This is a genomic window from Pseudomonas sp. W2Oct36, from assembly GCF_041060465.1.
Lineage (GTDB): Bacteria > Pseudomonadota > Gammaproteobacteria > Pseudomonadales > Pseudomonadaceae > Aquipseudomonas > Aquipseudomonas graminis_B.
Genome location: NZ_JAUERW010000008.1, coordinates 1 through 57,671, shown reverse-complemented (window position 1 = coordinate 57,671; position 57,671 = coordinate 1). Strand labels below are relative to the sequence as shown.

46 protein-coding genes and 2 pseudogenes are annotated in these 57,671 nt (G+C 63.1%); 38 read left to right on the top strand and 10 right to left on the bottom strand.

Going from position 1 to position 57,671, the window contains the following annotated elements; genetic code table 11:
* Positions 1-455 precede the first annotated feature (455 nt).
* From mexE to QWI18_RS13045, 6 genes are all read left to right on the top strand, one after another.
* Positions 456-1,697, top strand: coding sequence for a multidrug efflux RND transporter periplasmic adaptor subunit MexE (gene mexE, locus QWI18_RS13070; RefSeq protein ID WP_065990310.1), 1,242 nt, complete (start codon positions 456-458; stop codon positions 1,695-1,697).
* A gap of 12 nt (positions 1,698-1,709) precedes the next feature.
* Positions 1,710-4,901, top strand: a complete 3,192-nt coding sequence (locus QWI18_RS13065; RefSeq protein WP_065990308.1) for an efflux RND transporter permease subunit — start codon at positions 1,710-1,712, stop codon at positions 4,899-4,901.
* On the top strand, positions 4,901-6,298 hold the full coding sequence (locus QWI18_RS13060; protein WP_192130456.1) for an efflux transporter outer membrane subunit: 1,398 nt from the start codon (positions 4,901-4,903) through the stop codon (positions 6,296-6,298). The genes QWI18_RS13065 and QWI18_RS13060 overlap by 1 nt, the downstream gene beginning before the upstream one ends.
* Before the next feature lie 215 nt (positions 6,299-6,513).
* Entirely contained in the window at positions 6,514-7,611 is a 1,098-nt protein-coding gene (locus tag QWI18_RS13055) for a lipopolysaccharide assembly protein LapB (RefSeq protein WP_192130455.1), read from the top strand.
* Between the two features lie 186 nt (positions 7,612-7,797).
* Positions 7,798-8,499: a haloacid dehalogenase type II gene (locus tag QWI18_RS13050; RefSeq protein WP_296309277.1), complete on the top strand. Its 702-nt coding sequence runs from the start codon at positions 7,798-7,800 to the stop codon at positions 8,497-8,499.
* A gap of 423 nt (positions 8,500-8,922) precedes the next feature.
* Positions 8,923-9,288: a histone-like nucleoid-structuring protein, MvaT/MvaU family gene (locus QWI18_RS13045; protein ID WP_065990300.1), complete on the top strand. Its 366-nt coding sequence runs from the start codon at positions 8,923-8,925 to the stop codon at positions 9,286-9,288.
* Positions 9,289-9,794: 506 nt separating this feature from the next.
* Here QWI18_RS13045 and QWI18_RS13040 read toward each other — a convergent pair.
* Positions 9,795-10,298: a DUF4946 domain-containing protein gene (locus QWI18_RS13040; RefSeq protein WP_244656890.1), complete on the bottom strand. Its 504-nt coding sequence runs from the start codon at positions 10,296-10,298 to the stop codon at positions 9,795-9,797.
* Between the two features lie 200 nt (positions 10,299-10,498).
* Here QWI18_RS13040 and gloA point away from each other — a divergent pair, with 200 nt between their 5' ends.
* Positions 10,499-11,029: a lactoylglutathione lyase gene (gloA, locus tag QWI18_RS13035; RefSeq protein ID WP_065990298.1), complete on the top strand. Its 531-nt coding sequence runs from the start codon at positions 10,499-10,501 to the stop codon at positions 11,027-11,029.
* A gap of 970 nt (positions 11,030-11,999) precedes the next feature.
* Here gloA and QWI18_RS13030 read toward each other — a convergent pair.
* Complete coding sequence (locus tag QWI18_RS13030) at positions 12,000-13,808, bottom strand: EAL domain-containing protein (RefSeq protein WP_296313113.1); 1,809 nt, start codon at positions 13,806-13,808, stop codon at positions 12,000-12,002.
* 370 nt (positions 13,809-14,178) lie between these two features.
* Between QWI18_RS13030 and QWI18_RS13025 the strand changes: the two genes are divergently transcribed.
* A complete protein-coding gene (locus QWI18_RS13025) occupies positions 14,179-16,203 on the top strand; it encodes a methyl-accepting chemotaxis protein (RefSeq protein ID WP_369319003.1) in 2,025 nt (674 codons plus the stop codon).
* A 47-nt stretch (positions 16,204-16,250) separates the two neighbouring features.
* Here QWI18_RS13025 and QWI18_RS13020 read toward each other — a convergent pair whose 3' ends face one another.
* The 5 genes from QWI18_RS13020 to QWI18_RS13000 all read right to left on the bottom strand — a co-directional run bounded on the left by QWI18_RS13020 (position 16,251) and on the right by QWI18_RS13000 (position 21,623).
* A complete protein-coding gene (locus QWI18_RS13020; protein ID WP_369319002.1) occupies positions 16,251-17,162 on the bottom strand; it encodes an SMP-30/gluconolactonase/LRE family protein in 912 nt (303 codons plus the stop codon).
* Between the two features lie 16 nt (positions 17,163-17,178).
* Entirely contained in the window at positions 17,179-18,135 is a 957-nt protein-coding gene (locus tag QWI18_RS13015; RefSeq protein ID WP_369319001.1) for an ABC transporter permease, read from the bottom strand.
* Complete coding sequence (locus QWI18_RS13010) at positions 18,132-19,121, bottom strand: ABC transporter permease (RefSeq protein ID WP_369319000.1); 990 nt, start codon at positions 19,119-19,121, stop codon at positions 18,132-18,134. Before QWI18_RS13010 ends, QWI18_RS13015 begins: the two co-directional genes overlap by 4 nt.
* Positions 19,118-20,575 (bottom strand): sugar ABC transporter ATP-binding protein, encoded by a 1,458-nt coding sequence (locus QWI18_RS13005; RefSeq protein WP_369318999.1) that lies wholly within the window; start codon positions 20,573-20,575, stop codon positions 19,118-19,120. Before QWI18_RS13005 ends, QWI18_RS13010 begins: the two co-directional genes overlap by 4 nt.
* Positions 20,576-20,648: 73 nt before the next feature.
* Entirely contained in the window at positions 20,649-21,623 is a 975-nt protein-coding gene (locus QWI18_RS13000; protein ID WP_296314975.1) for an ABC transporter substrate-binding protein, read from the bottom strand.
* 327 nt (positions 21,624-21,950) lie between these two features.
* Here QWI18_RS13000 and QWI18_RS12995 point away from each other — a divergent pair, with 327 nt between their 5' ends.
* The 6 genes from QWI18_RS12995 (at position 21,951) to QWI18_RS12970 (ending at position 28,178) form a co-directional block, all read left to right on the top strand.
* Positions 21,951-23,249, top strand: coding sequence for a GAF domain-containing sensor histidine kinase (locus QWI18_RS12995; RefSeq protein ID WP_369318998.1), 1,299 nt, complete (start codon positions 21,951-21,953; stop codon positions 23,247-23,249).
* A complete protein-coding gene (locus tag QWI18_RS12990; protein WP_065990278.1) occupies positions 23,234-23,980 on the top strand; it encodes a response regulator transcription factor in 747 nt (248 codons plus the stop codon). Before QWI18_RS12995 ends, QWI18_RS12990 begins: the two co-directional genes overlap by 16 nt.
* 940 nt (positions 23,981-24,920) lie before the next feature.
* Positions 24,921-25,985, top strand: a complete 1,065-nt coding sequence (locus QWI18_RS12985; protein ID WP_369318997.1) for a M4 family metallopeptidase — start codon at positions 24,921-24,923, stop codon at positions 25,983-25,985.
* A gap of 25 nt (positions 25,986-26,010) precedes the next feature.
* The gene (locus QWI18_RS12980; protein WP_065989052.1) at positions 26,011-26,316 is read left to right on the top strand and encodes a protealysin inhibitor emfourin; all 306 of its coding nucleotides are present in this window, start codon (positions 26,011-26,013) and stop codon (positions 26,314-26,316) included.
* A 186-nt stretch (positions 26,317-26,502) separates the two neighbouring features.
* A complete protein-coding gene (locus QWI18_RS12975) occupies positions 26,503-28,041 on the top strand; it encodes a cryptochrome/photolyase family protein (protein WP_369318996.1) in 1,539 nt (512 codons plus the stop codon).
* Positions 28,038-28,178, top strand: a complete 141-nt coding sequence (locus QWI18_RS12970) for a DUF2256 domain-containing protein (RefSeq protein WP_065989039.1) — start codon at positions 28,038-28,040, stop codon at positions 28,176-28,178. The genes QWI18_RS12975 and QWI18_RS12970 overlap by 4 nt, the downstream gene beginning before the upstream one ends.
* A 47-nt stretch (positions 28,179-28,225) precedes the next feature.
* Here the strand turns inward: QWI18_RS12970 and QWI18_RS12965 are convergent, their stop codons facing one another.
* Complete coding sequence (locus tag QWI18_RS12965) at positions 28,226-28,447, bottom strand: hypothetical protein (protein WP_192130441.1); 222 nt, start codon at positions 28,445-28,447, stop codon at positions 28,226-28,228.
* Positions 28,448-28,736: 289 nt separating this feature from the next.
* Here QWI18_RS12965 and QWI18_RS12960 point away from each other — a divergent pair, with 289 nt between their 5' ends.
* Positions 28,737-29,363 carry a TetR/AcrR family transcriptional regulator gene (locus QWI18_RS12960; RefSeq protein WP_192130440.1) on the top strand — a complete coding sequence of 209 codons (627 nt, stop codon included), beginning with the start codon at positions 28,737-28,739 and terminating at the stop codon, positions 29,361-29,363.
* A 144-nt stretch (positions 29,364-29,507) separates the two neighbouring features.
* Here QWI18_RS12960 and QWI18_RS12955 read toward each other — a convergent pair whose 3' ends face one another.
* On the bottom strand, positions 29,508-32,249 hold the full coding sequence (locus QWI18_RS12955) for a glycoside hydrolase family 3 protein (protein WP_065989028.1): 2,742 nt from the start codon (positions 32,247-32,249) through the stop codon (positions 29,508-29,510).
* 470 nt (positions 32,250-32,719) lie between these two features.
* On the opposite strand from QWI18_RS12955, the gene QWI18_RS12950 reads away from it, so the two are divergent.
* The 15 genes and pseudogenes from QWI18_RS12950 to QWI18_RS12880 all read left to right on the top strand — a co-directional run bounded on the left by QWI18_RS12950 (position 32,720) and on the right by QWI18_RS12880 (position 46,745).
* Positions 32,720-32,947: a hypothetical protein gene (locus QWI18_RS12950; RefSeq protein WP_192130438.1), complete on the top strand. Its 228-nt coding sequence runs from the start codon at positions 32,720-32,722 to the stop codon at positions 32,945-32,947.
* 109 nt (positions 32,948-33,056) lie between these two features.
* On the top strand, positions 33,057-34,775 hold the full coding sequence (gene gspE / locus QWI18_RS12945; protein WP_065989098.1) for a type II secretion system ATPase GspE: 1,719 nt from the start codon (positions 33,057-33,059) through the stop codon (positions 34,773-34,775).
* Between the two features lie 2 nt (positions 34,776-34,777).
* Positions 34,778-35,980: a type II secretion system inner membrane protein GspF gene (gene gspF, locus QWI18_RS12940; RefSeq protein ID WP_369318995.1), complete on the top strand. Its 1,203-nt coding sequence runs from the start codon at positions 34,778-34,780 to the stop codon at positions 35,978-35,980.
* Between the two features lie 10 nt (positions 35,981-35,990).
* A complete protein-coding gene (gene gspG / locus QWI18_RS12935; protein WP_065989019.1) occupies positions 35,991-36,416 on the top strand; it encodes a type II secretion system major pseudopilin GspG in 426 nt (141 codons plus the stop codon).
* A 1-nt stretch (position 36,417) separates the two neighbouring features.
* Positions 36,418-36,855 (top strand): GspH/FimT family pseudopilin, encoded by a 438-nt coding sequence (locus QWI18_RS12930; RefSeq protein WP_192130436.1) that lies wholly within the window; start codon positions 36,418-36,420, stop codon positions 36,853-36,855.
* Positions 36,852-37,220, top strand: a complete 369-nt coding sequence (locus tag QWI18_RS12925; RefSeq protein WP_369318994.1) for a type II secretion system protein — start codon at positions 36,852-36,854, stop codon at positions 37,218-37,220. Before QWI18_RS12930 ends, QWI18_RS12925 begins: the two co-directional genes overlap by 4 nt.
* Positions 37,221-37,231: 11 nt before the next feature.
* Positions 37,232-37,843, top strand: a complete 612-nt coding sequence (locus QWI18_RS12920) for a prepilin-type N-terminal cleavage/methylation domain-containing protein (protein ID WP_369318993.1) — start codon at positions 37,232-37,234, stop codon at positions 37,841-37,843.
* The gene (locus QWI18_RS12915; RefSeq protein ID WP_065989014.1) at positions 37,840-38,568 is read left to right on the top strand and encodes a type II secretion system protein GspK; all 729 of its coding nucleotides are present in this window, start codon (positions 37,840-37,842) and stop codon (positions 38,566-38,568) included. Before QWI18_RS12920 ends, QWI18_RS12915 begins: the two co-directional genes overlap by 4 nt.
* Complete coding sequence (locus QWI18_RS12910; protein ID WP_369318992.1) at positions 38,565-39,596, top strand: type II secretion system protein GspL; 1,032 nt, start codon at positions 38,565-38,567, stop codon at positions 39,594-39,596. Before QWI18_RS12915 ends, QWI18_RS12910 begins: the two co-directional genes overlap by 4 nt.
* Positions 39,586-40,176 (top strand): annotated as a pseudogene (gene gspM, locus QWI18_RS12905) (type II secretion system protein GspM); the annotation flags it as partial. The gene QWI18_RS12910 and the pseudogene gspM, both read left to right, overlap by 11 nt.
* Before the next feature lie 134 nt (positions 40,177-40,310).
* Complete coding sequence (locus QWI18_RS12900; RefSeq protein WP_296308242.1) at positions 40,311-40,826, top strand: general secretion pathway protein GspN; 516 nt, start codon at positions 40,311-40,313, stop codon at positions 40,824-40,826.
* A complete protein-coding gene (gspD, locus tag QWI18_RS12895; protein WP_065989011.1) occupies positions 40,823-43,159 on the top strand; it encodes a type II secretion system secretin GspD in 2,337 nt (778 codons plus the stop codon). Before QWI18_RS12900 ends, gspD begins: the two co-directional genes overlap by 4 nt.
* Before the next feature lie 186 nt (positions 43,160-43,345).
* Positions 43,346-44,320, top strand: a complete 975-nt coding sequence (locus tag QWI18_RS12890) for an alpha/beta hydrolase (protein ID WP_369319066.1) — start codon at positions 43,346-43,348, stop codon at positions 44,318-44,320.
* A gap of 243 nt (positions 44,321-44,563) precedes the next feature.
* Complete coding sequence (locus tag QWI18_RS12885; RefSeq protein ID WP_369318991.1) at positions 44,564-45,379, top strand: DUF1206 domain-containing protein; 816 nt, start codon at positions 44,564-44,566, stop codon at positions 45,377-45,379.
* A gap of 145 nt (positions 45,380-45,524) precedes the next feature.
* Positions 45,525-46,745, top strand: coding sequence for an MFS transporter (locus tag QWI18_RS12880; protein ID WP_369318990.1), 1,221 nt, complete (start codon positions 45,525-45,527; stop codon positions 46,743-46,745).
* Between the two features lies 1 nt (position 46,746).
* Here QWI18_RS12880 and QWI18_RS12875 read toward each other — a convergent pair whose 3' ends face one another.
* Positions 46,747-47,634 carry a LysR substrate-binding domain-containing protein gene (locus tag QWI18_RS12875; RefSeq protein WP_369319065.1) on the bottom strand — a complete coding sequence of 296 codons (888 nt, stop codon included), beginning with the start codon at positions 47,632-47,634 and terminating at the stop codon, positions 46,747-46,749.
* Positions 47,635-48,582: 948 nt separating this feature from the next.
* Here QWI18_RS12875 and arnB point away from each other — a divergent pair.
* The 8 genes and pseudogenes from arnB (at position 48,583) to QWI18_RS12835 (ending at position 57,452) form a co-directional block, all read left to right on the top strand.
* The gene (gene arnB, locus QWI18_RS12870; RefSeq protein WP_369318989.1) at positions 48,583-49,731 is read left to right on the top strand and encodes a UDP-4-amino-4-deoxy-L-arabinose aminotransferase; all 1,149 of its coding nucleotides are present in this window, start codon (positions 48,583-48,585) and stop codon (positions 49,729-49,731) included.
* Complete coding sequence (gene arnC, locus QWI18_RS12865; protein ID WP_192130425.1) at positions 49,728-50,741, top strand: undecaprenyl-phosphate 4-deoxy-4-formamido-L-arabinose transferase; 1,014 nt, start codon at positions 49,728-49,730, stop codon at positions 50,739-50,741. The genes arnB and arnC overlap by 4 nt, the downstream gene beginning before the upstream one ends.
* Entirely contained in the window at positions 50,738-52,750 is a 2,013-nt protein-coding gene (arnA, locus tag QWI18_RS12860; protein ID WP_369318988.1) for a bifunctional UDP-4-amino-4-deoxy-L-arabinose formyltransferase/UDP-glucuronic acid oxidase ArnA, read from the top strand. The genes arnC and arnA overlap by 4 nt, the downstream gene beginning before the upstream one ends.
* Entirely contained in the window at positions 52,750-53,631 is an 882-nt protein-coding gene (arnD, locus tag QWI18_RS12855) for a 4-deoxy-4-formamido-L-arabinose-phosphoundecaprenol deformylase (RefSeq protein ID WP_369318987.1), read from the top strand. Before arnA ends, arnD begins: the two co-directional genes overlap by 1 nt.
* A complete protein-coding gene (gene arnT, locus QWI18_RS12850) occupies positions 53,628-55,280 on the top strand; it encodes a lipid IV(A) 4-amino-4-deoxy-L-arabinosyltransferase (protein ID WP_369318986.1) in 1,653 nt (550 codons plus the stop codon). The genes arnD and arnT overlap by 4 nt, the downstream gene beginning before the upstream one ends.
* Entirely contained in the window at positions 55,277-55,621 is a 345-nt protein-coding gene (locus tag QWI18_RS12845; protein ID WP_369318985.1) for an EamA family transporter, read from the top strand. The genes arnT and QWI18_RS12845 overlap by 4 nt, the downstream gene beginning before the upstream one ends.
* A 53-nt stretch (positions 55,622-55,674) precedes the next feature.
* Positions 55,675-56,080: pseudogene (gene arnF / locus QWI18_RS12840) on the top strand (4-amino-4-deoxy-L-arabinose-phosphoundecaprenol flippase subunit ArnF).
* Positions 56,058-57,452 carry a UDP-glucose/GDP-mannose dehydrogenase family protein gene (locus QWI18_RS12835; protein WP_369318984.1) on the top strand — a complete coding sequence of 465 codons (1,395 nt, stop codon included), beginning with the start codon at positions 56,058-56,060 and terminating at the stop codon, positions 57,450-57,452. The pseudogene arnF and the gene QWI18_RS12835 overlap by 23 nt, the downstream one beginning before the upstream one ends.
* Positions 57,453-57,671 lie beyond the last annotated feature (219 nt).

Here is a 57,671-nt window from a genome sequence, read left to right as displayed (position 1 = left end):
ACCGTCGTGAATCACCAGAAAACTCAACTCACCATTGCGGTTTTTGCAACGTTGCCAGGCCTCATGTGAGCAGCGGTAGCAAACGCAGTCCCGCTCAGAGCCCGCGTGCATTCAGTAGGGCCGGCTTTAGCCGGGAATGCATCAGTGGTCACGCTGCAAATGTGTGGTGTTAATGCCGGCCTCTTCCCGGCTGAAGCGGGTCCCGCTAAAAGCACGGTGCATCTCGGTAAGACCGGCTTGGAATTTCATTGGGGCTTAGGGTGGATCAACGCCAAGAGCCCTCAAATAATGGAGGTATAGAAAGACGCTTCGGGGCGGTGCAGCCTATCAATTGCAGACCTTGTATGACGCCGAACATCATTACCACTGATAGTTACCTTCGTGTCATTCGATTCGTGCAATAACACCCCCGAGAACATTATCCGCCCATCTCAATAACATCGGCGGATTCTCCCATGCTTCAGTCTTTAACTCCTTTGCGCTATCCCCTCGCCGCGTTGACCCTTGTGGTCATCAGCGCGTGCGGCCGGACGCCTGAAGCGACGGTTGCGCCGGCGGCGGCGAAAGTCAACGTGGCCAAGGTGATCGAGCAACCGGTCAACGAGTGGGACGAAGTCACCGCCCGCCTGGAATCGCCGGAGACCGTTCAGGTTCGTCCGCGTGTTTCCGGCCAGATCGATTCGGTTGCCTTTACTGATGGCGCGTTGGTGAAGAAAGGCGACCTGCTGTTCCAGATCGACCCCCGCCCGTTCGAAGCGGAAGTGCATCGTCTGGAAGCGCAACTGCAGCAGTCCAAGGCCGCTGCCCAGCGCAGTACCAATGAAGCCCAGCGTGGCGAACGTCTGCGCACCAACAATGCGATCTCCGCCGAACTCGCCGACTCACGCACCACCACCGCCCAGGAATCCAAAGCCGCCGTTGCCGCCATCCAGGCACAGCTTGATCTGGCGCGCCTGAACCTGAGTTTCACCCGCGTTACGGCACCCATCACCGGCCGCGTCAGCCGTGCGGAAATCACCGCCGGCAACATCGTGACCGCCGATCAGACCATCCTCACCAGCCTGGTCTCGACCGACAAGGTCTACGCCTACTTCGACGCCGACGAGCGCGTGTTCCTCAAATACAACCAGCTGGCCCGCGACGGCAAGCGCGGCGCAACGACGCCGGTGTACATGGGCCTGTCCAACGAAGCGGAAAACCCGCACCTGGGTCAGATGAACTTCGTCGACAACCAAGTCAATCCGCGCACCGGCACCATCCGTGGCCGGGCCGTGTTCGACAACAGCAAGGGCGAATACACCCCGGGCCTGTACGCACGCCTGAAGCTGGTTGGCAGCGGCACCTACTCGGCCATGCTGATCAAGGACGAAGCGGTCGGCACCGACCTGGGCAAGAAATTCGTGCTGGTGGTCGACAAGGACAACAAGGCGATCTACCGCAGCGTTGATCTGGGGCCGAAGCTTGAAGGCTTGCGCATCGTGCGCAGCGGTCTGAGCAAAGACGACCGCATCGTCGTCACCGGCCTGCAGCGCGTGCGTCCGGGTTCACCGGTTGACCCCCAGGACACGCCGATGGCCAGCGACGAAACACTCACCGCACTGCAACAACAACGCCAGGCGCTCGAAGCCAGCAACGCACCCAAGGCCCAGCCCAAGCTGGACGCCAAGGTGGCTGCTTCCGCCACGCCACGCGGTTAAGGGACACACACGATGAATTTCTCCAAGTTCTTTATCACGCGGCCGATCTTCGCGGCGGTGCTCTCGCTGCTGATCCTGATCGCCGGCGCGATCTCGCTGTTCCAGCTGCCGATCAGTGAATACCCGGAAGTCGTGCCGCCGACCGTTGTCGTGCGCGCCAACTTCCCCGGCGCCAACCCGAAAGTGATCGGCGAAACCGTCGCTGCGCCACTGGAACAGGCGATCACCGGCGTCGAGAACATGCTTTACATGTCCTCCCAGGCCACGGCTGACGGCAAGCTGACCCTGACCATCACCTTTGCGCTGGGGACCAACCTCGACACCGCGCAAGTGCAGGTGCAGAACCGGGTCACCCGGACCGAGCCGAAGCTGCCGGAAGAAGTAACGCGCATCGGTATCACCGTGGACAAGGCCTCGCCTGACCTGACGATGGTGGTCCACCTGACCTCGCCGGATCAGCGTTACGACATGCTGTACCTGTCCAACTACGCGGTCCTCAACATCAAGGACGAGCTGGCGCGCCTGAACGGTGTCGGCGACGTACAGCTATTCGGCATGGGCGACTACTCGCTGCGTGTCTGGCTCGACCCGAATAAAACCGCTTCGCGCAATATCACCGCGACCGATGTGGTTAACGCCATCCGCGAGCAGAACCGCCAGGTGGCCGCCGGTCAACTGGGCGCACCGCCCTCCCCGAGCGCCACCAGCTTCCAGATGTCGATCAACACCCAGGGCCGTCTGGTCTCTGAAGAAGAGTTCGAGAACATCATCGTGCGCGCCGGCGACAACGGCGAAATCACCCGGGTCAAAGATATCGCTCGCGTCGAACTGGGTTCCAGCCAGTACGCCTTGCGCTCGTTGCTGAACAACCAGCCGGCGGTGGCGATCCCGATCTTCCAGCGCCCGGGCTCCAACGCCATCGACATTTCCAACGAAGTGCGCGGCGAGATGGAACAGCTGAAGAAAAACTTCCCGGAAGGCATGGACTACAGCATCGTCTATGACCCGACGATCTTCGTGCGCGGCTCCATCGAGGCGGTGGTTCACACGCTCTTCGAAGCGCTGATCCTCGTCGTACTCGTGGTGATTCTGTTCCTGCAGACCTGGCGCGCTTCGATCATCCCGCTGGCCGCCGTACCGGTGTCGCTGATCGGTACCTTCGCGGTCATGCACCTGTTCGGCTTCTCCCTCAACGCGCTGTCGCTGTTCGGGCTGGTACTGGCGATCGGTATCGTCGTGGACGACGCCATCGTGGTCGTGGAGAACGTCGAGCGGAACATCGAGCTGGGTCATGAACCGATGGAGGCCACACAGATCGCCATGCGTGAAGTGACCGGCCCGATCATCGCCACGGCCCTGGTGCTGTGTGCGGTGTTCATTCCGGCGGCGTTCATCTCCGGGCTGACCGGGCAATTCTATAAACAGTTTGCGCTGACGATTGCCATCTCGACGGTGATCTCGGCCTTCAACTCCCTGACCCTGTCACCTGCCCTGGCGGCCGTGCTGCTGCGCGCTCACGATGCACCGAAGGATGGCTTCTCGCGCTTCCTCGACAAGCTGTTCGGCGCCTGGCTGTTCCGGCCGTTCAACCGTTTCTTCGTCAAGGCCAGTAACGGCTACGTGAGCACGGTGGGTCGGGTGATCCGCGTCAGCGGTGTGGCACTGGTGGTGTATGCCGGCCTGATCGTCATGACCTGGCTGGGTTTCTCCACCACGCCGACCGGTTTCGTGCCGGCGCAGGATAAACAGTACCTGGTGGCGTTCGCGCAATTGCCGGACGCCGCGAGCCTGGACCGAACCGAAGACGTGATCAAGCGCATGTCCGACATCGCGCTGAAGCAACCGGGCGTTGAAAGCGCCGTGGCCTTCCCGGGCTTGTCCATCAACGGTTTCACCAACAGCCCGAACTCGGGCATCGTGTTCGTCACGCTCAAACCGTTCGAAGATCGCACGGCAGCCGACCAGTCGGCCGGTGCCATCGCCGGCGCCCTCAACGGCAAATATGCGGGGATTCAGGAAGCCTACATGGCGATCTTCCCGCCACCACCGGTACAAGGCCTGGGCACGATCGGCGGTTTCCGTCTGCAGATCGAAGACCGCGGCAACCTGGGTTACGACGAGCTGTACAAAGAGACGATGAACATCATCGGCAAGAGCCGCAGCGTGCCGGAACTGGCGGCGCTGTTCACCAGCTACACGGTGAACGTGCCCCAGGTCGATGCCGCCATCGACCGGGAGAAGGCCAAGACCCTCGGCGTGCCGATCAGCGACATCTTCGACACCCTGCAGGTCTACCTCGGCTCGCTGTACGCCAACGACTTCAACCGTTTCGGCCGGACCTATCAGGTCAACGTGCAGGCTGAGCAGCAGTTCCGTCAGGACGCTGAACAGATCGGTCAACTGAAAGTGCGCAACAACCGTGGCGAGATGATCCCGTTGGCGACGCTGCTGAAAGTCACCAACACTTCGGGCCCGGACCGCGTCATGCACTACAACGGCTTCATCACCGCCGAGATCAACGGCGCGGCGGGTCCGGGTTTCAGCTCGGGTCAGGCGCAGGTGGCGATGGAAAAACTGCTCAAGGAAGAACTGCCCAACGGCATGACCTACGAGTGGACCGACCTGACCTACCAACAGATCCTGTCGGGCAACACCGCGTTGCTGGTCTTCCCGCTCTGCGTGCTGCTGGCGTTCCTGGTACTGGCCGCGCTGTATGAAAGCTGGAGCCTGCCGCTGGCGGTGATCCTGATCGTACCGATGACCCTGCTGTCGGCCATTGCCGGTGTGATCATTGCCGGGAGCGACAACAACATCTTCACCCAGATCGGCCTGATCGTACTGGTGGGCCTGGCGTGCAAGAACGCGATTCTGATCGTCGAGTTCGCCAAGGATGAGCAGGACAAGGGCAAGACCCCGCTGGAGGCTGTGCTTGAAGCCTGCCGCCTGCGTCTGCGGCCGATCCTGATGACCTCCTTCGCGTTCATCATGGGTGTGGTGCCGCTGGTGCTGTCCAGCGGCGCCGGTGCCGAGATGCGTCATGCCATGGGCGTGGCGGTGTTCTCCGGGATGCTCGGTGTGACCTTCTTCGGTCTGCTGTTGACGCCGGTCTTCTATGTACTGATCCGTAACTACGTTGGACGCAAAGAGGCGCGCAAGGCGGCCAAGGCACAACGCATTCAGACCACCGCCCCGGAGGCTCATTGATGAAGGCTGCAAAACTCTTCCTGCCGAGCCTGTTGGTGCTGGCGCTGGCGGCCTGCGCCGTCGGCCCGGACTACAAGAAGCCGGACACCGCGGCGGCCAACATCCAGGCCGCCACCCAGCGGGCCTATGACCGCAGCCACATCGAGACCATCTGGTGGCAGCAGTTCGACGACCCGACGCTGAACAAGCTGGTCGCCGAATCGCTGCAGGGCAACCGCGAGTTGCGCGTCGCCTTCGCCCGTCTGAAGGCGTCCCGTGCGATTCGTGACGACATCAGCAACGACGCCATGCCGGTGGTGACCAGCCGCGCGAGCAGCCAGGTCGGCCGCGGTCAGGTGCCCGGGCAGACTGAACAGCGCATCAATCAGGAACGTTACGACCTGGGCCTGGACATGGCCTGGGAACTGGACCTGTTCGGCCGTATCCAGCGCGAGCTGGAAGCCAGCGATGCCGACCAGCAGGCTGCCGAAGCAAACCTCTACCAGCTGCAGGTGACGATGATTGCCGAGCTGGTCGACGCCTACGGCCAACTGCGTGGCGCCCAACTGCGCGAGAACATCGCCCGGGACAACCTGAAAAACCAGCAGGAATCCCGCCGCGTGACTGCCCAACTGCGAGATGAAGGCGTGGGCAACGAGCTCGACGTGGTGCGTTCCGACGCGCGCCTGGCGGCAGTGGAAGCGACCATTCCGCAGCTTCAGGCGGAACAGGTGCGCGAACGCAACCGCATCGCCACCCTCCTCGGCGAACGGCCGGACGCCATGACCGTCACGCTGGCCCCTGCCAAACTGCCGGCGATCTCCAAGGCCCTGCCGATCGGTGACCCGACCAAGCTGCTGGAAAACCGTCCGGACGTGCGCAGTGCCGAACGGCAACTGGCGGCGCAAACCGCGCGGATCGGCGTGCAGACCGCCGACCTGTTCCCACGGGTCAGCCTCAGCGGTTTCCTCGGCTTCACGGCCAGCCGCGGTTCGCAGATTGGTTCCGGCGCAGCACAAGCGTGGGGCCTTGGCCCAAGCATCACCTGGGCGGCGTTTGACTTAGGCAGCGTGAGGGCGCGGATTCGCGGCGCCAATGCCGATGCCGAAGGCGCGCTGGCCAATTACGAGCAGCAAGTGCTGCTGGCCCTGGAAGAAACCGAAAACGCGTTCAGCGACTACGACAAGCGTCAGCAGCGTCTGGTGTCGCTGGTGCGGCAGAGTGAAGCCAGCCGATCGGCGGCCAATCTGGCGAACATCCAGTACCGGGAAGGCACCGCTGATTTCCTCGTGCTGCTGGACGCCGAACGTGAGCGTCTGGCCGCCGAAGACAGCCAGGCCCTGGCCGAAATCGATCTGTATCGCGGCATCGTGGCCATCTACAAGGCTCTCGGCGGTGGCTGGCAGCCGAACGCCTGAGGTCACGGGATGAACGGCGGGATCGCTCAACCGGCAGCAGATCTGCAGCGCTGATCTGCCGCTCTCGAAGGCCCCGGACCCACCAGGTTCGGGGCTTTTTTCTGGACCGTGGATAAACACCGCACGAGCGCGCGAGGAAGGCACCCTTCCCCACAGGGTTTGACACTCGGCGGTCTCTCCCCGAAGCTGCTGCACACGCACACACGGAAACCGATATGTCTGAGTCGTCTTCCCGGCGCACACCTGCCCAGCTCAAGGCTCGACGTCGCTGGCAGGTGGCAATTGCGCTGGCGCTGTTGCTGCTGATCATCGCCATGGCGATGCTGGTGCGAAACTGGCACGCGCCGCCGGCCGCCCCCCAGGTCAATCACAGCTATGCCGAAGCACTGGAGCAGGCCCACGGCGGCAAGCCCGGCGCCGCGCGGGTGCTGTATCAGCAATTCACCCGCACCGACCTGTCGGACATTCGCCGCGCCGGCCTGCTCGCCGAACTGGTGAATTACCCCAGCACCCAGGCGATGAAAATTCTGCGCGGCGATCTCAAGCGCCCCGCTGCGCTGGTTCAACAGGCGGCCATTCAGACGGTGACCGCCATGCTGCCGGAAGATCAACGCACCACGCTGATCGGCCCCCTGCTGGACGATGCCGATGATCAGGTGCGCTTCAGCGCGGTGCGCGCCTTGCTACCGCTGAGCCCGGATGAGCTGGGCCTGTATTACGGCGCGCTGCAGGAAGCCGCTCAACAGTATGAGCAGGCACTGAGCGCCGAACCGCCAAGCGGGCAACGTCAGCTCGCGCTCGCCCAGCTGTACCTCAACAACGGCACCCCGCAAAAGGCGATCGAGGCGCTGGAACTGGCCGCAAAGCTGGAACCGGACAACCTGGAGGCGGGGCTGGCACTGGTGCAGGTGCTCGACCGTCAGGGTCAGGCCGATCGTTCACGCCAGTTGCTCGCCCAGTGGCTGGAAAAACAGCCCCAGTCGGCCCTGGCGCAACACGCACTCGGCCAATGGCTGCTGCGGCATAAACAGAATGAGTACGCGCTGCTTCCGCTGACCCGGGCCATTGAGCTGGAACCGGATAACACCGGTTACCGTTATGACCTCGCCGTGGCGCTTCACGATCTTGATCAGCTCGAAGCGGCGCAGCGGCAGCTGGAAGACATTCTGCAGCGCGCACCCGCCGATCGCCGCGCGAGGATTCTGCTGATTCGTTACTGGACGGAGGCCGGGCAGCTACAGAAAGTGCAGGTGCTGCTGGCTGAACTGGAGCAGCTCAACGCCGATGATCCTGCCCTGCAGCAGGGGCTTTAGCACCTCATTACGCGCCCCCGACAGGCGGAAGTACGCTGTCCATCCCATCCAGGAAACGATTCATATTGATGAGTGCGTCGCGCCGGCTTGATCGGGTTAACCTTGTCCGTGATCCGGCACGTCAGGGCTTCAAGCGACGAACGCGTGCTTGCAGCAGCGTGCACTACTCAGAAGAGAGTCCCCATCATGGCAGTGCAGAAACCAACGCCGATCATCGTTTTCGACGTGAACGAAACCTTACTCGACATCACCACCCTTGAGCCTCTGTTTGAGCGGGTGTTCGGTGATCGAGCCCTGTTGCGCGAGTGGTTCGCCAACCTGATCCTCTATTCGCAAACGATGACCTTGTGCGGCCTTTACACCCCGTTTGGCAAACTGGCCGCAGGCACGCTGCGCATGCTCGCGTCTGTCCATCAGGTCGACCTGGCCGCCAGTGATATCGATGACTTCCAGGCACGGATGGGTAACATGCCAGCACACCCTGATGTGCTGCCGGCACTCAACGGCTTGCGTGACGCCGGCTTTCGGCTGGTGACGCTGAGTAACTCGGCCAGCGGAGCATCCCCTTCGGCCCTTGAGCGCGCCGGGTTAGCGACATTCTTCGAGCGCAGTTTCAGCGTAGAGACCGTTAAAAAATTCAAGCCTGCTGCGCAAACCTACCAGATGGTTTCCCGGGAGCTGAATGTCGAACTGGCGGACCTGCTTGTGGTGGCGTGTCATTTTTGGGACACGGCGGGCGCCCAGGCGGCAGGGTGCCTCGGCGCCCTGCTGACCCGGCCGTACAACGCACCGCTCCTGATAGATGAAATGCCGCTTCCCGACCTGATGGCCCCCGAGTTGGGCGACCTGGCCGAGCAGATCATTCAACGCTGGGGCGGGCCGGCGTAGTCTGACGCCTCACTGGCTGACGTGGTTTGCTCTGTGCAGGTACGCGGCTGTTTGCCGCCGCGTTTGAGATGGCACAGTTTCCATTGGCGCTAAAGTATAAGAAATTACTTACAACGTTTAGCGCCCATTATTGTTTTTTTGTCAGACCCGCTTATGGTCGCCCGGATGTTTCACTTAACAATCAGTCATCCGCTATTTTACAACGCGTAAAAAACGTGCATTATTTACTCGCGCCACAACTGAACTACCCCGTCGCGAGACCAACGTTCATTCCCATGAAGTTAATGTCGACGGCTGATCCTGATGCCAGGGACACGGTAGAAAGTGGTGAAAACTAAAGCAGCAGACCCAGATGCGCGTCGTGCTGCTTGCATTGTTGCTTGCATTGAGCTGACAACAGCCATTAATTGCCGGAGTATCATTTTGTCCAGACTTGCCGAATTTCGCGCAGCAGAAAAAGCCCTTCAGGAGCAGCTGGCCCAGCTGGAGTATCTGAAGAACGACGTCGGATTGAAGAAGGAAATCGAGTTCGAGCAGCAGCTCCAGGCCCTGATGAGCACGTACGACAAGACCTTGCGGGACATCATCGCCATCCTCGACCCTCACACGGGCGCGTCCAATGCCACGCCAGCGGCCCCGAAACGCCGTCGTCCGCGGGTGGTCAAGGTCTATCAGAATCCCCACACCGGCGAAGTCATCGAGACCAAGGGCGGCAACCATCGCGGTTTGAAAAACTGGAAATTACAATACGGCGCTGAATCCGTTGACTCCTGGTTGCGCGGCCGCTAATCCCCTGCTCCCTAGAACACAGGCCTGCAAGATTGATCTGCAACATCGAGAGGAAGCTCTGCCCGCGGGGCTTCTCTGCAAGTGCAGGGAAAAGGACATGAAACAAGTGCTTTAAACGCAAATGATCGCGACCCGCGCCCTGCGTATTTTAAATAATGCGTGCGAGTGTGGGACGGGTGTTGAATATTGAACCTGACAATTAGCTGAACAGATTCGTATTAATGGCATATATCGCTTTCAATACTCGGCAGGCTTATAGCATGCTCAACCGTTGAGTCTCTTAAGCGTTATTAATCCCGTCAAACAGCACTGAGTGAGTGTTAAAGCTGGCCATGAGCCTTCATACAGCCACAGATGAATTTTCCCTCTGCAGCTGAATGGCTCGTGAGCTTCACATTTTTTTCACACCGGTTTGTAGAGGATAGAGGCTGCTAAAGGATTAGCGCCCCAATGCCCGCTTCGGCGGGCTTCTTTATGCCCGCGATTTGTCCAGACCCCGCCTCGATCTACGGCGCCGCTCCCAGCCGCAGACCATTCCTGATCTGCAACACCTCCTCTTTATGGGCCGCGTAGCCTTCCGCCGAGCCGGCATACGACAACGACCACGCCAACTCGGGATTGGCCGCCGCCACCAGCGTCTGGGTCATGACGTGATTGCCGTTCTGGGTGATGGTGCACGTGGTTTCCATGGCTGGAATGTCGCTCAGCGTGCTGTCCTTCATCCGCGTGCAGACACTCTGAAAACCGCCGCGGGCAAAATTGACCTGAACCGCCTTGCGCATGGCCAGCAGCACGCCCTGTACGTTGACCGAATGGCCGGGCTGCAGCTGCGTCTGGGTCAGCTCCACGACCATGGCCGGATCACCGTTCTGATCGTTTTTGACCGCACGCTGTCGTAGTTGCACGGCGGGCTGGCCTTCGCTCGCCGGCGGCTGGGGCAAGGCTTCAACGTCCCAGCCTTCGGGCCAGATGATCATGGCGCCAGCTGAAGACGCGACGCCGGGAATCATCAGCACGAAACAGAAAGCAACGCGGGCGCATGAGCGCAATAAGAGATGCATGGGCGGTACCTGAAGGTCGAGCCGCAAAGTGTGGGCCGGTCATGCAGTGTCTACAAGCCGGAAGCCGCGCTTTATGCGCCTTCGGTTTGGCGCGTCAGCCATGAGCCCGTATCATTACGCAACATTTTAGCGTTAACCCGGAGACAACCATGAGTCTGCACGACCTGAACACTTTCCCCGGCGTCACGGCCACCCCGGACGCCTCGACCGCACAATTCGTGTTCAACCACACCATGTTGCGGGTCAAGGACGCCACCGCTTCCCTGGACTTCTATACCCGCGTGCTGGGCTTCAGCCTGGTGGAAAAGCGCCACTTCGCGGAAGCCGAATTCAGCCTGTACTTCCTGGCGCTGGTCGACAAAGCACAGATCCCGCAGGACGACGCCGAGCGTAACGTCTGGATGAAAGGCATTCCCGGTGTCCTCGAGCTGACCCACAACCACGGCACCGAGAAAGACCCTGAGTTTTCCTATCACAACGGCAACACCGACCCGCGCGGCTTCGGTCATATCTGCATCTCGGTGCCGGACATACACGCCGCCTGTGCGCGCTTCGAAGAACTGGGCGTGGACTTCCAGAAACGCCTGACCGACGGCCGCATGAAAAGCCTGGCCTTCATCAAGGACCCGGATGGCTACTGGGTCGAAATCATCCAGCCAACGCCGGTAACGGGCGAGTAATCACGCTCGATCAGTGGGACCGGCCCTGATAGGGACAGGACTGGCGTTGACGCCGACCGTAGGACTGGCTTTAGCCGGGAAGGCGTCGGAGGTCACACCGCAAAATTGTGGGTGTTCACGCTGGCCTCTTCCCGGCTGAAGCCGGTCCCACTAAAAGCATCGCGTGCATGCAGTGAGGGTGGCTGCGACCGCGACCGTACAGGCTGTGTGAAAACCCCGGGCCTGAATGCACTGCTCAAAAAACGTACTGAAAAATGCGTTCCTACGCGAAATCTGGGTCTGCATACCACGCGAACATTTGCAAAATTCGCGTGAGAGCGCGCAGTTCATTTTTGGCGGAGGGTTTTCACACAGCCTGCGTAGGACCGGCTTTAGCCGGGAAGGCGTAAGGCGTTACGCTGCAAAAATGAGGGTGTTCACGCTGGCCTCTTCCCGGCTGAAGCCGGTCCTACTAAAAGCATCGCGTGCATCCAGCAAGACTGGCTGCGACCTCGACCGTAGGACCGGCTTTAGCCGGGAAGGCGTCAGGCGTCACGCCGCAAAATTGTGGGTGTTCACGCTGGCCTCTTCCCGGCTGAAGCCGGTCCCACTAAAAGCAGCGCGTGCATCCGGCAAGATTGGCTGAAGCAGCACCCACTAAAACCCATGCATGCTGTGAGGTGGCTGCGACCTCGACCGTAGGACCGGCTTTAGCCGGGAAGGCGTAAGGCGTCACACCGCAAAAGTGTGGGTGTTCACGCTGGCCTCTTCCCGGCTGAAGCCGGTCCCACTAAAAGCAGCGCGTGCATCCGGCAAGATTGGCTGAAGCGGCACCCACTAAAACCCATGCTTGCAGTGAGGGTGGCTGCGACCTCGACCGTAGGACCGGCTTTAGCCGGGAAGGCGTCAGGCGTCACACCGCGAAATTGTGGGTGTTCACGCTGGCCTCTTCCCGGCTAAAACCGGTCCTGCAATGGAAACCCGGCCAGCGTCACGCCGCTTCTATCACCTGATCCGTATCACCCAGATCCGCATAAATCTGCGCGTTCGACGGTTCAGGGGTAAACGTCAGCGCAATGTTCTGGCACTGCTGCTTAAGCTGTTGCAGCTTCAGCGGCCGGCTCAGGAAATAGCCCTGGGCTTCTTCGCAGCCGAAATCACGGACCAGGCTCATGCAGCGAAAGGTTTCGACGCCTTCCGCGACGGTGCGATAACCCAGTTCACTGGCCAAGTGCAGCACGGACCGGGCGATGATGCGGTTGCGCGGGTTGCTCTCCAGGTCCGTCACCAGGGATTTGTCCAGCTTGAGGATATTGGCCGGGATCTCGTGCAGATAGGCAAAGTTGCTGTAGCCCGCGCCGAAATCGTCGATGGCCACGTCAACGCCCAGCTCGCGAATGCGGGTGAGCTGCGCGATGACGCGCTTGTCGGCACGAATCCACTCGCCTTCGGTGATCTCGACTTCCAGCCGTGCGGGTGCAACGCCGTGTTTTTCGCAGGCGCTCTGCAGCGTCAGGGCGATGTCCAGGTCGGAGAAGTCCAGCGGCGACAGGTTGAGCGACAGCCGCACTTCGTCGTCGATCCAGCCGCTGAGGTCGGTCAGCGCCCGGTCGATGACCCAGCGGGTCACGGTGCTGATCCTGCCGGCGCCCTCGATCAACGGAATGAACTCATCCGGCCCGATCTTGCCCAGCATCGGATGGGTCCAGCGAATCAGCGCCTCGACGCTGAGCAGGCGGCCATCCTGCAAGCTGAAACGTGGCTGGTACTCCAGAAAGATGTCGCCACTGACCAGCGCGTCGGCGAGTTCATTGAGCAGGGTCAAGGCGCGACGCTGGGCGCAATCCTCCGCCTCGTCATACGCCGCCCACGGCACCTGCCGATAGACGGCCCTGCCCGCCGCGTGGGTCGCTTTGCCCATGAGCGCAGCGGCGGAGTTCTGACCATCGTCACAGCACGCCAGCCCCACGGCCACCTGCTGATGGGTGAAAGGCTCGGTGATCACCGCCAACAGCATGCGAACCAGGTCATCCCGGCGAGAGCGTTCGCAGCTCATCTGCAGGCAGAAATCCAGGTCGCTGACGTGATACAGCTCGGCAATCCCATCCAGACGGCGACGCAGGCAGTTGGCCATATCGCGGCGCGTCTGTTGCGCATCCAGGTTGCTGTTCACGCTGACATCCGCAGCGCTCGCCATCGGCTGGGTGCGGATCACCACCATCAGCCGCACCTGACTCCCGGTCACCGCAACGTCCTGAGTGTCCAGCAAGAATTGCTGCAAATTCGGCAGGCGGCTGACCGGGTGGCGGTAGCGCATCGCCTGGCATTGTTCGACCTGGCCCATGACCAGTTGCGCAAAATCTTCGAGGACAGCCACTTCGTCGGGCTGCAGCGTGCGCGGGACAGTGTCGATCAGGCAAAAGCTGCCGAGCACATCACCGTGGTGATTACACAACGGGGCCCCGGCGTAGAAACGGATGCCATCAGGCTGGGTGACCAGCGCGTTGTCGACAAAGCGCGGATCCAGGCCAGCGTCATTGACCACCATGACTTCGGCGTTCTGGATGGTGTAGCGGCAGAATGACTGCTCTATGGGCGTCTGACTCGCGTCAAACCCCACACGGCCCGGAAACCACTGCCGATCTTTTTCCACCAGGGACACCAGCACCGTCGGCACGCGAAAGTGCGCGGCAGCCAGGCGGCACAGGCGGTCGAAATCCTCGCTGTGAGCGGTTTCGAGCCATTGCAAAGCGTGAACCGCGGACAGGCGCTTCTGCTCAATTTCCAGCGAACAGTTCATGGCGTGCGCCCTCCGTTCTAAAAATACGGGTTAGATGATATCTCATGGCCATCATTGCCCGCTCAGGATCATGACGGGTGGTCAATTACCGACGATCAGGGGCAAAACAGACTTCGGCTGAGCTGAGAAAGACTGATATCACAAAGACATCACTTAATCCGTCCAGTTCCAAAGCTGTACAAATATATATTGTTGTATAAGTTTTTATAAAGTTAATACGATACCGGCCGACAGATGGACTGGAGCGAGGCGCAATCAACCATAGCGCCTTCTCCTCCCAGAGACGTCGTCACCGCACTCCGACCCGAGAAAAAGGACCGTTCTCACCGACAACAACCCAATCGCCCCGCTTCGGGGCTTTGAGAACAGTATGAATATTCTTTCCCCTGCCGTGTACCTGACCAACCGACTGCGCTTTCCTGCCAAATTCGCACTGCTCGCCATCATCGTTTTGCTCCCCCTGGGGCTGTTGGGCGCGCGCCTGCTGCACCAGCTCAACGCCAGCATTGATAACATCCACTCCGAAGAAGTCGGCCAGCGTTACCTGATGGACGTCACCCCCGTACTGCGCCTGTCGATGCTGCAGCGGGCATTGACCAACCGCCTGCTCAGCGGGGATGAGACAGCCCAGGCTGACCTCGCCGCCAATCAGACCAAACTCCTGGATGCCTACACCAAGCTGGAAGCCACGGACCGCCAGTTCACCGTCGAGCTGGAAACAGCCGACCGCGTGCAGCGCCTGCGCTCCGGCGCAGAAGGGCTGATCAGCCAGACTAAAGCCGGTGCCGATCAAGCGACCCTGTTCGATGCATGGAGCGATCAGATGACCCAGACGCTGAACTTCATCTACTTCATCTCCGCCACCTCCGGGATGGTGCTGGACGAAGACTACGCCTCGCTGTTCCTGATCGATCAGAGCACCCTGCGACTGCCACGCCAGATCAACGTCGTCGGCCAGTTGCGCGGTCTGGCCAGTGGTCTGCATGAAGGGCAACCGCTGACCGACGCCACCCGTGGCACGATCAAATCGCTGCTCAAGCAAGAAACCCAGATTCGCCAGGAGCTGCTGCAGAGCCTCAACCTGCTGCGCCGTAAGGAAACAGCCCTCGCCGATCGCATCCAGTCCCCCGTCAGCAGCGGGCTGTCCAGCCTGGACAGCTTTCGCAGTGACCTGCAAACCTTGATCACCTCACCACAGAACACCATCACCGGGATGCAGGGCCTGCCGACCAAAGGCAACGCCGTGGTGGCCGAGCTGTATAAGGCGCAGGACGCCTTGCAGGCAGCGCTGTCGGCGGTGCTGGAACAACGGGTTCACGACAAGTCGGCCGAACGCACCGCCATGCTGGCGATGTTCGCCATCGCCGGTCTGCTGCTGATTTATGCGTTCAGCGGTATCTATAGCGCGATGCGCCAAGCCATGGAAGCCATGTTGAGCGCCACCCGTCGTATCGCCCAAGGCGACCTCACCGCCCGTGTCAACGTGGCGGGCAAAGACGAAATGGCCGACATCGGCACCGGCTTGAATCAAATGGTCCAGGCGTTTGGTGAATCCCTTGCCCAGGTCGAGCGCAGTTCGCGCTCGGTATCCGACGCCGCGACCCGCCTGAGTGCGTCCATCGACCGCGCCAAAGTGTCGATGAACGCCCAGCAAGGCGAAACCGAACAGGTTGCCACCGCCATCAACGAAATGACCGCCAGTGTCGCCGACGTCGCCCAGAACACCGAAGGCGCGGCGCGTGCAGCGGAACAGGCCAGCCAGGCATCCGGCAAAGGCCTGGGCGTCATGCAGCAGACCCGCCAGACCATCGAAGCACTGGCCGGCGAAGTCGACCTCAGTGCGCAAAAGGTCGCGGCCCTCGCGCTGCACAGCCAGGAGATCGGCGGGGTCATTGAAGTGATCCGCAACATCGCCGACCAGACCAACCTGCTTGCCCTCAATGCCGCCATCGAAGCCGCCCGCGCCGGTGAGCAGGGCCGTGGCTTTGCCGTGGTCGCGGATGAAGTGAGAACCCTGGCTTCACGCACTCAGAACTCCACCGCGGAAATCCAGCGGATCATCCAGCAGCTGCAACTGGCGACCAACGCGGCCGTGGACCAGATGAAAGCGGGCAAGGACCGGGCGCAGGATTGCCTGAGCTCGGCCGATCAGACGTCCTCGAGCCTGAACGCGATCAACGAAGGCGTCGAGTCGATCGTCGGCATGAACACCCAGATTGCCAGCGCTGCCGTGCAGCAGCACGCCGTGTCCGAAGACATCAACCGCAACGTCACCGAGATCCGCAACGGCACCTTCGTGTTGATGGAAGGCATCGAGGACAACGCGGTAACGGCGGACGAACTGTCGCTGCTGGCCGGCGAACTGCGCACCGTGGTCGGCCGTTTCAAGCTCTGAGAACAGGGCGCGCGGCGTAAATCCCGCGCGCCCTGCCCTGTCATCGCTCAAGGCATCTGGGCTCCCGCCACCGCTACGTACACCGAATACAACGACGTATTGGCGGTGATGAACAGGCGGTTGCGCCGCGGGCCGCCGAAGGTCAGGTTGGCGACCTTCTCCGGCAGGCGGATCTTGCCCAGTAACGTCCCGTCGGCGGCGAAGCACTGAACGCCGTCGCCGGCACTGGTCCAGACATTGCCCTGCACATCCACGCGCATGCCGTCCGGCACGCCCGGCTCAATCACCGCAAAAACCCTCGACTGCCCCAGCTCCCGCCCATTGATCACCTCGAACGCGCGGATGTGGTGGGGGCCATCGGGGTCGTGGGAGCGACCGGAATCGGCGATGTACAGGGTCTGCCCGTCCGGGGAGAAGGCCAGGCCGTTGGGCTGCACGAAATCATTGGCCATGCAGGCGATCTCGCCGCTGTCCGGGTCGATGCGATACACATGGCGGCCCGGTTGCTCTTCGTCGGCCTGATAGCCCTCGTAATCGGTGAGGATGCCGTAGCTGGGATCGGTGAACCACACCGCGCCATCGCGATGCACCACCACGTCATTCGGCGAGTTCAGACGCTTACCTTCGAATCGCTCGGCCAGCACCGTGATCGACCCGTCCGGTTCGGTGCGGGTGACGCTACGGGTGCCGTGCTCGCAGGTAATCAGCCGCCCCAGCAGGTCGCGGGTGTTGCCGTTGGCAAAGTTCGACGGGGTGCGGAAGGTCGACACCCCCTGCTCCGGGGTCCAGCGCAGCATGCGCTGGTTGGGGATGTCGCTCCACAGCAAGTACCCGCCGTCGTTGAACCACACCGGCCCTTCGGCCCAGCGGCATTGGTCGTACAGGCGTTCGAGCTGGGTGTTGGGCAGAATCAGGCGATGGAAACGCTTGTCATGGCATTCGTAGAGGTCGTCGGACACGGGGTCGATCCTTAATTCAGGCGCGGGCATTTTTGCGTCCGCTGACAGCGGTAATCACCGCAATGATGATCAGGCCGGTGAGGATCAGCCGCACCCCGGCACTGGCGCCGAAGGTGTTGAGCATGCTCACCAGCAGGTAGAGAAACAGCGACGCGCCCCAGATGCCCGGCACGTTGGAAAACCCGCCGGCCACCGAGGTCCCGCCGATCACCACCACGGCGATGGACGCCAGCAGGTATTCCTCGCCCATGCCCAGGGACGCGCCTCCGGAAAACCCGGCCAGGGTCAGGCCGCACAAGCTGCCGAACACCGCGCAGAGCACGTAAGTGGCGAAGCGCATGCGGCCGACCCGAATCCCGGCGAGTTCAGCGGCGCGGGGGTTCTGCCCGATGGCCAGCACCGAACGGCCGTAGCGGGTGCGGGTCAGCACGTACCCCATGAGCACCGCCACGGCGATCACCACAATGGCGAGATACGGCACGCCGAACACGCGGCCCGTGGCGAAGGTGTAGAACCCTTCCGGCGGCGGCACCCGCACGCTGCGGCCATAGGCAATGGCCAGGGACTGCAGGATGAAACTCGCCGACAGGGTCGCGATGATCGGCGGAATGCGCAGCAGGCGGATCAGCGCGAAATTGCCGCAGCCCACCAGCACGCCGATGCCCAGCACGCCGATCACGCCCAGCCAGATGTTGGCGTCCTGGCCGTCCATCAGTTTCATGCCCAGCGCGCCGCTGAGGGCGATGTTGGCCGGGATCGACAGGTCGATGTTGCCCGGCCCGGTGCTGATGACGAACATCTGGCCGATGCCGACAATTGCGAAGAACGTCGAGAACGCCAGCGCGCCAGACAGCAAAGCGCCTGCGCCCTGCCCGCCGGTGAACACCAGGGTCGCCACCCAGATCAATAACGCCGCGAGAAATGACCATAGCCACGGCTTGCCGCGCAGCGCTGCAACGGTTGAAGTGCTCATAGCGGACGTACCTCCAGACGATTGACCGCCGCACGCAGCGCCAGCACGAAAATCAGAATCGCGCCCTGGGCGCCGATCTGCCAGTCAGGCGAGATGCGGATGAACGACAGCAGCGAACCGGCCAGCACCAGGGTCAGCGCGCCGAGCACCGCGCCCATGGGCGACACGCGCCCGCCGACGAATTCGCCGCCGCCGAGAATCACCCCGGCGATGGACAGCAGGGTATAACGCAGGGCGACGTTGGCGTCGGCCGAGGTGGTCAGCCCCACCAGAAACAGCCCCGACAGCACACCGAAGCTGCCGGCCATGGCGTACATCGCCACTTTGATGCGAAGCAGCGACCAGCCGGCCTTGGCGATCGCCAGCGGATTGCCGCCGGCGCCGCGCAGCACCACGCCGACGGTGGAGCGCATCAGGAAAAAGTGCATCGCCAGCCCGAGCACAATGCAGACGATGATCGCCAGCGGAATCAGCGGCGGCTTGATCCGCACCAGCGCCTGCAGCCATTGCGGCGCCGTGCCGCCGGGCGACGGCAGCAGCAGAATCGCGCCGCCGACCCAGATGAACGACATGCCCAGGGTGACGACAATCGACGGCAGGTTGCGGCTGTGGATCAACGCGCCGAGCAAGGCGTACACGCCCACGCACCCGGCCAGCGCCAGCCAGCCGAGGAACGGGTGCTGATCGAGCAGCGTCACCGCCACGCAGGCGACGAAGCTGATGAAACTGCCCATGGACAGGTCGAGGTCGTTGACGCTGATGATCAGCATCTGCGCGATGGTTGCCAAGGCGATCGGCACCGCCAGGTTGAGCATCAGGTTCAGGCCCATGTAGCTCATGGCCCGGGGCTGCATGATGAAGATGGTCGCCAGCAACACCACCAGCGACACCGCCGGCAAGGCGGCGCGGAGCATGCGGGCACGGCGCGCGGCGTTGTTGCGCGTCGCGACGGGGGCGCGGGCAACGGAATTCAACGGGGCATTCATGGGGTTTCCTCGGCGAAGGAGCTGCGCAGGATGCGCTCCTCGCTCAATTCACTGCGCGGCATGTCGAGCACGGCCTGGCCGTCACGGAAGACATACACGTGGTCGCAATAGGTCAGCTCTTCCAGCTCGGTGGTGTACCAAATGAACGTGCGGCCGCGGGCCGCCTCCTCCATCAGAATCGAATACACCTCGCGCTTGGTGCCGACGTCGACGCCGCGCATGGGGTCGTCCATCAGGATGATCTGGCTGTCGGACGCCAGGGCCCGGGCAAACAACGCCTTTTGCTGGTTACCGCCGGACAGCGACAGGATCGGATTGCGCATGTCAGGGGTGCGGATGCCCATGCGCTTCATCCAGTCATCGGCCATCGCTTGCTCGGCGTCAGGGTTCAGCAGCACGCCGCGCTTGAGCTGGTTGAGTGAGCCGATGGTGATGTTTTCGCCGATGGACCACAGCGCAAACACGCCGTCGGTCTGGCGGTCGCCGGCGACGAAACTGGCGCCGGTACCGTGCTTGACGCAGTCGCGCAGCACCTGGGTCAGTAACTGGCTCTGGCCGTGCCCGGCCAGCCCGGACAGCCCGACGATCTCGCCGGCAAACGCCTGCACCGAGCGGCCATCGGCCTGACGCGCCGGGCGCTGTTGCACGCGGGGAATGCCCTGCTCACGTCGGGAGGCGAAAGCTTGTACTGCCTGCTGCTGTTCGCGGGCCGTGCCGCCCATGACTTCCACCAGCGAATCATGGGTAAAGTCGCGCGCGGCGCGGGTTTCAACGATTCTGCCGTCACGCATCACCGCGATGCGGTCACAGGTGCCGAGCATTTCGCCGAGGATGTGGCTGATCAGCACGATGCTGCCGCCGCCCTCAACGAACCGCCGCACATGGCGCAACAGCTGTTCGGCGACACGGGCGTCGAGGGATGAGGTGGGTTCGTCGAGGATGATCAGATCCAGGCGCTCATCGACGTTGATGAACGCCCGGGCGATTTCCACCATCTGCCGCTTGCCGATGGACAGGTCAGCGACGATGTCATCGGCGTCGATGCCGTGGCCGGGGAAAATCTGCTCCAGCATCGCTTCGATCAGCGCAGCGGCCCGACGCCGCCAGCCGAAGCCGCGCAGAGCCGGCGACATCAGCCGGGTGTTCTCAGCCACGTTGAGGTTCGGGCACAGCGACAGCTCCTGAAACACGCAGCGAATGCCGTGCTGCCGCGCCACTTGCACCGAATAGCCTTCGCGCAGGTCGCGACCTTCGATCAATAACTGGCCGCAATCGGCGGCCAGGGTACCGGCGAGCACTTGCATCAGGGTCGACTTGCCCGCGCCGTTATGGCCGATCAGGCCCAGGCATTCGCCGGCGCGCACGCTCAGGTCGACGTCACTCAGGGCGCGCACGGCGCCGAACGATTTGCCGGCGCCCGCGAAGGCCACCCGCACAGGTCCATTTGCGTTCATGGTCGGAATTCCTTGGCGGGCCGCAGGCAGCGCGGCCTGCTTTGCTTACATGGACAGGCTCACAGGGGAAAGCTCACTGGGACGCGGCGGGCTTGAGCCTGGCGACGTCGTCGACGCTGTAGGTCTCGCTGACGATCCCGCCCTTGGGCAGGTCCTTCAGGCTGGCGTCGAGGGTCTGCTGGGTGACGGTGACCGCAGGCGACAACAGGTCATGTGGCATCTGCTTGCCGTCGAGCAACTGCTGCGCGACATAGAACGCCAGGCTGGAAATACTCGGTCCGCTGCTGATGGAGAAGCTCTGATAGCCCTGGGCGTCGCTTTGCTTTTTCCACCAGCTCAGCTCTTCTTCGCGGTTGCCAAAGATGATCGCCGGCAACGGACGGCCTGCCGCGACAAAGGCCTGCGCAATGCCGACGCCTTCGCCGCCCTGGGTCACCACGGCGTCGACTTTCGGCAGGCTGGGCAGCACGCCGGAAACGGCTTTCTGCGCCACGGTCGGTGACCAGTTGCCGTTCACCTCGCCGACCACTTTCAGGTTCGGGTGTTTCTGCGCGCCGGCGGTGATGCCGGAGTGAATGCGCTCGTCCACCGACACGCCGGCCAGCCCGCGCACTTCCAGCACATTGGCGCCCTGGGGGAAGCGCCCGGCGAGGTAGTCCATCTGCTCGATGCCGGTCTGCTTGAAGTCCATGGAGATGCGGTACGCGCAGGGTTCGGAAACGGTGCCGTCGAAGGACACGACAATGATCCCGGCGTCACAGGCCTGCTTCACCGCGCCGTTGAGGGCCGTTGGCGACGAGGCATTGATGACGATGGCGTCGTAACCCTGAAGGATCAGGTTCTGGATTTGCGCGGCCTGCTCGGTGGCCTGGTTTTCCGCGGTGGTGAAACTGTCAGCCGACGCGATCAGGCCATCCTTGACGGCTTTGTCGGTGGTCTGCTGCCAGCTGGCGAGCATCAGTTGGCGCCAGGAGTTGCCGGCGTAGTTGTTGGAGAGCGCGATCTTCTTGTCGGCCGTATCGGCGTGGGAGGCGACGGGCAGAGCCATCAGGGGCGCCACAGCCAGTGCGGCACACAGCAATGAACGGCGTAGCGGATGACGACGACTTTTCATAGTTGAACCCTTGTTATTTTTATGGGGGCTGCAGGGTGGCCGACGGCGTCGGTTGCACCTTGTTACGAACAGTACGCGGCGAGTCTGCACTGGCCGGTGAAGAGCGTCAGTGGTCAATCGTGCAGACCTGATGCGGGATCCCGCAAGCGACCTGCAGGATCCAGCGTTCTTTTTGCTGCACAGGGGCCATAATGCCCGGACTGCATCCCTGTTCGTTTACAAAAAGTGTTCTATCCAGACAATAAAAACAGGTTGGAGCCCATGGCACAGCGACCGCACACCCTGGCCGAAGACGTGCTGCATCATTTTCTCGGTATTTCCCGCGCCCTCGCCGGTCAGCTGGATTTCCAGTCGATGATTGACGCCGTCTCTCGGGAAATCAGCCCGATTCTGCCCCACGACCACCTCGACGTGTGCCTGTTCGTGCTCGACGGCCGCGAGCACATCACCTATGAAAGCGGCGTGCACACCCTGTGGGGCGATGTCGCCCAGCCGATGCCGGTGCACACCAGCCCGATCCGCGCCGTGCTGTTGGGCGAGCAGGCGTTTCTGTTGACCCACGACGCCATGAACGACGCACGCTTCGCCTTCCCCGGCGCCGTCAACCACCCGATTTTCGACGCCCGCCTGCGCAGCCGCTTGCACGTGCCTCTGCGCGCGCGGGGCGAAATCATCGGCGCGCTGAGCTGCTCGAAACACACCGAGCATTTCTACACCCTGGACGACGTGCGCCACACCCAGCACGTCGCCGATCTCTTGGCCTCCTACGTGTACGCCCTGCGCCAGACCGAGCAGGCCAAGCACCTGGCAATCGCCGAAGCCCAAGTGCGTGCGCGGGAGGAAGGTCTGCGCCAGGGCGCGCTGCGTCTGACCGAGGAGCTGGAGCGCGAACGGCAGCGGGTGGGCATGGACTTGCATGACCAGACCCTCGCCGACATGACCCGCCTGCACCGGCGCATCGCCCGCCTGCAAACCCTGCCCAGCGTGCCGGGCGAGGACTTGCGCGGGATTGCCCGGGCCCTCAAGGACAGCATGCAGGAGCTGCGACAGCTCATTGATGCGGTCAAGCCGACGGTGCTGCAGCTGTTCGGCTTTGAAGAAGGCGTTGAAGACCTGTTGCGGCGCAGCGTGCGCGACAGCGGCCTGAGCATCGAAACGCGCCTGCAGGACAGCACCGACGGCATGGGCGACCGCTTGCCCGAGTCGGTGAAAGTCGCAGTGTTCCGCATCATTCAGGAAGCGGTGAACAACGCGATCAGGCACGCGATGCCGGACAGTATCGTCATCCACATCAGCCACACAGGCGGTCTGTTGCAACTGACGATTGACGATGACGGCCTTGGGTTGGACATGGGCAATGGTTTCAACAGCGGCGGCATTCAGAACATGCAGGTGCGCGCGCAACTGATGGCGGCGCAGTTGTTTATCGAACGCGGGCCCGACGGGCGAGGCACCCGGGTAAGGGTGTGCCTGCCGCTGGCTGATCTCGCCCTCGTTGATGAGGCGGCAGCTGTTTGCGCGCCTGCGTTTTTAACGGAGACGCCATGCAAGTCCTGCTGATTGAAGACGACCCGGTGCACCGGGCGTTCCTGCGCGAAGTGATCGAAGTGGCCCTGCCGGAATGCACGCGCTTGCTGGAGGCCGAAGACGGCCGGATCGGCGAGCAAATGTTCAGTCAGAGCCCGGTGGATGCGGTGGTGATGGACCTGCAGATGCCCTGCCGCACCGGTGTCGAAGCGGCCAAGACCATTTGGCGGCAGCAGCCGGACACGTCGATTCTGTTCTGGTCGAATTACTCGGACGAGGCCTACGTGCGGGGTATCGCGCGCATCGTGCCCCAGGGCGCGGCCTACGGTTACATCCTCAAGACCGCTTCGGAAGAACGCTTGCGTCTGGCGTTGCGGGGATTGTTCATCGAGCAGCAGTGCGTGATCGACCGCGAGATTCGCGGCGTGCAGCTCAAGGCCCACGATCAGTTGTCCGGGCTGAGTGATGGCGAATACGAGGTGCTGCAAGACATCGCCCTCGGCCTGACCGACCGCACCATCGCCACCCGCCGCAACCTGTCGCTGCGCAGCGTGCAGAACCGGCTGCAGCAGCTGTACGAAAAGCTCGGCGTCTATCAGCCCGATGCGGCGGGTGAGCGCAGCACCGCCTTCAACCTCCGCGCCCGCGCCGTGAACGTCGCCCTGCTGCGCCGCCTGCTCAACCGCACCGCGCTGGAACAGGCCGAGGCCGAACTGCAACTGTGGCTGAAGAACCCGGCGCGGCATCGGTTTGGAGGGGACTGATTTATTTACAGCGCTTCACCGTAAATTAATCTGTCCCCGGAGTGCGCGGTGCGGCTGAGAGAAGATCAAGGGCGTCTGCCTGGGGGCAGACTGTTTCGCCTTCGGCGAGTTACTTGGAAAAGCACCCCAAGTAACCAAGGGTGCTTGCTCTCGGTTGGGCCCTTCCTTCGTCAGGGTTCCTTCACTCCGGTCAGCCTGCACCAAAGTCGCGTTTTGCGGTGCTTGAACTACCGCGGAGAAGATCAAAAGCAGATCAAAGGCTTCCCGGCTGAAGCCGGTCCTACGATTGGACCGCGTGCTCTCGCGTGATCGTTCCCATGCTCCGCGTGGGAATGCATCCTGTGACGCTCCGCGTCACCTCCCCCGGCCTGAATGAGCGTCGTCTTCGGGACGCGGAGCGTCCTGGGCTGCGTTACCACGCGGAGCGTGGGAACGATCATGTCGGCGCCTGAGCTGGCCTCTTCCCGGCTAAAGCCGGTCCTACTAAGCAATCGCATACACCCAGAGGGATGGGCGCCGACTGTAGGACCGGCTTTAGCCGGGAAGCTTTTGATCTGCTTTAGAGGCGCCTTTGATCTTCATACGCAAAAAGTCCAGTCACCGCCAATCGCGACTTGGGTGCAGGCTGAACGCAGGTCTCGCGGAGTGGGCCGAGCGGCATGGATGCCGCGAGAGCCGCCCCCCGCCATGGATGGCGGATGGCGGCGGGCCCACGGAGCGAGACCGGAGTGAAGGAACCCTGACGAAGGAAGGGCCAAACCAGGAGCAGGCACCCTTGGTTACTTGGGGTGCTTTTCCAAGTAACTCGCCGAAGGCGAAACAGTCTGCCCCCAGGCAGACGCTCTTGACCTCGGGGAACGCAAGATCAACCGCGCTTGTCGATTAAAGCGAGACCGCGACGCCTCGCTCAACTGAACGATGTCACTCAGGAGCATTGCCCATGTGCAGGAACCACACCCGTAACCCCATCCTCTGCCTCATCCCGCCCTACCTGCTCGACCAGATAGCCCGCAACGGCAACAAAGCCCAGCGCGAAGCGGCCCTGCGCACGCGGGCCAAAGACAACACCTTTCGCTCCCTGCGCCTCAGCGCACAACCCGACCGACGCCTCGTGCACCTGGCCGCAGCCCCCCTCACCGGCAAACGCCGTTCGATCTACACCGCCGACGGCGGCGAAACCCTGCCCGGCACCCTCGTACGCGGCGAAGGCCAACCCGCCAGCGGCGACATTGCCGTCGACGAAGCCTACGACGGCCTCGGCGCCACCTTCGACTTCTTCTTCGACGTGTTCGACCGCAACTCCATCGACGATGCCGGCATGGCCCTCGACGCCACCGTGCACTTCGGCAAAGGCTACAACAACGCCTTCTGGAACTCCGCGCAGATGGTCTTCGGCGACGGCGATCAGTCACTGTTCAACCGCTTCACCATCGCCCTCGACGTGATCGGCCACGAACTGGCCCACGGCGTCACCGAAGACGAAGCCGGGCTCGTCTACTTCAACCAGGCCGGCGCGCTGAACGAGTCCATGTCTGACGTATTCGGCTCGCTGATCAAGCAGTACGCCCTGAAACAAACCGCCAAACAAGCCAGCTGGCTGATCGGTGAAGGGCTGTTCACCGACCAGATCACCGGCAGCGCCCTGCGCTCGATGAAAGCCCCCGGCACCGCCTTCGATGACGCCGTGCTGGGCAAGGACCCGCAACCCGGCCACATGGACGACTTCGTCCACACCTACGACGACAACGGTGGCGTGCACATCAACTCGGGCATTCCCAACCACGCGTTCTATCAAGTGGCGACGCGCATCGGCGGTCATGCCTGGGAAAAGGCCGGGCGCATCTGGTATGACGCGCTGCGCGATTCACGTCTGCGCCCCAATGCCGGCTTCGTGCGGTTTGCGCGGATCACCCATGACGTTGCCGGCCGGCTGTACGGTGTAGGCGAAGCGGCCCAAATCGCGGTACAAGAAGGCTGGGCGGCCGTGGGCATTAACGCGCAATGATCCGCCATGACGAGGAACCACCCACATGCGTATCTCATTCAGCGAAAGCGGCGGGGTCGCCTTTTTTCCCGGGCTGAACAAGCCCAACACCATCGAAGTGGACGCCCTGCCCGAACCCGACCAGCGAGAGCTGCGGCAGTTGGTCGACGCGTCCGAGTTCTTCGCGTTGCCGGAAGGTCGGCGCCCGGCCCGTGCGTTGCGCGGCATGCAGCATTACACGCTGACCATCAGCGAAGGCGACCGGGAGCGCACCGTCTGCGTCCCCGCGCCGGTGGAGTCCGGTCCGTTGCAAGGCCTGATGCAGTGCGTCAGGCGCCACGTGTCCGGATAGCCCCCTGACCGCCTGGACCCCTGACTGCGCGCCGGGCAGAACGCTCTGCTCGGCGCTTCACTCCCTTCCCTGCCATCATTTGCCGCCATTCAGGAATCCCTTGCCCTACCTTCACTCGCCCCCTGCCCCTCACGCCCAGGCAAAGCCGATGCCCGGCAAACCGTCCTTGTCACCCGAGACCTGCCCATGATGCCTGTCCGCCGTCTGTGCCTGGTCCTCGGCGACCAGTTGTCGTTCGACCTGGCTTCCCTCGCCGAACTGGACCCCGCACGCGATGCCGTGCTGATGGTCGAGGTCATGGAAGAAGCCACCCATGTCCCCCATCACCCGCAAAAAATCGCCCTGATCTTCAGCGCCATGCGCCATTTCGCCCAGGCGCTGCAGGAGCGCGGCATCATCGTCCAGTACGTGACGCTGGACGATGCGCTGAACACAGGCTCCGTGCCGACCGAATTGCAGCGCTGGTACGCGTCATTGCAAGCCGAGGAAGTCCACGCCACCGAGTGCGGCGACTGGCGTCTGGAGCACTCGGTCAGAGCATGCGGCCTGCCGCTGGTCTGGCACAGCGACACGCGCTTTCTGTGCTCACGCGAAGCGTTCGCCCAATGGGCCAGCGGCAAGGTTCAGCTGCGCATGGAGTTCTTCTACCGCGAAATGCGCCGCAAGCAGCGGCTGCTGCTCAACAGCGACGGCACGCCGGTGGGCGGTGCCTGGAACTTCGACGCCGAAAACCGCAAGGCGCTGCCGAAGAAGGTCGCCGCGCCCTATCCCGCGCGTTACGCCCCGGACGCCATCACCCGCGACGTGCTGGAACTGGTGGGTGAACGGTTCTCCGGTCACTACGGCTCGCTGGACAATTTCGACTACCCGGTGACCCACGCCGACGCCCAGGCCCTGTGGCAGTACTTCCTCGATTACGGATTGGCGGCGTTTGGCGACTATCAGGACGCCATGGCCATCGACGAGCCTTTCCTGTTCCACGCGCGCATCAGCGCGGCGCTGAACATCGGCTTGCTCGACCTGCGCCAGCTGTGCAGCGACGTGGAGTCGGCGTACTGGTCGGGCGGCGTCGCGCTGAACGCCGCCGAGGGTTTCATCCGCCAACTGATCGGCTGGCGGGAATACGTGCGCGGCGTCTACTGGCTGAAGATGCCGGACTACGCCGACGGCAACGCATTCGGCAACACCCGCGCGCTGCCAGAGTTCTACTGGACCGGCCAGACCAAAATGAACTGCATGAGCCAGGCCATCGGCCAGAGTCTTGAACACGCCTACGCCCATCACATTCAGCGGTTGATGGTCACGGGCAACTTCGCCCTGCTGGCCGGCATCGCGCCCACGCAAATCTGCGAGTGGTACCTGGCGATCTACATGGACGCCTTTGAATGGGTGGAGCTGCCCAACACCCTCGGCATGGTCATGCACGCCGATGGCGGCTACCTCGGTTCAAAGCCCTATTGCGCCAGCGGCCAGTACATCAAGCGCATGTCCGACTACTGCGGCACCTGCGCCTACAAGGTCAAGGAAAGCACCACGGAAGACGCTTGCCCGTTCAATTCGCTGTACTGGCATTTCGTGATGCGCCACAGCAACCTGCTGCGGGCCAATCAACGCATGGGCATGGTCTACATGAATCTTGATCGGATGACCGAGGCTAAGCAGGACGCGCTGTGGCAAAGGGGTGAGTCGCTGCTGGGCAAACTCGACGCCGGAGAGGCGATTTGAAGAAGAGCGAGCTGCCCGTGAAAACCTGCGTGGTCTGCGGACTGCCGTTCACCTGGCGGAAAAAATGGGCGCGCTGCTGGGATGAGGTGCGTTACTGCTCGGAGCGCTGCCGGCGGGGCAAGCGCTCCGAGTCGTGAAAGGGTTCAATCGGCGTCAGTGGGCCCACACGGGGTGCCCCGCCTGATCAGTGGACCTGTGCGCGACTGGCTCGGCCGATCAGCCTGATCAACAATTGCTGCTTGGGGCCGGCCGTGGTCTCGCGCGCCACCTTGATCAAGTATTCCTGGGGAACGAGCCCGCCCGCTTCGGCCAGGGCTTCGTAAATGGCAAACAGCCGCGAATCGATCGTCGTCTCCTGGGCACATTCGATCAGATAGGCGATTCCGGGATTGGCTTGTTCGTTCACAGTGGATCCTCCTTGTGGGTCAGTTACTTCAAAGGAGAGGCACGCGCGACGGGAGTTCCCACTTTCTGGAAGGGCCTCACCCGAACGGTGGTGCCCGCTCGGCGACAGTCCTGAATATCAGTTTTCGCTTGCCAAAATCCGGTCGCGCCCTTAAACAGAGCGTGCCGTTTCAGCCGCCGCGACGACGTGCCGCGCCCGTTTTGCCTTTTGCGCCTCGCAATCCGGCGACGGGAAAGGCCTGCTGAATCGCCCAGACACCTGCAAATCATGGAGACGCCAGGTAAACCCGATGACAGGAAATACGTCAGACACACTCCCCCGCACCCGTCGCGCACCCAAGGGTGAAAAGCGCCGCGAAGAACTTCTCGACGCCGCGCTGCAACTGTTTTCGCTGGAGGGCTACACCGGTTCCTCCATTGCCCGCATCGCCGACATCGCCGGCATCTCGGTGGCGGGCGTGCTGCACCACTTTCCGAACAAGGTCGCCTTGCTGATGGGCGTGCTCGCGCGCCGCGACGAGGTCAACCACAAGGTGATCAGCAGCCTGCACAGCGAGCCGACGCTGCAGGGCTTCGTCAGCGGCCTTCGGCAGATCAACCGTTCCAGCGCGACGGCGCCCGGCGTGATTCGCGCGTTCAGCATGCTCAATGCCGAAAGCCTGGTGGAGAGTCATCCGGGGTGGGAGTGGTTTCAGTCTCGCTACGTGAAGATTCACGGGCGTATGCGGGCACGGCTCGACCATCTGGTGGCCACCGGCGAGGTGCGTGGGGATGTGGACCTGGATGCGCTCATCCACCAGATACTGGCGATGATGGACGGGTTGCAGCTGCAGTGGCTGCGCTTCCCGGACAAAGTGGATCTGGTGCAGCGTTTCGACAGTTACATGGCCCAGGTCGAGCGCGCTATCCGCGCCTAAAAAAAATGAGGCGATCCGGGCTGGCCGGATCGCCTCACTCTCTGTCACTCGAGCTCAAGTTGCCACGCGGGTTCAGGCCTCAGCCAGCACCGGGATCAGATCCCGACACCGGCCAGTGTTTCAGCCCTTTCCCGTTGTGATCACTCAGTACTCGGTGTTGCCGTCGTAGTCGCTGTTGCCATCGGCTGCGTCGGTGCCTTCGGCCTGATCAAGCACACCGCCGGTCTTCACCGCTGGCAGGGTCACTTTGACCGAGTTCAGCGCCGAACGTGGCAGCGGGTTGCTGGTGGTGGTCGACAGTTCCTGGCGGAACGAGTTGACCAGCTTGGCGTTCAGACGGATGTCGTCCGAGGCCGCGCCCAGGCTGATGTTGAAGGTGTCGGCATCGATCACCCACTGCTTGCTTGCCTCGTCGAAGTACGCCAGCGAACGATCGTTGAGTTCGATGGTGACGTGACGGGTTTCGCCCGGCTGCAGGAAGACCTTCTTGTAGCCTTTCAGCTCTTTGACGGCGCGCTCGACGGTCGGGTTCTGCTGGCCGACGTACAGCTCGGCGACTTCGGAACCGGCACGCTTGCCGCTGTTGGTCAGGTCGAACGAGACCTTGATTGGCGTGTTGCCCACTGCAACGCCCGGGGTGACCGAGATGTTGTTGTAGGTGAACTGGGTGTACGACAGGCCGTGACCGAACGCGAACAGCGGTTTGGTGTTGGTCTTGTCGTAGCCACGGTAGCCGAGCATGGTCAGGTCGTGGGCGTAGGTGATTTCCTTGACCTTGGTGCGTGTGTTATCGAAGGCCGGGAAATCCTTATACAGCGGATTGTCTTCGATGTTGCGCTCGATACTGATCGGCAGCTTGCCCGACGGGTTGACCTTGCCGAACAGGATCTCGGCCAGGGCCTGACCACCGTTCTGACCTGGGTAGAACGCGTGCAACGCAGCCGGAACCTGGTCGATCCAGTCGCTCATTTTCAGGGCGGTGCCGCCGTGCATGGTCACCACGGTGTTCGGGTTGGCCTTGGCGATGTTCTGGATCAGTTCGTTCTGGTATTCAGGCAGATCGAAGCTGTGGTCGAAACCTTCACCTTCGTATTCAGCGCTGTTACCGACGGCAACCACGACCGCGTCGTATTGCGACAGGTCGGAAGGTGCGGTCAGCGAAGCGGTCGACATCTGCACGCCCACCAGGCCGCCCATGGTCGACAGGTAGCCGTCACGGCGCGAGTACTCAAGCTTCACGTCGTAGGCCTTGCCGGCTTCCAGCTTGATCTTGCCGGAAACAGGGATGGTCGGCGGAATGCTCTTGTTGGTGATGTTCTCACCGTCGCCGTTGTCGATGACCTTCTCGCCGTTGACCCACAGACGCACAGCGCCGTCGGCACGGATTTTGAAGACCTGGTCGCCGCTGATGGTCGGGGTGACCTGACCGCTCCAGCGAATCGAGGTGTTGGCGGTGTCGCCGTTGCTCGGCACGCTGTCGGTGGACCAGTCCAGGTTGACGTAGGTGTCGATCTGGGTGGCCGAAGGATCGCCGGACCAGGTGGCGTTGTTGAAGTACTCGGTCTTCATGCCCGCAACGCTGTTGCCTTTGCTGTCGGTGGTGGTCCAGTGCATCGCTGTCGGGTCAAGGGACAGGCTGTCGAGGAACTCCACCTGAGCACCCGGTGCGATCTGGCGCAGACCGCTCAGCTCGCTGATGTAACGGGTGGCGTCAACGTGAGCACTGCCGAAACCGGTCGGCGGCGCGTACTTGGCCAGGTCGCCAACGACGGCGATGCGCTTGACCTTGTTCTTGTCCAGCGGCAGCACGTCGCCCTGGTTTTTCAGCAGCACGATACCTTCGCGAGCGATGTTCAGGGCGACCTTGTTGCTGGTAGCGCTGTTCATGTTGTGCGTGGTCAGCGGTGCGAACTTGTCGAACTGGTACAGGTAGATGTTCTTCAGGATGCGGCGGACCTTGTCGTCGATGGTCGCCATGTCCAGCTCGCCACTGTCCAGGTAAGGCTTGAGCACCTTGCTGTTCATCTGGCCGCCCATCATGTCCAGGTCGGTGCCGGCTTGTGCCGCTGGCAGACCGTGGACGACGGCGTTGTAGTCACTCTGTACCAGACCCTTGAAGCCCCATTCCTTTTTCAGGATGTCGGCGATCAGGTGCTTGTTCTCGCATGCGTACTCGCCGTTCACTTTCTGGAACGAGCACATCATCATCGCCACGGTGCTGTTCTTGGTGGCGGATTCGAACGGCGGCAGGGTCATCTCGCGCAGGACGCGCTCAGGCATGACCTGATTCAGGATGAAGCGGTTGGTTTCCTGGTCGTTACCGGCGTAGTGCTTGGCTTCCGCCCAAACGCGACGCTGCTGGATACCGTTGATCACCGCAGGACCCAGGCTGGCGCCGAGGAACGGGTCTTCACCGGAGAGGTATTCGAAGGCACGGCCGCTCCACGGCATGCGGTACAGGTTCATGCCCGGGCCGGTGACGAACTGGTAGCCGCCGCTGGCGGTGTCGTAGCCCAGGGCGCGGCCGAAATCGATGGCGCGGCGCGGGTTGAAGGTGGACGCCAGGTTCGGGCCGGACGGATAGACCACGCCCGGATCGTTGCCTTCGCTGGTGTAACGGATGCCTGCGCCGCCGTCAGCGCCGTGGATCTGTGGCACGCCGTACTGGCTGAGCGGTTTGACGTCCCAGCCGCCGATGCCGCCGATGTAGGCCAGCTTTTCTTCCTGAGTCATCTTCGCCAGGGTTTTTTCTGCGGCTTTGTCCGCGCGCAGTTCCTTGGCAGCGAGTTGCTCTTGGGTGGTGGTATCGGCTGCGTTGGCGTGGCAGATGGCCAGGCTCAACAAAGCCAGTGCCGAGTGGGCACCGAAAGTTTTACGGTTTCGCATAGGGGACGCTCTCCAAGTACCACCCGCGCTCATTTGTCGCAGTTGACACGCCAAAAGCCTTTGTTTTCAGGCAATAAGCTGCCTATACCGATATTTCTCGAAAGAACATCGGCGAACGGAAAGTGGCGTTATAACAGGACGATGAGTAGGGGCAATATGATCTTCTGTAACTTATGTTAATGGCGATGAGCCACCCAACTGCACGAGCATTGCCCGAGACGTTTAAATTAAGGCAATTGTTTTCAATTGATGTCAAACAAAATAATCAATCTCGAACAAACTCGACATTTTTTGATACATCATCTGAACTCTTGCTAAACCTACAGGTCTGTAGGTTTAGCAATTTTCACCGCTCACCCCCTGAAACCCCGTAAATGCTGGGGTTCGCTCCCCGAGCGAGTGATGAACCTGCGCTGCGAGCCAGCGTTTCGATCATTTCAAACACATGACAAACATTGGAGAAACAACACATGAAACTGCCAGTACTGGGCGCCATCGCTGCACTGACCCTGTCGTTCGCAACTGCAACTATGGCCGCTGATTCCGACACTCAGGAAACTATCTCCGGCGCAGCAGATTCTACCGTCATGACCCAGACGCAAGATGCAAAAGCCGTGAAAAAAGCCACCAAACAGAATCAGGCTGATGAAAACAAGCGTGGCCGTCCGTCCGCTAAAACTTCATCTGCGACAAACTAACGCACTGCCGTTCAGTTGCTGTTAAGCAGCATACTGTTAAGCACGTTATGTAATTGATCCCCCCGAGGTCTCGTCAGAGGCCTCTCTTATTTGAACCGGTGCTGTGTCCATTCCTCTGTCCCCTATCAATAGCCAGCAACTCACCGCGCACTCGGCCGAAGCGCTGTGTGCCTGGCTGTTGGCCAATGCCGGGCTCAAGACAGGTGATCTGGAACGGGCACAGCGACTGGCCCAGGAATCGGAAGGCAGTTCGCTGACCGAATTGCTGACCCGCTTGGGGCTGGTGTCCGAACTAGACTTGGCCAAGGCGTGGGCCTCAACGCTGCAGGCGCCGCTGCTGCTGGCGGAAAACGTGACGCTGTCCGGCGAGCCGTTGCCAGAGTTGAGCGAACGCTTTCTGCGCCACTATCGCCTGCTGCCCATCGGCGCCCACGCCGATGGCGTGCACGTGCTGGCCGCCAACCCGGGCAATGCCTATGGGCTGGACGCCGTGGCCTACGCCTGTCAGGCGCCGGTGTACGTGTCTGTCGGCGCCGGCAGCGAGGTCGACGGGCTGATCGAGCGTTATTACGGCCAGGGCCGCTCAGCCATGGGCTCGCTGATCGAAACCCTCGACGAGCACGACGGCGCCAAAGAAGACATCGAGCACCTCAAGGACCTCGCGTCCGAGGCGCCGGTGATTCGGCTGGTCAACCTGATCCTGCAGCGGGCCGTCGAGCAACGCGCTTCCGACATTCATATCGAGCCCTTCGAGAGCCAGCTGAAAGTGCGCTATCGCATCGACGGCGTGCTCCACGAAGCGGAAGCACCGCCCTCCAGTTCTTCAGCTGCCATTATTTCGCGACTGAAGATCATGGCGCGGCTGGACATTGCCGAGCGGCGCCTTCCCCAGGACGGCCGGATCATGCTGCGCATCCAGGGTAAAGAGCTGGATTTGCGGGTGAGCACGGTGCCCACCAGTTTCGGCGAGTCGGTGGTGATGCGTCTGCTGGATCGGCAGACCGTCAGCTTCGACTTCCCCAGCCTGGGCATGGACGGCGAGCGCCTGCAGAACTTCCTCGACGTGCTGGAAAACCCCCACGGCATCCTGCTGGTCACCGGCCCCACCGGTTCCGGCAAGACCACCACGCTGTACACCGCGCTGTCACGGCTCAACACGGCCGAGCGCAAGATCATCACCGTGGAAGACCCGGTCGAGTATCAGCTCGAGGGCATCAACCAGATTCAGGTCAAGCCGGCCATCGGCCTGGACTTCGCCGGCGCCCTGCGCTCCATCGTCCGGCAAGACCCGGACGTGATCATGATCGGCGAGATGCGTGACCTGGAAACCTGCCGCATCGCCATCCAGTCGTCCCTGACCGGTCACCTCGTGCTCTCGACCCTGCACACCAACAGTGCGGCGGCGAGTATCACGCGGCTGCTGGACATGGGCGTCGAAAGCTACCTGATCGCCTCGACCGTCAAAGGCATTCTGGCCCAGCGGCTGGTGCGCAGGCTCGATCCGCTCACGCGCATCGCCTTCGAAGCACCGCCGGAACTGGTCGCCGAGCACGGCCTGGACCGCTTCACCGATCAGCGTCCCATCACCCTGTATCGCCCCGCCAGCGAATTGCCCGGCGGCGGTTATCACGGCCGCAGCGCCATCACCGAATTGCTGGTAATGAACGAAGAACTGCGCGGCCTGCTGATGCGTCAGGCCGATGCCTCGACGCTGGAACAGGCGGCCCGCCGTGGTGGCCTGCGCACCCTGTATGAAGAAGGCCTGCGCCAGGCGGTGGCCGGCGTGACCTCCCTTGAAGAGGTGCTGCGCGTTACGCGTGGCGACTGACCATGGCCCATTTCAAATACCGCGCCCTGGATGCCGACGGCGTCGCCCAACACGGCACCCTCGAAGCCGCCGATCAGACCGCGGCAACAGCCGTCCTGCACAAACGCGGCCTGTTGCTGCTCAGCCTTGAGGCCAGTACCAACAGCGGCCTGCGTGCGGCCATGCGCCGGGGCGCCATGAACGGCGCGGCGCTGGTGAGTTTCACTCAGCAACTGGCGACCCTGCTCGGCGCCGGCCAGCCGCTGGAACGCGCCCTGACCATCCTCCTCAAACAGACCCACGAGCCCAAGCGTCAGGCGCTGCTCGAACGAATTCGCGAACAGGTCAAGGCCGGTAAACCCTTGAGCCAGGCGCTGGAAGAAGAGCACGGCCAGTTTTCCAGCCTGTACATCAGCATGGTCCGCGCAGGCGAAGCCGGCGGCTCTCTGGAAAACACCCTGCGTCAACTCAGCGAGTACCTGGAGCGCAGCCAGATGCTGCGCGGCGAAGTCATCAATGCGCTGATCTACCCGATCTTTCTGGTGGTCGGCGTGCTCGGTTCCCTGGCCCTGCTGCTGGCCTACGTGGTGCCGCAGTTCGTGCCGATCTTTCGTGACTTGGGCGTGCCGATTCCCTTCATAACCCAGGCGATCCTGTGGCTGGGGGAGTTCCTCAGCGCTTACGGGTTGCTGCTGCTCGGTGCGATCGTCGGCCTGATCTGGACCGTCGCGGTGCTGCGTCGCGATCCGCAAAGGCGCCAGCGTCATGACCGACGCCTGCTGTTTATGAAAGTCATCGGCCCGCTGTTGCAGCGGATCGAAGCCGCGCGTCTGGCGCGCACCCTCGGCACGCTGCTGAGCAATGGCGTCGCGCTGTTGCAGGCGATGACCATCGTCCGTCAGGTGTGCGGCAACTACGCCCTGCGCGCCCAGGTCGAGCAGGCCACCGAGTGGGTCAAGGGTGGCGGCACGCTGGCCCAGGCATTCGGCGAGCAACCGCTGCTGCCGGAACTGGCCCTGCAGATGATCGAAGTCGGCGAACAGGCCGGCAACCTCGACGGCATGCTGCTCAAGGTTGCCGACGTCTTCGACGTCGAAGCCAAGCGCGGCATCGACCGTCTGCTCGCGGCGCTGGTGCCGAGCCTGACCGTTGTCATGGCGGTGATGGTGGCGGTGATCATGCTCGCCATCATGCTGCCGCTGATGAGCCTTACCAGTAACATTTGAGGAAATACACATGTCCCGATTCAACGCTGCCCAAGGCCGTCGCCAGGGCGGTTTCACCCTGCTGGAAATGCTCGCCGTGATCGTGCTGCTGGGCATTGTCGCCACCATCGTCGTGCGTCAGGTCGGCGGCAACGTCGACAAGGGCAAGTACGGCGCGGGCAAGGCGCAACTCGCCAGCCTCGGCATGAAGGTCGAAAGCTACGGCCTGGACGTCGGCACGCCGCCGGCCAATCTGCAGCAACTGGTGACCAAGCCGGCCAACGCCACTGGCTGGGCCGGCCCGTACGCCAAGCCTTCGGACCTGAAAGATCCGTTCGGCCACGCGTTCGGCTACCGCTACCCGGGCGAGCACGGCAGCTTTGACCTGATCTTCTTTGGTCAGGACGGCCAGCCTGGCGGTGACGGCTACAAGGCCGACATCGGTAACTGGGAATAACATGCGCGCCCTGCCCCGCGCCCGCGGCTTCACCCTGTTCGAATTGCTGGTGGTGATCGTTCTGATCGGCATCAGCGTCGGCCTGGTGAGCTTTGGCGTGGGTCGGGGTTTGCACGCGGCTGGTGAGCGTCGGGCGTTGAGCGAAGTGGTGCAATCCCTGCGCGCGGCGCGGGTGCAGGCGATCGTCAGCGGGCAACCGGCGCAGACACGCTTTGACCTGCGCCACGGGCGCCTTCAGGGCCCGCACCTGAAGCCGGTGCAACTGCCCGACGACATGCGCGTGCAATTGCAGACCGCCGACGGCCTGGGCCCGGCGTTCGAGTTCTACCCCGACGGCGGTTCCAGCGGCGGCCATCTGCTGCTGGCCCGGGGCGACAAACACTGGCGCGTGGACATCAACTGGCTGACCGGCAACGTTCAGTTGCGCACGCTCAATTGACGCGTCAGCGCGGTTTCACATTGCTGGAGATGCTTGCTGCCCTGGCGGTGCTGGCAGTGTGCAGCAGCGTGCTGGTGGTGGCGTTCGGGCAGAGCGCGCGGGCCTTGCAGCAGGCGCAACGCAGCGACCGGCTGAGTCTGGCCGCGCGTTCGCTGATTGATGAGGCCAGCGCCGGCCGCTTGCAGCCGGGTCGCACGGAGGGCAAGTGGAGCGGCGTGACCTGGCAGATGGAGGTCAGCGCACTGCCCCGCGGCAATGCACCGGCGACGGCCTGGCGCCTGGACCTTGAGGTGACTGACGGCGCGCGGCGCGCCCATTACAGCAGCCTGCAAGTGCGCAGCTCAGACTCGGGTGCCGGGCAATGAGGCGCCGTTCAATGACGCGCCAATGCCAGGGTTTCACCTTGCTCGAAGTGCTGGTGGTGTTGAGCCTGCTCGGCGTGCTGCTGACCATGGTTGGCGCCGCGATCACCGGTGCCAACCGCGCCATGGCCAAGGCCGAGCGCTATAGCACGCGGCTCGATGAAATACGGTCGACCCAGAATTTTCTGCGCCACGCCATCGGCCAGGCGCTGCCACTGGCGGCCGGCGGGTCCGAGCCCGGCCAGGCGCCGGTGTTCGAGGGCGACGCCCAGGCCATGAGCTTTTATGCGCCGCTGCCCGCCACATTGGGCGGCGGTTTGTACCGGCACAGCGTGACGCTGGCGGCCGGTCAGCGTTTGCAGATCAGTCTGGAGCGGTTGAGGGGCCAGGCCTTGCTGCCGGCCGAAGAGCCCCAAGTGCTGTTGCACGACGTGCGCTCGCTACAACTGAGCTACCGCGGCGTGTCGCCCACCGGTGAATCGACTGCATGGCTGGATCACTGGCCTTGGCCGGGGCGCCTGCCGATCAGCGTGCGCATCGACGCGCAACTGGGCGGCCCCGTGCCTTGGCCATTACAGAGCATCAACCTGCGCCTGGACCTGTCCGGCGAGGCGCACACGTTATGAATGAACGTCGGCAAAAAGGCGTCGCGTTGCTGCTGGTGTTGTGGGTGCTGGCGCTGCTCAGTACCCTGCTGGCCGGTTTGCTCGGCTGGGTGCATTTGCAGAACCGCCAGGCCCTGTGGCAACGCCAGCACACCCAAGGGGTCCTCGCCGCTGAAGCCGGCATCGGCATGGCGGTGCTGGCGCAGCTGGACCGCGACCCGGTGCGGCACTGGAAAGCCGACAACCAGCCCCATGAATTGCGTTTCGATGACGCCGCGCTGGCGGTGAGCCTGGGCAGCGAGACCGGCAAGCTCGACCTCAACGCGGCACCGGCGGAATCCTTTACCCGCCTGCTGGTGGCGTGCGGCGCGAATCCGGATCTGGCGCGGCAGGTGGCGCAGGGCCTGGAACAGCGTCGTGGCGGTGGCCGGGCACCGCTGCGAATGGTCGAAGAAGTGCGCGAACTGCCGGGCATCGGCCAGCCGCTGTACCAGTGCGCCAGCCCGCACGTCACGTTATGGAGCGGCCTGAGCGCGCCGGATCCGCGCATGACGTCGCCCTGGCTGCGGCAAGCGCTGGGGCTGCCCCAGGCCGGGCCCGCAACCGAAGACGCAGGACCGGTCATCAGTATTCGAAGCCAGGCGACATTGCCCGGCGGTTACACCACGACGCTCAACGTCACGTTGTTATTGAACCCATCGAAGGAGGGAGCGCGACCGTATCGCGTTCTGCGTTGGCAAGAATGAAGCAAACATTTTTACAGCAACTGGCGCCCTTGCAGGCCCGGGTGCGCAGTCAGTGGCGCGACAGCCCGGCGCAGCATCTGTGGCAGGCGTGGCTGGACGAGTTGCAGGCGATGCTGCCCGCCAGCGTCCGCGCGCGGCTGATGCCCCAGGTGCGCGAGCGGCTGATCGACTGGCCCCTGCCCGAGCACATCACCCACGAGAGCGGCGAACGGCTGATCCTGATGCTCCCCGCCGGCATGGTCCTGGCGCAGCCGTTGCAATTGCCGCTGGCAGCGCTGCGCGACCTGCACAGCGTGGTCGGTTTCGAGTTGGACAAGTACACGCCCTACCCCCGCGAGCAGATGCATTACGTCGCGCGCGTCACCAGCAAAGGCAAAACCCTGGCGCAGGTGCTGCTGGTGGCGGTGCTGCGCGAGCGTTTGCAGCCGATCATCGACAGCTGCAAGGACCGTGGCCTGTCGCTCTATGCCGTGGATGCGCGCAACGCCAAGGGCGAACGGCTGAATGTCGATCTGCTGCCGGCCGAGCTGAAGCCAGCGACCGCAGGTTCCGCACGCCTGCCGCGCTTCCTTGCCGTGGTCTGTGGCGCCTTGCTGCTGACCTGCATGGTGCTCTGGCTGGATGCGCGTACGGTGCAAGTCGAAGCGATGCAACAGCACGTCGACGAACAACGCAGCCAGGTGCAAGCCGTACAGAACCTGCGCCGCGAACTGATCAACACCCAGGGCGCCGCGCGCTATCTGGCCCAGCAAAAGGCCGCGCAACCGACCACTTCCAGCGTGCTCGCTGACCTCACCGGTTGCCTGGGCGCTGACACGTGGGTCGAGCAGCTGGAAATCTCCGACGGCGGCAGCGTGTCGATCACCGGCCAGAGCGCCAAGGCCAGTGCCCTCATCGGCCGCATGAAAGACTGCCGCACCCTGACCGACGCGCAGTTCCAGGGGATCATTCAGCCCGATGCGCAGACCGGCAAAGAGCGCTTTTCCCTGCGCGCCCAGCTGCCCAAGGAGGCCGCCGATGCGCCGTGAACTGACCCCGCGCGAACGTCGCGGTGCCGCGCTGATCGCCCTGGCCCTTGTGCTGTGGGCGGCCTGGTGGCTGTTGGTGCAAAGCTGGTTTCTCGACCCGTTGAGCGACCTGCAGGAACAGGCCGAGACCTTGCGCCATCAAGAGCAACGCTATGCCGGCGCACTCGCTCAACGCGGCAGCCTTGAGGAGCAATTGCAGGCCGCCCGCCGCGACCCGTCGAGCCGCAGCAGTCTGTTGCCCGGCGAAGACCCCAGCGCCGTGGCCGCCGACCTGATGCAACGCAGCCTCGATCTGGTCAAGGCCCACGCCGATCAGGGCCCCGGCTGCCAGGTGACCCAACGCATGCCGATCACCCCCGAGCGTGACAGTGCCGAGCCCTATCGTCAGGTCAAAGTCAGCCTGACCCTCGACTGCGCCATGGAGCCGCTGGTGGGTTTGCTCCACGAGCTGGAATACGGCAAGCCGTTTCTGTTCATCGACAACCTGAGCATTCGCCGCGCCACCTCCGCCCCGCCCAGTGGTGGCGCCGGCCGCTTGCAGGTGCATCTGCTGTTGCGCGGGTATCTGCAACAGGCCGCACCGCACAAGGCGCTGCCGTCCAAAGCCCCCGCCGCCGAGCCAGAGACCGACTCCCGGCAGCAGCCTGATCCCGCCGAGCAGGCCGATCTGGATGATCAACCCCAACCACTGACACCGTCCGAGGAGCCTGACGCATGAAGTTCGACTCCCTTACCCTCGCGCTCGGCGCTGTCACGGTCGCCCTCGCCGCCGTTGCCGTCAGCCTGAGCATGGGCGCCGGTCAGGAGATCGACTGGTTGCCGGCCGGCGAAGCCCGTGAAGCGGCACCAACCGCCGGGCCCGCGGCGTTGCCCTCGCTGCCGGCTCAAGCGCTCACGCTGACCTGGCAGCAGTCGATGTTCAGCCCGGACCGCAAGCCTGATCTGGTTACCGGCAAATCCCAGGCCTCGTCCCTGGACGGCATCAGCCTGAGCGGCGTGATCATCGATGGCGCTTCACAGTGGGTGCTGCTGCAACTGCCGCAGAAGCGCCGCCTCAAGCTGGCCGTCGGCAGCACGCTGGACAATGGCTGGACCCTGGATTCGGTCACGCCGCAACACGCCACTTTCAGCCATCAGGGCCAGACCCGCGAACTGCGACTGCCCCTGCTGCGCCTTCCGCCGCCGTCGAAAGTCCCCCCTATTACTCTTCCAAACGTACCCACACCATGAACAATCGCACCCCTGAGTTTTCCCGACTGCGCAGCCCGTTGTTGTGCCTGGCCACCGCCGTGGCCCTGGCTGGATGCGCGTCCACCCCGGAACGTTTTGAAAACGATCCGGCCCTGATGCAGGAAGCACTCAATGGCACCGGCTCGCAGCGAGGCCCGGTCAGCGATCCGGTCGAAGCGCCGAGTCCGAACAATCCTGGCGCCAGGCCTGCGCCCGCGCGCCAGCAGATCATTCGTGGCAACCAGACCTTCGTGCGCGGTGCCGGTCCGGCCCAGAGTGGCGCGGGTGGAAGAGGCGCGTCGGCGGCGGCTGGTGATATCACCTTCAACTTCGCCAATCAGCCCATCGAAGCGGTGATCAACACCGTGCTGGGGGATTTGCTGCACGAGAACTACAGCATCAATCAGGGCGTGAAAGGCGACGTCAGCTTCTCCACCTCGCAACCGGTGAACAAGCAGCAGGCGCTGTCGATTCTGGAAACGCTGCTGTCGTGGACCGACAACGCGATGATCCGCCAGGGCGACCGTTACGTGATCCTCCCGGCCAACCAGGCCGTGGCCGGCAAGCTGGTGCCGGAGATGCCGGTGGCGCGCCCGGCTACCGGGCTGTCGGCGCGGTTGTTCCCGCTGCACTTTATCTCGGCCACCGAGATGCAGAAGCTGCTCAAACCCTTCGCCCGTGACAACGCGTTCTTGCTGGTCGATCCGGCGCGCAACGTCTTGAGCCTCGCCGGTACGCCGGATGAACTGGCCAACTATCAGGACACCATCGACACCTTCGACGTCGACTGGCTCAAGGGCATGTCTATCGCCGTGTATGGCTTGCAGCGCGCCAGCGTCAGCGAACTGATGCCGGAGCTGCAGAAGATGTTCGGCCCGGACAGCGGCATGCCGTTGGCCGGCATGGTCAAGTTTCTGCCCATCGAGCGGACCAACTCGGTGGTGGCGATTTCTTCCCAGCCGCGTTACCTGAGCGAAGTCGGCGACTGGATTCACACCATCGACGAAGGCGGTGGCAACGAGCCGCAGATGTACGTCTACGACGTGCGCAACATGAAAGCCACGGACCTGGCCAAATACCTGCGGCAGATTTACGGCAACGGCCAGATCAAGGACGACAGCGCGGCCAAGGTCGCGCCGGGGCTGCGCACCCGTTCGCTGTCCTCGCTCAATGGCAGTGGCACCGGCAGCAGCGGCGGATTGAGCGGCAGTGGTCAGGGCCTGAATGGCAGCTCCGGGATGGGCGGCGGCCTGGGCTCGGGCATGGGTGGCGCCAATGGCGGTTTGCAGAACGGCACTCAGCAAGGTGAAGAAGAGCAGGACGGCGAAACCTCCGAGGACAGCGCCGACAGCAGCGGACAGAGCGACAGTTCGGACGCCGCCTCGAGTGGCTCGGGCGCCAGCAAGCGCCTGGACGACAGCACGCGCATCACCGCGCAGCAGAGCAGCAACCAGTTGCTGATCCGCACGCGTCCGGCCCAGTGGGCCGAGATCGAGTCGGCCATCAAGCGACTGGACAACGCGCCGATGCAGGTGCAGATCGAAACGCGGATTCTGGAAGTGAACCTGACCGGCGAGCTGGACCTCGGCGTGCAGTGGTACCTCGGTCGTCTGGCCGGCAATTCCGCCAGCACTACTGTCGCGAACACCGCCGGCAGTCAGGGCGCTCTGGGCGGCGGGGGTGCCGGGCTCGGTGCCACCGATTCGCTGTTCTATTCCTTCGTCAGCAACAACCTGCAGATCGCCCTTCACGCGCTGGAACAGAGTGGCCGCACGCAAGTGCTGTCGGCGCCTTCGCTGGTGGTGATGAACAACCAGCAGGCGCAGATTCAGGTCGGTGACAACATCCCGATCAGCCAGACCACGGTCAACACCTCGACCACCACCGCCACCCTGAGCAGCGTTGAATACGTGCAGACCGGGGTCATCCTCGACGTCGTGCCGCGCATCAATCCGGGCGGTCTGGTGTACATGGACATTCAGCAGCAGGTCAGCGACGCCAACGACACGGCCACTGACGCCAACGGCAACCCACGGATCTCGACGCGTTCGGTGTCGACCCAGGTGGCGGTGCAGAGTGGTCAGACCGTGTTGCTTGGCGGCCTGATCAAACAGGACAACGCCGACACCGTGTCTGCCGTCCCGTACCTGGGCAGCATCCCCGGCCTGCGCTGGCTGTTCGGCAACACCGTCAAGAGCAAGAAACGCACCGAGCTGGTCGTGCTGATCACCCCACGAGTCATCACCAGCAACAGCCAGGCGCGGCAAGTGACCGATGATTATCGTCAGCAACTGCAGTTGATCAAGCCGACGCCGCCGATGAGTACTCGGTAGTTTTGATCGTTCCCGCGCTCCGCGTGGGCACGATCCGATCAAATCCACCGAGGGCACCTTGGCGCCGTCGCTTCTGCCTCGGGGGCCTGAGATTGCTTTACTCCCGCGCGTGAAACTCTCGGCCTCGGGCGAAGACCAAGACAGTACCCATGACTGGCGGGTTTGAGCCCGAGAGAGCGCACGCAATTGGACAGCAAGGACGGTTTGCATTTTCACGACGACGAACTGGCGCAGGCGCGGCGGTTCAACAAGAAGCTGGCCTGGCTGCCGCGGTTTCGTATCCGCAATCGCTTCACGCCCCTTCTGATCCAATCACTGTTGCGCGTTGGCCAGCTCAATGGCGCAGCCAATCTGGCCCGCCATGGCTTGCACGCTGAAACCACCACGGCGAGTGTCGACGGTCATCGCGTGCCGGTGCGGATCATCCGGCCCAGGGGCAAGGCCAAAGGTGTGGTGCTGGACATTCATGGTGGCGGCTGGGTCATCGGCAATGCGCAGATGAATGACGACCTCAATATGGCGATGGTGCGGGCGTGCGAAGTGGCGGTGGTCTCGGTTGACTATCGGCTCGCTGGCTCAACGCCGGTGGAAGGGCTGATGGAGGATTGCCTCGTCGCCGCGCGTTGGTTGCTGGGTGATGGCTGCCCGGAATTCGCCGGGCTGCCGGTGATCGTCGTCGGCGAATCGGCGGGCGGGCATCTGGCCGGGACGACGCTGCTGCAGCTCAAGGCCTGGCCCGAGTTGTTCAAGCGCGTGTGCGGCGCCCTGCTCTACTACGGCGTCTACGACCTGACCGGTACGCCGAGCGTGCGCACGGCAGGCCCCGATACGCTGGTGCTGGACGGCCCGGGAATGGTCGAGGCCCTGCGCATGCTCACGCCCGACATCAGCGACGTCCAGCGTCAGGCGCCGCCGTTGTCGCCGTTGTATGGGGATTTCTCCGGTTTCCCGCCCGCGTTGATGTGGGTCGGCGAGTTGGACCCGCTGCGCGATGACACCCTGCAACTGGCGGATCGCTGGGGCAAGACCGCAGGGGTCGAAGTGCACCTGCTGCCGGAAGCGCCCCATGGCTTCATCCACTTTCCCACCCTGATGGCAGACCGTGTGCTGGAGCATAGCCGCGCCTGGATTCGTCAGCGCATTCAATCTACGGCGGGTTGACCGAATTCGACTGACTGCACGCGGCTCTCTAGTGAGGCCTGGCATTGACGCAGACTTGTGGGACCGGTTTTAGCCGGGAAGGCGTCAGCAGCCACACCGCCAATTTGAGGGTGTTCATACCGGCCTCTTCCCGGCTGAAGCCGGTCCCACCAAAAGCAATCGCAGGGCCCTCCCGCTAAACCCGATCGAACCCCTCGTGCCGTCTCGGGTCTGCTGATCAATCGCTTTCCCGGAGAACCTTCGATGTCCCCGCATCACACCCTCGTCCTGCTCGCACGAGCGGGATATGCCGCACGCGGCGTTATGTACCTGATCATCGGCATTTTCGCCTTGCTCGCCGCCCGCGATTCGTCACGCCCCAAGGACAGCCACAGCAGCCTCGAAGCCCTGTTCAGCCAGCCCTTCGGTCACTTTCTGGTCGGGCTGGTGGTGGCAGGTCTGCTGGCATTCGCGGCCTGGCGGGTGTTGCAAGCCACTCGCGACGTCGACCATCACGGCAGGGAGTTCAAGGGCCTGGTCATTCGCGGCGGCCTGCTCGCCGGCGGTCTGGTCAACGGTGCGCTGGCGTTCTTTGCCCTGGGCCTGTTGATCGACGGCCTGCGCAGTTCCGGCGGTTCCGGCGGCGGTCAAACCGAAGACCTGCTGGCTTACCTGCTGTCGTGGAAACACTCCAATCTGGTCGTCTACCTGGTTGCGCTGGTGCCGTTCGGCGTAGGCATTGCGCATTTCTTCAAGGGCTGGAAAGCGTCCTTCGAGAAGTATTTCGAGGCCGACGATGAAGTCATGAAATACGTGACCCCGGTGTCCCGCTTCGGCCTGATCGCGCGCGGCGTGGCGTTCGTCGAAATCGGCGTGCTGCTGGCCATCAGCGGCTCGAGCTATCAGGCGATGCACCCGCCCGGGCTGAAAGATGCACTCAATGCGCTGCAAAACCTGCCGGCAGGCGGCGTGGTGTTGATGGTCATGGCGCTGGGCCTGATCGCGTTTTCGGCGTACAGCTTTGCCGAAGCCGCCTGGCGGCGGATCAACATGGACGTGCCCGGCATGGCCCAGGCCTGAGCCTCCGCGGGATCAGGCGGTCCAGAGCACCTGCAGATTGACTGATTGCGGAGTCATCGATCCACAGTGATCGGAACCCCAGCCTGTTTTTCCCCGCGCCCTCGCTCCCTAGCATGGCTCCACTCATTACGGTGGAGCTTTCCCCATGCACGACTTGCCCGTTGTTTCGACCCACGTGACGCCCATGTCCTCGGCGTCCCCCTCTTGGCGCGAGTGGCTGTCGGTGTATTCCGTGGCCTTGGGCGCGTTTGCCTTTGTGACTGCCGAATACCTGCCGGTGGGCGTTCTGCCGCAGATCGCCGAAAGCCTTGACGTCACCGATGGGGTGGCGGGGCTGATGGTCACCGTACCGGGCATCGTCGCGGCGATCTCCGCGCCGGCGATCATCCTGGGTGCCGGGCGCATCAACCGCCGGCTTCTGTTGCTGTTGCTCAGCCTGCTACTGGTGCTGTCGAACCTGATCTGCGCGGTGTCACCGTCGCTGCCGATCATGCTGCTGGGTCGCGGGCTATTAGGGATTTCTCTCGGCGGCTTCTGGGCCGTGGCGATTGCGGCGGCCGGGCGTCTGGTCAGCGAGTCGAGGGCGGCTAAAGCCACGGCGCTGATCTTCGCCGGCATCACCCTGGCGACGGTGTTCGGGGTGCCCTTCGGGACCTTCGTCAGCACGGTCTTTTCATGGCGCATGTCCTTCGTCGTCACCGCCGGATTAGGCTTGATCGCTCTCGCAGCGCAGGCCATCACCCTGCCCTCGCTGCCTTCCAGCGAAGGACTCAAAGCCCGTGCGCTGCGGGCATTTCTGTCCCGGGGCACAGCGCGGCGCAGCATGCTGTTGCTTGGCACCGTGGTCGCCGCGCACTTCACCGGCTACACCTACGTCGCGCCGTTTCTCGGCCAGTACGCCGGGTTCTCGCCCAACGCGATTACTGGGGTGCTGCTGGGTTTCGGGCTGGTGGGCATGCTGGCGAACTTCGCCATGGCCGGGACCCTCACCGCGCATTTGCGCGCGTCGCTGGGCGCCGTGATTGTGCTGATGGTGCTGGCGCAACTGGCGTTGCCGCATTTGCAAGGCGTCGGCGTGATGCTGGCGGTGCTGGTGTGGGGGGTGGCCTATGGCGCGATTCCGCTGGGCGTCAGCAGCTGGATGCAACTGACCTCGCCGCAGTTGCCGGAAGCCAGTTCGGCGATGCTGGTGACCATGTTTCAGGTGGCGATCGCCTCGGGCTCGCTGTTCGGCGGGCTGATGGTCGATCACCAGGGCGTGTCGGCGGCGCTGTGGCTGGGCGCGGGTTTGGGGCTGCTGGGCCTGGCGGTGATGCTCAGCTTCGGTGTCGCCCGGGCGCCTATCGCTCAAGCGTTGCAGCGCTGAGTCAGCCCTTGAGGATGTTGTCCTTGAAATAGTCGATCAACACCCGCAGCCGAGGGGCCGTCTGCTTCGACGCAGGCCAGAGCATCCACAGGTTGCCGGTGTGGTCGGTGTAATCCCCCAACACTACCTTCAGCCTGCCGTCGGCCAGCGGCGCGCGGATGGAAAAATCCGGCAGGCAGGCAATCCCGACGCCATCGATCGCCAGATGCGCCAGCGGGTCCGTCGTCGTGCAGGTCAATGCCCGCGAGAGGTTCGGCTGAATGTGCGTGTCGCCGACGCGCAACGGCCAGCGCTCGATCATCCCGGTGGCCGGAAACTTGTGCAGCAGGCAGGTGTGGTGAATCAGCTCGTCGGGGTGCGCCGGTTCACCGTAGCGTTCCAGGTACGCGGGTGATGCCACCAATTGCAGCTGAAAACCGCCGAGCTTGCGCGCGGTCAACCGCGAATCCTGGGGCGCGCCGGTGCGGATCACGGCATCGAAACCCTCCTCGATCACGTCCACCATACGGTCGGACATGTCCACTTCCAGCTCGATGTCCGGGTAGGCGCGCATGAACCCGGCCAGCACCGGCATGATCAGTACGTTCTGAATCGGCACGCTGATGCGCACTTTGCCGCGTGGGGTGGCGGACAGCTCATGCAGTTCCAGTTCCGCCGCTTCGACCTCGCTGACGATGCGCTTGCAGCGATCGAGAAACAGCTCGCCTTCGGTGGTCAGCGTCACGCTGCGGGTACTGCGATGGAACAGCCGCACGCCGAGGCGCTCCTCCATGCGCGCCACGCTCTTGCCCACGGCGGACGACGAGATTTCCAGCAGACGCCCCGCTTCGGTGAAGCTGCGGGTTTCGGCCACGGTGATGAACGCCGTGATGCCGCTGAGACTGTCCATCATGGGTGGTGTGCTCTTGGATGGATGAAAGTGATGCATCGTTGGGTGAGACGGGTTGTAGCACTGACTGTGGGGCTGACTCCAGACCGGATTGCGGGACCGGCGATGAACACGACCGTGGGGCGGCTTTAGCCGGAAAGGCGTCGGATGGCGCACTGCAAAAGTGGGGGGTGAATGCAATGGCCCCTTCCCGGCTGAGGCCGGTCCTACGAACAGCATTGCGTGTGTCCAGTCAGTTCCATTACAGATTCCATGCGCCGAGGGACCGGCTGCGGAACACCGTTGTGGGGGCGGCTTTAGCCGGGAAGGCGTCGGATGGCGCGCTGCAAAAGTGGGGGTGAATGCATTCGCTTCTTCCCGGCTGAGGCCGGTCCTGCGAACAGCATTGCGTGTGTCCAGTGGGGTGAGCTGCAGCCTTGCCAAAGCATGCTTCATGTTCAGCTCCGATTAAGTATCCGGGCGCTAACTTATGAAAACGGCCACCCAGCCTGTCAAAAAAGTTCAACGGAGGAATTAAAGCAGATCCGCAGTTCGGCTGCTTATAACACCCTACCGATAACTGCCGGCATGCTGAGCCCAAGCTGTCTGAGCACGAAATAACAGTCAGATGTTTAAACATGACGCTTCTAACCACGGCAATACTCGAACAACCGTCATATCCAGCTGATAGCCCCGTATCCATTGGCTATCGCTCCATGACGAACACACGGAAATGTTACGCGTCACGAACGTTATTTTCATATGTGCGAGATTAATCTCCAGATCGGGTGATACCGGAACAACGTAATCAGATCTCATCATCTGATGACTCAGTTACATAAATGACACGATGCCCAACGGCACCGTTATGAATACCTGCACGTGTTTTAAATAACTTCCCAGGCGGTGCATGTTAGCGCCAGCGGACGGGTGTGTTCAAAACTTGAACTTCAGTGGGACGTTCTCATTATGAATGAGGCTTTTCTTCCTTTTTCCCGCCCCAGTATCGGCGATGAAGAAGTAGCGGCCGTAACCCGCGTGCTGCGCTCCGGCTGGATCACCACGGGCCCCGAATGCCAGCAGCTCGAAGCGCAGTTCGCCGAGCGGGTCGGTGCCCGGCATGCCATCGCTGTTTCCTCCGCAACAGGTGCCATGCACATCGCCTTGCTCGCCCTGGGCGTCGGCCCCGGCGATGAAGTGATCACGCCTTCGCAGACCTGGGTCTCGACGGCCAACATGATCTGCCTGCTGGGCGCCACCCCGGTGTTTGTCGACGTTGACCGGGACACGCTGATGACCGACGCCGATTTGATCGAACAGGCCATCACCCCGCGCACCAAAGCCATTGTGCCGGTGCATTACGCCGGCGCCGCCTGCGACCTCGACCCGATTTACGCGCTGGCGGAGCGCCACGGCATCGCGGTCATCGAAGACGCCGCCCACGCGGCGGGCACGGGCTACAAGGGCATGCCGGTAGGCAGCCGCGGCACGGCGATCTTTTCCTTCCATGCCATCAAAAACATGACCTGCGCAGAGGGCGCGATGGTCGTCACCGACGATGCCGTGCTGGCCGATCGCGTGCGCCAGCTGAAATTCCACGGCCTCGGCGTCGATGCCTACGACCGCCTGACCCTGGGCCGCAAACCCCAGGCTGAAGTCATCGAGCCGGGCTTCAAATACAACCTGGCGGACATCAACGCCAGCATCGCCCTCGTGCAATTGCACCGGCTGGATCACATCAACGAGCAACGCCGCCGGCTGGCCAGCCACTACCTGGACCGCCTGGCAGGCAGCCCGGTCATGCCACTGGCGCAACCCGTGTACCCGCAACAGCACGCCTGGCACCTGTTCATCCTGCGCATCGACCCCGAGCGCTGCGGCCTGGACCGCGACGGATTCATGAAGGCCCTGCAAGAGCAGCGCATCGGCACCGGCATTCACTTCATCGCCACGCACCTGCACCGCTATTACCGACAGCGTTTCCCGAACGTGCACCTGCCGAACACCGAGTGGAATTCGTCGCGGCTGTGTTCGATCCCGCTGTTCCCGGACATGACCCGCGACGATGTCGAGCGGGTGGTCGGGGCCATTGAATCCATCGTGGAAGCGCGCCCTTGAAAGCCTATCCCGTCCGCTATGTGTCCATCGTCATCCCGGTCTACAACGAGGAACGAAGCCTGCCCGAATTACTGCGCCGCACCGAGGCCGCCTGCGCCCTGATCGGTCACGCTTTCGAAATCGTGCTGGTGGACGACGGCAGCCGCGACGCCTCGGCCGAGCTGCTTCAACAGGCCGCCGAGCGACCAGGCAGCCCCGTCGTGGCGGTCATTCTCAACCGCAATTACGGCCAGCACGCGGCGATCATGGCCGGCTTCGAGCAGTGCAAGGGCGACGTGGTCATCACCCTGGACGCTGACCTGCAGAACCCGCCGGAAGAGATTCCGCGCCTGGTGCGCCTCGCCGAACAGGGTTACGACGTGGTCGGCACGGTGCGCAACCAGCGGCAGGATTCCGCCTGGCGGCGCTGGCCGTCGAAACTCATCAACCTCGCCGTGCAGCGCTCCACCGGCGTGGCGATGAACGACTACGGCTGCATGCTCCGCGCGTACCGGCGCAGCATCGTCGACGCCATGCTCGCCTGCCGGGAGCGCAGCACCTTCATCCCGATTCTGGCCAACAGCTTCGCCCGGCACACCACGGAAATTCGGGTCGAGCACGCCGAACGCGAACACGGCGATTCCAAGTACAGCCCCATGCGCCTGATCAACTTGATGTTCGACCTGATCACCTGCATGACCACCACGCCCCTGCGGCTGCTGAGCATCGTCGGTTTCGGCATGGCGATACTCGGCGTGCTGTTCGCCTTGGCGCTGGTGGTCCTGCGGCTGATCTTCGGCGCGCCCTGGGCCGGGCACGGCACCTTTGTCCTGTTTGCGGTGCTGTTCGTGTTCACCGGCGGCCAGTTCATCGGCATGGGCCTGCTCGGAGAATACCTCGGACGCATGTACAGCGACGTGCGCGCACGGCCGCGTTTCTTCATTGAAAAGGTCGTGCGCCGCACCGCTGTTTCCAGCGCCTACCCGGTCAACTCCTCCCCCTCTGCTGATGCCCACAAGGTCGCACCATGAACCAGAAAGCGGTTGTTTTTGCTTACCACGATATTGGCTGCGTTGGCCTGCAGGCCCTGCTCGCCGCCGGGTATGACATCGCAGCGGTGTTCACCCACGGCGATGACCCCAAGGAAACAACCTTCTTCGGCTCGGTGGCGCAACTGTGCGCGCTGCACGGGGTCGCCGTGTACGCGCCGGAAGACCCCAATCACCCGCTGTGGGTTGAGCGCATCACCCGGCTCGAACCCGATTTCATCTTCTCCTTCTACTACCGCCAGCTGCTCGGCGAACCGTTGCTGGCCTGCGCGAAAGACGGCGCGTTCAACCTGCACGGCTCACTGCTGCCCAAATACCGTGGCCGGGCGCCGGCCAACTGGGTGCTGGTGAACGGCGAAAGCGAGACGGGCGTGACTTTGCACCAGATGGTCAAACGCGCCGACGCAGGCCCCATCGTCGCCCAGCAGCGGATCTCGATCAGTCCGACTGAAACGGCCCTGACCCTGCACGGCAAGTTACGTGAAACCGCCGCAGACCTGCTCTCGGACACCCTGCCATTGCTCGCCCAGGGCCGGTTGCCGGGCACACCCCAGGATGAATCCGCCGCCACCTGTTACGGCCGGCGCAGCGCTGCCGACGGTCTGATCGACTGGTCGCTGCCGGCCACCCGGCTGGGCAATCTGGTCCGCGCGGTGACCCAGCCCTACCCCGGCGCGTTCTGCCCGGTGGGTGAGCACAAACTGATTGTCTGGGCCGCCCGCGCAGAGACCGCTTATACCGGCGAAGCCCCCGGCACGGTGCTCGGTTGCGAGCCGTTGCGCATTGCCTGCGGCGAAGGCTCGCTGGTGATCAACGCCGGCCAGCGTGGCGACAACGGCCTGTACCTGAGCGGCGCGCAACTGGCCCGTGAGTTCGGTCTGGTGGAGGGCTCGCGCTTGCAGGGTATGGACCCGCGCCGCCCGGTCCGACGCACCCGCGTGCTGATCCTCGGGGTCAACGGCTTCATCGGCAATCACTTGTCCGAACGTTTGCTGCAAGACGACCGCTATGAAATCTATGGCATGGACATCGGCTCGGATGCCATCGAACGCCTGCGGACCAGGCCGAACTTCCACTTCATCGAAGGCGACATCAGCATCCACTCCGAGTGGATCGAGTACCACATCAAGAAGTGCGACGTGGTGCTGCCGCTGGTGGCCATCGCCACGCCCATCGAATACACGCGCAACCCGCTGCGGGTGTTCGAGCTGGACTTTGAAGAGAACCTGAAAATCGTCCGCTACTGCGTCAAGTACAACAAACGGGTGATCTTCCCGTCGACCTCGGAGGTGTATGGCATGTGCCAGGACGCCAGCTTCGACGAAGACACCTCGAATCTGGTGGTCGGCCCGATCAACAAGCAGCGCTGGATCTACTCGGTGTCCAAGCAGTTGCTCGACAGGGTGATCTGGGCCTACGGGCAAAAAGGTTTGCAGTTCACCCTGTTTCGCCCGTTCAACTGGATGGGGCCACGGCTGGACCGCCTGGACTCCGCGCGCATCGGCAGCTCTCGGGCCATTACCCAGCTGATTCTGCACCTGGTCGAGGGCACGCCGATCCGGCTGGTGGACGGCGGCGCGCAAAAGCGCTGCTTCACCGACGTCGTCGACGGCATCGAAGCCCTGGCGCGGATCATCGAAAACAAGGGCGGGCTCTGCAACGGCCAGATCATCAACATCGGCAACCCCGACAACGAAGCCAGCATTCGTCAGCTGGGCGCCGAGTTGCTGCGTCAGTTCGAAGCCCATCCGCTGCGCGACAATTTCCCGCCGTTTGCCGGTTTCCGTGAGGTCGAGAGCCAGTCGTTCTACGGCAAGGGCTATCAGGACGTCAGCCACCGCAAGCCGAGCATCGACAACGCCCAGCGGCTGATCGCCTGGACACCGACCATCGAGCTGAGCGAAACCATCGGCAAGACCCTGGACTTCTTCCTCCGGGAAGCCATGGCCGAGAAGGCCGAACCGACTGTCAGCACCGGCGCACGCAGCTGATGAAGGCCGGTCTGCGCATCGACGTCGACACCTGGCGCGGCACCCGCGACGGCGTGCCGCGTTTGCTGGACCTGCTCGACGAAGCGCAGGTCAAGGCGACGTTTTTCTTCAGCGTCGGCCCGGACAACATGGGGCGCCATCTGTGGCGTCTCGCGCGGCCGCAGTTCCTCTGGAAAATGCTGCGCTCCCGGGCGGCCAGTCTGTACGGCTGGGACATTCTGCTGGCGGGCACCGCGTGGCCCGGCAAACCCATCGGTCGCGATCTCGGGCCGCTGATGCGCCGCGCTCAGGAGGCCGGTCATGAAGTGGGCTTGCACGCCTGGGATCACCACGGCTGGCAGGCCAATGCCGGGCGCTGGAGCGAGGCCGAGCTGAGGGATCAGATCCAGCGCGGCGTTGACGTTCTCAGCGATATTCTCGGCCACCCGGTGACCTGCTCCGCCGCCGCCGGCTGGCGCGCCGATGAGCGGGTGGTGCAGGCGAAAGAGGCATTCGGTTTTCGCTACAACAGCGACTGCCGGGGCACCTCAATATTCCGCCCGGTGCTGGCCGATGGCGCGCCGGGCACGCCGCAGATTCCGGTGGACCTGCCGACTTACGACGAACTGATTTCGGCGCAACTCGACGCCCAGGCCTTCAACGAAGACATCCTCGGGCGGTTTGCGGCCTGGAAGCTGAACGTCTACACCGTTCACGCCGAGGTCGAAGGCATCGTCATGGCCCCTGGGTTCCGCGCGCTGTTGAGCGAGGCGAAAAACCATGGCGTCGACTTTCAGCCCCTCGGCGCGCTGTTGCCGGACAGACTGGATCACTTGCCCGCGGGCCAATTGGTCCGCGGGGCGTTGCGCGGTCGCGAAGGCTGGCTGGGGGTGCAGCGATGATCAAAGCCGAACATCGCAACATCGCCCTGCTGGTGCTGGCCTTCGCCGCGTTCTATCTGCTGCCGCTGGGGTCCCACGGGTTGTGGATTCCCGATGAGACCCGCTACGCCCAGATCAGCCAGGAAATGCTCCACAGCGGTCACTGGGCCGCGCCCCATTTCATGGGCCTGCGCTATTTCGAGAAACCCGCTGCGGGCTATTGGCTGATTGCCGTCGGCCAGGCCATCTTTGGTGAAAACCTGTTTGGCGTGCGCATCGTGTCAGCGCTGAGCAGTGGCCTGAGCGTGGTGCTTGCTTACTGGCTCGCCGCGCGGATGTGGAACGACCCGCGCAAGCGTTTCGCCAGTGCGCTGCTGTTCATGAGTTTCGCCTTTATTGCCGGGCAAGCTGGTTATGCCAACCTCGATCCTCAGTTCACCCTGTGGTCCAACCTGACGCTGGTCGGGTTCTGGTGCGCCGTTCACCGCAGCGGGCGTGCGCGACTCGGCGCCTGGACGTGGATCGGTCTGGCCTGCGGCATCGGCTTCATGACCAAAGGCTTTCTGGCCTGGGCGCTGCCGGTGATGATCACCCTGCCCTACATGCTCTGGCAGCGGCGCCTCGGCGAGCTGCTTCGCTATGGGCCGCTGGCGGTGTTGATCGCCATCGTCGTGAGCCTGCCGTGGGTGCTCTCGGTGCATGTTGAGGAACCGGACTTCTGGCGATTCTTCTTCTGGCATGAGCATGTGCGACGCTTTGCCGGAGCCGATGCCCAGCACGCCGAACCCTGGTGGTTTTACCTGCCACTGTTGGTGGTGTCGTGCCTGCCGTGGGCTGTGTTGCTGCCGGTCACGTTCCGCCAGGCCTGGCAGCGCAGGCGTCGACCCGACATCGGCTTTCTGCTGCTGTGGCTGCTGGTGCCGCTGGCGTTTCTCAGCGTCAGCAACGGCAAGCTGCCGACGTACATTCTGCCGTGCCTGCTGCCGGTGGCGCTGTTGATGGCCGATGGGCTGATCGAACGCCTCAAGCAAGGTCAACTCACCGCGTTGCGCGTCAACGGCTGGCTGAACGCGGCCGCCGGCTTGATCGGGTTGGGCGTGTTGCTCTGGCTGCAACTCCAACAGCCGGTGTACGTCCACGAACCGCTGAACCTGCTGTTGGCGATCATCGTGTTGATCGGCTGGTGCGCGAGCAATGCGCTGCAAGGCCTGCGCCCGATGAAGTATTGGGCCGCACCGGCGCTGGGCAGCTGGCTGCTGGTGGCGTTGTTGCCCGCGGCCCTTCCCTATGACGTGGTGCATAACAAGACGCCTGACCAGTTTGTGCTTGCCCATCAAGCGCAACTGGCAGCGAGCACGCACTTACTGAGCAATGATCTGGGCGCTGCGTCAGCACTGGCGTGGCGGCTTAACAGAACCGACGTGTCGTTTTTCAACACCTGGAACGAACTGGATTACGGGCTGGGCTATCCCGACGTCACAGGGCGCGAAGTCACCCTTAAGGGGATTGATGAGTGGATGACCCAAGCTCGCCGCGAGGGTCAGGTCGGGGTGGTCATGCGCGGCAGAAGTGACGAGGAGCTGAGCGAGCTCGAACTGCTGCCCAAGGACGCCGAGCGCTATGACGAAGGCAATCTGATCATCCTCATTTACGGGAAGTCAGCGCCATGACCTGGCTGCTGCTGTTGGCCACCTGCGGGCTGACATGCCTGGGCCAGGTCGCGCAGAAGTGCGCGGTGGAGCGCTGGGGCGGCACGTTCCCCGGCGTGCTCGCGGCCGCGCGCGCGTTCTGGTTGTGGCTGGCCGTGGGCTGTCTGGGACTGGGCCTCGTCGGCTGGCTCCTGGTGTTGCAACGCCTGGAAGTCGGCATCGCTTACCCGATGCTGGGCCTGAATGTGGTGCTGATCACCCTCGCCAGCCGGTTCGTTTTCAAGGAATCCATCGACGCCGTGCACTGGTTGGGCGTCGCGTTGATTCTGGCAGGCGTTGTGCTGCTGGGGCGTCAGGCATGAGCCGTTCAAGCATTTGCCAGCCGGGCAGGAGGCGCGGGGCGACCGCGTGGGCGATGGGCAGCGTGGCGCTGGTGAGTTCGGCGCAGCTGGGCATGCGCTGGGGCATGAGCCGTCTGCCCTCCCCTGATGCCTGGCCGGGTTTGCGCGGGCTGACACAACTGAGCCCTTTCGCCGTGCTGGTGATCGGCGCCGCGATCATTGCCTATGGGCTGTCGATGCTCGCCTGGCTGCTGGCGCTGCGCGACCTTCCGCTGAGTCGCGCCTATTCGCTGCTCAGCGTCAGCTACGGGCTGGTGTATGCCCTCGCCGCGGCGCTGCCATTTTTCCATGAGACGTTCACGGTATCGAAAACTTTGGGCGTCATCCTGATCGTGATGGGCGTGCTGACCATCAACCTTCGGCGCATTTCCAGCACTCCTCCACAGGGCTTTTCTTCATGAGAATCAGCGTTTTCGGTAGCGGGTATGTCGGGCTGGTGCAAGCCACCGTGCTTGCTGAAGTGGGCCACGACGTGGTCTGCATGGACATCGACCAGGCCAAGGTCGAGCAGTTGCGGCAGGGTCAGGTGCATATTTTCGAACCGGGGCTGGCCGGCCTGGTGCGCGAGAACCTGGAGAACAAACGCCTGCAGTTCACCACCGACACGCAACGGGCGGTCGAGCACGCCGAGGTGCTGTTTATCGCCGTCGGCACGCCGTCCCGCGATGACGGCTCGGCAGACCTGACGGGTTTTTTCGCCGTCGGTGATGCCATCGCGACGTACCGCTCGGAGCCGCTGATCATCGTCGAGAAGTCAACGGTGCCGGTGGGCAGTGGCGACGCGTTGCGCGGTCATATCGACAAGGCGCTGCGCCAGGCCGGTCGCTTGCTGCAGTTCGATATCGTCTCCAATCCGGAGTTTCTCAAAGAGGGTTCGGCGGTCAACGACTGTCGGCGCCCGGACCGCATCGTCATCGGCTGCGACAGCGATGCCGTGCGCAAAGTCATGCGCGAGCTGTACGCGCCGTTCAACCGCAACCATGACCGGATCATGTTCATGGACCTGCGCAGCGCCGAGCTGACCAAGTACGCAGCCAATTGCATGCTGGCGACCAAGATCAGCTTCATCAACCAGATCGCCGAACTGGCCGAACACCTGGGCGCGGACGTTGAGTCAGTGCGGCTGGGCATCGGCGCGGATTCGCGGATCGGCTACGACTTCATCTACCCCGGCTGCGGTTACGGCGGCTCGTGCTTCGGCAAGGACATTCGCGCGCTGATCCACAGCGCCCGGGAAGCCCATTGCTCCAACGACCTGCTGGCGGTGGTCGAGGCCATCAACGAGCGGCAGAAGAACAAGCTGTTCGAGCGGGTGAACGCCTTTTACGAAGGGGATCTGCGCGGCAAGACGTTCGCGCTGTGGGGCCTGGCGTTCAAGCCAAACACCGACGACATGCGCGACGCGCCCAGTCGCGTGCTGATGGAAGCGTTGTGGGACGCCGGCGCCACCGTGCGCGCGTTCGACCCCGAGGCCATGCAGGAGACGCAACGGATTTACGGCCACCGCAGGGATCTGATTTTGATGGGCACGCCGGAATCCACGCTGAACGATGCCGATGCGTTGATCGTTTGCACCGAGTGGCAGCAGTTCAAGGCCCCGGATTTCGAGCTGATCCAGCAACGCCTCGCTGCGCCGGTGATCTTCGACGGCCGCAACCTGTACGACACCGAACGCCTGGCCCAGAGCGGGTTTCACTACTTCCCGATCGGGCGCGGGGAATCCTGCGAGCTGCCGATCCCGCAAAAGCAGTGGATGCCGTACAAAAGTGTGGCGGGTGGTTCGATGGTGTAGCAGCCGACCCCTTCCCGGCTAAAGCCGGTCCCACAGTAAGGGCCCGGCGCCAGCCCCGCGGAATGCACGCGATGCTTTTAGTAGGACCGGCTTCAGCCGGGAAGAGGCCTTTTTGTGCGCCACAAGATTGCAGTGGTCTAATTTCCCCGGACACCTCGATAAGTGGAAAATACATTTATCGAGGTGTCTTTCATGACTAGAAAACGCAACAGGTTTGAC

Excerpts from the sequence above, each read along its gene's own strand:
- QWI18_RS12980 (WP_065989052.1), top strand. The coding sequence starts at position 26,011 with ATGCGTATCTCATTCAGCGAAAGCGGCGGGGTCGCCTTTTTTCCCGGG.
- QWI18_RS13010 (WP_369319000.1), bottom strand. The coding sequence starts at position 19,121 with ATGAATGCCCCGTTGAATTCCGTTGCCCGCGCCCCCGTCGCGACGCGC.
- QWI18_RS13025 (WP_369319003.1), top strand. The coding sequence starts at position 14,179 with ATGAATATTCTTTCCCCTGCCGTGTACCTGACCAACCGACTGCGCTTT.
- mexE (WP_065990310.1), top strand. The coding sequence starts at position 456 with ATGCTTCAGTCTTTAACTCCTTTGCGCTATCCCCTCGCCGCGTTGACC.
- QWI18_RS12930 (WP_192130436.1), top strand. The coding sequence starts at position 36,418 with ATGCGCGCCCTGCCCCGCGCCCGCGGCTTCACCCTGTTCGAATTGCTG.
- QWI18_RS13050 (WP_296309277.1), top strand. The coding sequence starts at position 7,798 with ATGGCAGTGCAGAAACCAACGCCGATCATCGTTTTCGACGTGAACGAA.
- gloA (WP_065990298.1), top strand. The coding sequence starts at position 10,499 with ATGAGTCTGCACGACCTGAACACTTTCCCCGGCGTCACGGCCACCCCG.
- gspD (WP_065989011.1), top strand. The coding sequence starts at position 40,823 with ATGAACAATCGCACCCCTGAGTTTTCCCGACTGCGCAGCCCGTTGTTG.
- QWI18_RS12960 (WP_192130440.1), top strand. The coding sequence starts at position 28,737 with ATGACAGGAAATACGTCAGACACACTCCCCCGCACCCGTCGCGCACCC.
- QWI18_RS13005 (WP_369318999.1), bottom strand. The coding sequence starts at position 20,575 with ATGAACGCAAATGGACCTGTGCGGGTGGCCTTCGCGGGCGCCGGCAAA.
- QWI18_RS13030 (WP_296313113.1), bottom strand. The coding sequence starts at position 13,808 with ATGAACTGTTCGCTGGAAATTGAGCAGAAGCGCCTGTCCGCGGTTCAC.
- QWI18_RS12880 (WP_369318990.1), top strand. The coding sequence starts at position 45,525 with ATGCACGACTTGCCCGTTGTTTCGACCCACGTGACGCCCATGTCCTCG.
- arnT (WP_369318986.1), top strand. The coding sequence starts at position 53,628 with ATGATCAAAGCCGAACATCGCAACATCGCCCTGCTGGTGCTGGCCTTC.
- arnD (WP_369318987.1), top strand. The coding sequence starts at position 52,750 with ATGAAGGCCGGTCTGCGCATCGACGTCGACACCTGGCGCGGCACCCGC.
- QWI18_RS12875 (WP_369319065.1), bottom strand. The coding sequence starts at position 47,634 with ATGGACAGTCTCAGCGGCATCACGGCGTTCATCACCGTGGCCGAAACC.
- QWI18_RS12985 (WP_369318997.1), top strand. The coding sequence starts at position 24,921 with ATGTGCAGGAACCACACCCGTAACCCCATCCTCTGCCTCATCCCGCCC.
- QWI18_RS13065 (WP_065990308.1), top strand. The coding sequence starts at position 1,710 with ATGAATTTCTCCAAGTTCTTTATCACGCGGCCGATCTTCGCGGCGGTG.
- QWI18_RS12845 (WP_369318985.1), top strand. The coding sequence starts at position 55,277 with ATGACCTGGCTGCTGCTGTTGGCCACCTGCGGGCTGACATGCCTGGGC.
- QWI18_RS12835 (WP_369318984.1), top strand. The coding sequence starts at position 56,058 with ATGAGAATCAGCGTTTTCGGTAGCGGGTATGTCGGGCTGGTGCAAGCC.
- QWI18_RS12900 (WP_296308242.1), top strand. The coding sequence starts at position 40,311 with ATGAAGTTCGACTCCCTTACCCTCGCGCTCGGCGCTGTCACGGTCGCC.
- QWI18_RS13055 (WP_192130455.1), top strand. The coding sequence starts at position 6,514 with ATGTCTGAGTCGTCTTCCCGGCGCACACCTGCCCAGCTCAAGGCTCGA.
- QWI18_RS12990 (WP_065990278.1), top strand. The coding sequence starts at position 23,234 with ATGCAAGTCCTGCTGATTGAAGACGACCCGGTGCACCGGGCGTTCCTG.
- QWI18_RS12910 (WP_369318992.1), top strand. The coding sequence starts at position 38,565 with ATGAAGCAAACATTTTTACAGCAACTGGCGCCCTTGCAGGCCCGGGTG.
- QWI18_RS13000 (WP_296314975.1), bottom strand. The coding sequence starts at position 21,623 with ATGGCTCTGCCCGTCGCCTCCCACGCCGATACGGCCGACAAGAAGATC.
- QWI18_RS13040 (WP_244656890.1), bottom strand. The coding sequence starts at position 10,298 with ATGATTCCCGGCGTCGCGTCTTCAGCTGGCGCCATGATCATCTGGCCC.
- QWI18_RS13015 (WP_369319001.1), bottom strand. The coding sequence starts at position 18,135 with ATGAGCACTTCAACCGTTGCAGCGCTGCGCGGCAAGCCGTGGCTATGG.
- QWI18_RS12955 (WP_065989028.1), bottom strand. The coding sequence starts at position 32,249 with ATGCGAAACCGTAAAACTTTCGGTGCCCACTCGGCACTGGCTTTGTTG.
- QWI18_RS12885 (WP_369318991.1), top strand. The coding sequence starts at position 44,564 with ATGTCCCCGCATCACACCCTCGTCCTGCTCGCACGAGCGGGATATGCC.
- QWI18_RS12915 (WP_065989014.1), top strand. The coding sequence starts at position 37,840 with ATGAATGAACGTCGGCAAAAAGGCGTCGCGTTGCTGCTGGTGTTGTGG.
- QWI18_RS13060 (WP_192130456.1), top strand. The coding sequence starts at position 4,901 with ATGAAGGCTGCAAAACTCTTCCTGCCGAGCCTGTTGGTGCTGGCGCTG.
- QWI18_RS12920 (WP_369318993.1), top strand. The coding sequence starts at position 37,232 with ATGACGCGCCAATGCCAGGGTTTCACCTTGCTCGAAGTGCTGGTGGTG.
- gspG (WP_065989019.1), top strand. The coding sequence starts at position 35,991 with ATGTCCCGATTCAACGCTGCCCAAGGCCGTCGCCAGGGCGGTTTCACC.
- QWI18_RS12995 (WP_369318998.1), top strand. The coding sequence starts at position 21,951 with ATGGCACAGCGACCGCACACCCTGGCCGAAGACGTGCTGCATCATTTT.
- gspF (WP_369318995.1), top strand. The coding sequence starts at position 34,778 with ATGGCCCATTTCAAATACCGCGCCCTGGATGCCGACGGCGTCGCCCAA.
- arnB (WP_369318989.1), top strand. The coding sequence starts at position 48,583 with ATGAATGAGGCTTTTCTTCCTTTTTCCCGCCCCAGTATCGGCGATGAA.
- QWI18_RS12975 (WP_369318996.1), top strand. The coding sequence starts at position 26,503 with ATGATGCCTGTCCGCCGTCTGTGCCTGGTCCTCGGCGACCAGTTGTCG.
- arnA (WP_369318988.1), top strand. The coding sequence starts at position 50,738 with ATGAACCAGAAAGCGGTTGTTTTTGCTTACCACGATATTGGCTGCGTT.
- QWI18_RS12950 (WP_192130438.1), top strand. The coding sequence starts at position 32,720 with ATGAAACTGCCAGTACTGGGCGCCATCGCTGCACTGACCCTGTCGTTC.